55 protein-coding genes and 1 tRNA gene (1 of these 56 running past the window's edge) are annotated in these 57,671 nt (G+C 52.1%); 38 read left to right on the top strand and 18 right to left on the bottom strand.

Annotation, left to right across the window (positions count from 1 at the left end):
• The 6 genes in view from CAP48_RS12720 to CAP48_RS12695 are tightly spaced (at most 53 nt apart) and all read left to right on the top strand, a layout consistent with a single transcriptional unit that may run on beyond the window.
• Window positions 1-522 carry the 3' portion of a mandelate racemase/muconate lactonizing enzyme family protein gene (locus CAP48_RS12720; RefSeq protein ID WP_242444479.1) on the top strand. 498 nt of this gene lie to the left of the window's left edge, so the window shows 522 of its 1,020 coding nt (coding positions 499-1,020); its start codon lies beyond the left edge, outside the window; it ends in the stop codon at window positions 520-522.
• Window positions 523-575: 53 nt separating this feature from the next.
• Window positions 576-1,913, top strand: a complete 1,338-nt coding sequence (locus CAP48_RS12715; RefSeq protein ID WP_100697294.1) for an ABC transporter substrate-binding protein — start codon at window positions 576-578, stop codon at window positions 1,911-1,913.
• Window positions 1,914-1,952: 39 nt separating this feature from the next.
• A complete protein-coding gene (gene argH / locus CAP48_RS12710; RefSeq protein ID WP_100697292.1) occupies window positions 1,953-3,491 on the top strand; it encodes an argininosuccinate lyase in 1,539 nt (512 codons plus the stop codon).
• Window positions 3,492-3,527: 36 nt separating this feature from the next.
• Window positions 3,528-4,589: an ABC transporter ATP-binding protein gene (locus CAP48_RS12705; protein ID WP_100697290.1), complete on the top strand. Its 1,062-nt coding sequence runs from the start codon at window positions 3,528-3,530 to the stop codon at window positions 4,587-4,589.
• Window position 4,590: 1 nt separating this feature from the next.
• Window positions 4,591-5,487, top strand: coding sequence for a carbohydrate ABC transporter permease (locus CAP48_RS12700; protein ID WP_161495256.1), 897 nt, complete (start codon window positions 4,591-4,593; stop codon window positions 5,485-5,487).
• Complete coding sequence (locus CAP48_RS12695; protein WP_100697286.1) at window positions 5,484-6,404, top strand: carbohydrate ABC transporter permease; 921 nt, start codon at window positions 5,484-5,486, stop codon at window positions 6,402-6,404. The genes CAP48_RS12700 and CAP48_RS12695 overlap by 4 nt, the downstream gene beginning before the upstream one ends.
• A gap of 144 nt (window positions 6,405-6,548) precedes the next feature.
• Here the strand turns inward: CAP48_RS12695 and CAP48_RS12690 are convergent, their stop codons facing one another.
• Window positions 6,549-7,475, bottom strand: a complete 927-nt coding sequence (locus CAP48_RS12690; RefSeq protein ID WP_100697284.1) for a LysR family transcriptional regulator — start codon at window positions 7,473-7,475, stop codon at window positions 6,549-6,551.
• A 92-nt stretch (window positions 7,476-7,567) separates the two neighbouring features.
• Between CAP48_RS12690 and CAP48_RS12685 the strand changes: the two genes are divergently transcribed.
• The 10 genes from CAP48_RS12685 (at window position 7,568) to CAP48_RS12640 (ending at window position 15,915) form a co-directional block, all read left to right on the top strand.
• Window positions 7,568-8,521, top strand: a complete 954-nt coding sequence (locus CAP48_RS12685; protein ID WP_100697282.1) for an oxaloacetate decarboxylase — start codon at window positions 7,568-7,570, stop codon at window positions 8,519-8,521.
• Complete coding sequence (locus CAP48_RS12680) at window positions 8,514-9,356, top strand: amidohydrolase (RefSeq protein ID WP_161495255.1); 843 nt, start codon at window positions 8,514-8,516, stop codon at window positions 9,354-9,356. The genes CAP48_RS12685 and CAP48_RS12680 overlap by 8 nt, the downstream gene beginning before the upstream one ends.
• A 43-nt stretch (window positions 9,357-9,399) precedes the next feature.
• Entirely contained in the window at window positions 9,400-10,347 is a 948-nt protein-coding gene (locus tag CAP48_RS12675) for a tripartite tricarboxylate transporter substrate binding protein (protein WP_100697279.1), read from the top strand.
• Between the two features lie 479 nt (window positions 10,348-10,826).
• Window positions 10,827-11,372 carry a MarR family winged helix-turn-helix transcriptional regulator gene (locus tag CAP48_RS12670; protein ID WP_100697277.1) on the top strand — a complete coding sequence of 182 codons (546 nt, stop codon included), beginning with the start codon at window positions 10,827-10,829 and terminating at the stop codon, window positions 11,370-11,372.
• Window positions 11,369-11,932, top strand: coding sequence for a diaminobutyrate acetyltransferase (gene ectA, locus CAP48_RS12665; protein ID WP_100697276.1), 564 nt, complete (start codon window positions 11,369-11,371; stop codon window positions 11,930-11,932). Before CAP48_RS12670 ends, ectA begins: the two co-directional genes overlap by 4 nt.
• A gap of 81 nt (window positions 11,933-12,013) precedes the next feature.
• Complete coding sequence (ectB, locus tag CAP48_RS12660) at window positions 12,014-13,312, top strand: diaminobutyrate--2-oxoglutarate transaminase (RefSeq protein WP_100697274.1); 1,299 nt, start codon at window positions 12,014-12,016, stop codon at window positions 13,310-13,312.
• A 5-nt stretch (window positions 13,313-13,317) separates the two neighbouring features.
• Window positions 13,318-13,716 (top strand): ectoine synthase, encoded by a 399-nt coding sequence (locus tag CAP48_RS12655; RefSeq protein ID WP_100697272.1) that lies wholly within the window; start codon window positions 13,318-13,320, stop codon window positions 13,714-13,716.
• A 25-nt stretch (window positions 13,717-13,741) separates the two neighbouring features.
• Window positions 13,742-14,659: an ectoine hydroxylase gene (gene thpD, locus CAP48_RS12650; RefSeq protein WP_100697270.1), complete on the top strand. Its 918-nt coding sequence runs from the start codon at window positions 13,742-13,744 to the stop codon at window positions 14,657-14,659.
• 345 nt (window positions 14,660-15,004) lie between these two features.
• Complete coding sequence (locus tag CAP48_RS12645) at window positions 15,005-15,256, top strand: hypothetical protein (protein WP_369806354.1); 252 nt, start codon at window positions 15,005-15,007, stop codon at window positions 15,254-15,256.
• Window positions 15,253-15,915 (top strand): zeta toxin family protein, encoded by a 663-nt coding sequence (locus tag CAP48_RS12640; RefSeq protein WP_100697266.1) that lies wholly within the window; start codon window positions 15,253-15,255, stop codon window positions 15,913-15,915. Before CAP48_RS12645 ends, CAP48_RS12640 begins: the two co-directional genes overlap by 4 nt.
• Before the next feature lie 15 nt (window positions 15,916-15,930).
• On the opposite strand, the gene CAP48_RS12635 is transcribed toward CAP48_RS12640, so the two are convergent.
• From CAP48_RS12635 to CAP48_RS12610, 5 genes are all read right to left on the bottom strand, one after another.
• A complete protein-coding gene (locus CAP48_RS12635) occupies window positions 15,931-16,773 on the bottom strand; it encodes an IclR family transcriptional regulator (protein ID WP_100697331.1) in 843 nt (280 codons plus the stop codon).
• A gap of 159 nt (window positions 16,774-16,932) precedes the next feature.
• The gene (locus CAP48_RS12630; RefSeq protein ID WP_100697264.1) at window positions 16,933-19,299 is read right to left on the bottom strand and encodes a cytochrome P450/oxidoreductase; all 2,367 of its coding nucleotides are present in this window, start codon (window positions 19,297-19,299) and stop codon (window positions 16,933-16,935) included.
• Between the two features lie 13 nt (window positions 19,300-19,312).
• On the bottom strand, window positions 19,313-20,293 hold the full coding sequence (locus CAP48_RS12625) for a tripartite tricarboxylate transporter substrate binding protein (protein ID WP_100697262.1): 981 nt from the start codon (window positions 20,291-20,293) through the stop codon (window positions 19,313-19,315).
• Between the two features lie 476 nt (window positions 20,294-20,769).
• Window positions 20,770-21,627: an aldo/keto reductase gene (locus CAP48_RS12620; RefSeq protein ID WP_100697260.1), complete on the bottom strand. Its 858-nt coding sequence runs from the start codon at window positions 21,625-21,627 to the stop codon at window positions 20,770-20,772.
• A gap of 835 nt (window positions 21,628-22,462) precedes the next feature.
• Complete coding sequence (locus tag CAP48_RS12610; protein WP_100697256.1) at window positions 22,463-25,303, bottom strand: valine--tRNA ligase; 2,841 nt, start codon at window positions 25,301-25,303, stop codon at window positions 22,463-22,465.
• Between the two features lie 182 nt (window positions 25,304-25,485).
• On the opposite strand from CAP48_RS12610, the gene ndk reads away from it, so the two are divergent.
• From ndk to dnaG, 18 genes are all read left to right on the top strand, one after another.
• On the top strand, window positions 25,486-25,893 hold the full coding sequence (ndk, locus tag CAP48_RS12605; RefSeq protein WP_100697254.1) for a nucleoside-diphosphate kinase: 408 nt from the start codon (window positions 25,486-25,488) through the stop codon (window positions 25,891-25,893).
• 43 nt (window positions 25,894-25,936) lie between these two features.
• Complete coding sequence (gene rlmN / locus CAP48_RS12600) at window positions 25,937-27,088, top strand: 23S rRNA (adenine(2503)-C(2))-methyltransferase RlmN (RefSeq protein ID WP_100697252.1); 1,152 nt, start codon at window positions 25,937-25,939, stop codon at window positions 27,086-27,088.
• Window positions 27,085-27,600 (top strand): RodZ family helix-turn-helix domain-containing protein, encoded by a 516-nt coding sequence (locus tag CAP48_RS12595; protein ID WP_100697250.1) that lies wholly within the window; start codon window positions 27,085-27,087, stop codon window positions 27,598-27,600. Before rlmN ends, CAP48_RS12595 begins: the two co-directional genes overlap by 4 nt.
• A gap of 82 nt (window positions 27,601-27,682) precedes the next feature.
• A complete protein-coding gene (gene ispG, locus CAP48_RS12590) occupies window positions 27,683-28,993 on the top strand; it encodes a flavodoxin-dependent (E)-4-hydroxy-3-methylbut-2-enyl-diphosphate synthase (protein WP_100697248.1) in 1,311 nt (436 codons plus the stop codon).
• Between the two features lie 50 nt (window positions 28,994-29,043).
• Window positions 29,044-30,306: a histidine--tRNA ligase gene (gene hisS / locus CAP48_RS12585; RefSeq protein ID WP_242444480.1), complete on the top strand. Its 1,263-nt coding sequence runs from the start codon at window positions 29,044-29,046 to the stop codon at window positions 30,304-30,306.
• A 77-nt stretch (window positions 30,307-30,383) separates the two neighbouring features.
• On the top strand, window positions 30,384-31,025 hold the full coding sequence (locus CAP48_RS12580; protein ID WP_100697244.1) for a tetratricopeptide repeat protein: 642 nt from the start codon (window positions 30,384-30,386) through the stop codon (window positions 31,023-31,025).
• A 2-nt stretch (window positions 31,026-31,027) separates the two neighbouring features.
• Window positions 31,028-32,185 (top strand): outer membrane protein assembly factor BamB, encoded by a 1,158-nt coding sequence (gene bamB / locus CAP48_RS12575; RefSeq protein ID WP_100697242.1) that lies wholly within the window; start codon window positions 31,028-31,030, stop codon window positions 32,183-32,185.
• Window positions 32,182-33,657, top strand: coding sequence for a ribosome biogenesis GTPase Der (der, locus tag CAP48_RS12570; RefSeq protein WP_100697240.1), 1,476 nt, complete (start codon window positions 32,182-32,184; stop codon window positions 33,655-33,657). Before bamB ends, der begins: the two co-directional genes overlap by 4 nt.
• Before the next feature lie 3 nt (window positions 33,658-33,660).
• Window positions 33,661-34,734 (top strand): histidinol-phosphate transaminase, encoded by a 1,074-nt coding sequence (hisC, locus tag CAP48_RS12565; RefSeq protein WP_100697238.1) that lies wholly within the window; start codon window positions 33,661-33,663, stop codon window positions 34,732-34,734.
• A 135-nt stretch (window positions 34,735-34,869) separates the two neighbouring features.
• The gene (gene hfq / locus CAP48_RS12560; RefSeq protein WP_014750888.1) at window positions 34,870-35,112 is read left to right on the top strand and encodes an RNA chaperone Hfq; all 243 of its coding nucleotides are present in this window, start codon (window positions 34,870-34,872) and stop codon (window positions 35,110-35,112) included.
• A 66-nt stretch (window positions 35,113-35,178) separates the two neighbouring features.
• Window positions 35,179-36,267: a GTPase HflX gene (gene hflX / locus CAP48_RS12555; RefSeq protein ID WP_100697236.1), complete on the top strand. Its 1,089-nt coding sequence runs from the start codon at window positions 35,179-35,181 to the stop codon at window positions 36,265-36,267.
• Window positions 36,254-37,576, top strand: coding sequence for an FtsH protease activity modulator HflK (gene hflK / locus CAP48_RS12550; RefSeq protein ID WP_100697234.1), 1,323 nt, complete (start codon window positions 36,254-36,256; stop codon window positions 37,574-37,576). The genes hflX and hflK overlap by 14 nt, the downstream gene beginning before the upstream one ends.
• Before the next feature lie 11 nt (window positions 37,577-37,587).
• Window positions 37,588-38,508 carry a protease modulator HflC gene (gene hflC, locus CAP48_RS12545; RefSeq protein ID WP_100697232.1) on the top strand — a complete coding sequence of 307 codons (921 nt, stop codon included), beginning with the start codon at window positions 37,588-37,590 and terminating at the stop codon, window positions 38,506-38,508.
• A gap of 139 nt (window positions 38,509-38,647) precedes the next feature.
• Window positions 38,648-39,811, top strand: a complete 1,164-nt coding sequence (locus CAP48_RS12540) for an ATP phosphoribosyltransferase regulatory subunit (RefSeq protein ID WP_100697230.1) — start codon at window positions 38,648-38,650, stop codon at window positions 39,809-39,811.
• 61 nt (window positions 39,812-39,872) lie between these two features.
• Window positions 39,873-41,177, top strand: coding sequence for an adenylosuccinate synthase (locus CAP48_RS12535; RefSeq protein ID WP_100697228.1), 1,305 nt, complete (start codon window positions 39,873-39,875; stop codon window positions 41,175-41,177).
• A gap of 13 nt (window positions 41,178-41,190) precedes the next feature.
• Window positions 41,191-41,733, top strand: a complete 543-nt coding sequence (locus CAP48_RS12530) for a phosphoribosyltransferase (protein WP_100697226.1) — start codon at window positions 41,191-41,193, stop codon at window positions 41,731-41,733.
• 69 nt (window positions 41,734-41,802) lie between these two features.
• Window positions 41,803-42,015, top strand: a complete 213-nt coding sequence (gene rpsU / locus CAP48_RS12525) for a 30S ribosomal protein S21 (RefSeq protein WP_014750883.1) — start codon at window positions 41,803-41,805, stop codon at window positions 42,013-42,015.
• A gap of 9 nt (window positions 42,016-42,024) precedes the next feature.
• Window positions 42,025-43,917, top strand: a complete 1,893-nt coding sequence (gene dnaG, locus CAP48_RS12520) for a DNA primase (protein ID WP_100697224.1) — start codon at window positions 42,025-42,027, stop codon at window positions 43,915-43,917.
• On the opposite strand, the gene CAP48_RS20310 is transcribed toward dnaG, so the two are convergent.
• The gene (locus CAP48_RS20310) at window positions 43,909-44,301 is read right to left on the bottom strand and encodes a hypothetical protein (RefSeq protein ID WP_192871334.1); all 393 of its coding nucleotides are present in this window, start codon (window positions 44,299-44,301) and stop codon (window positions 43,909-43,911) included. The genes dnaG and CAP48_RS20310 overlap by 9 nt on opposite strands.
• Here CAP48_RS20310 and rpoD point away from each other — a divergent pair.
• The 4 genes from rpoD to CAP48_RS12500 all read left to right on the top strand — a co-directional run bounded on the left by rpoD (window position 44,267) and on the right by CAP48_RS12500 (window position 48,935).
• Entirely contained in the window at window positions 44,267-46,570 is a 2,304-nt protein-coding gene (gene rpoD / locus CAP48_RS12515; RefSeq protein ID WP_100697329.1) for an RNA polymerase sigma factor RpoD, read from the top strand. The two genes, CAP48_RS20310 and rpoD, sit on opposite strands and share 35 nt — an antisense overlap.
• 156 nt (window positions 46,571-46,726) lie before the next feature.
• Window positions 46,727-46,803: transfer RNA gene (locus CAP48_RS12510), tRNA-Ile, on the top strand.
• A 282-nt stretch (window positions 46,804-47,085) separates the two neighbouring features.
• Window positions 47,086-48,042: a restriction endonuclease gene (locus CAP48_RS12505; protein ID WP_242444478.1), complete on the top strand. Its 957-nt coding sequence runs from the start codon at window positions 47,086-47,088 to the stop codon at window positions 48,040-48,042.
• A gap of 224 nt (window positions 48,043-48,266) precedes the next feature.
• Entirely contained in the window at window positions 48,267-48,935 is a 669-nt protein-coding gene (locus CAP48_RS12500) for a hypothetical protein (RefSeq protein ID WP_100697220.1), read from the top strand.
• Window positions 48,936-49,418: 483 nt separating this feature from the next.
• Here the strand turns inward: CAP48_RS12500 and CAP48_RS20235 are convergent, their stop codons facing one another.
• The 11 genes from CAP48_RS20235 to CAP48_RS12455 all read right to left on the bottom strand — a co-directional run.
• Window positions 49,419-49,592 carry a hypothetical protein gene (locus tag CAP48_RS20235; protein ID WP_161495254.1) on the bottom strand — a complete coding sequence of 58 codons (174 nt, stop codon included), beginning with the start codon at window positions 49,590-49,592 and terminating at the stop codon, window positions 49,419-49,421.
• Window positions 49,589-49,978, bottom strand: coding sequence for a hypothetical protein (locus CAP48_RS12495; protein ID WP_100697218.1), 390 nt, complete (start codon window positions 49,976-49,978; stop codon window positions 49,589-49,591). Before CAP48_RS12495 ends, CAP48_RS20235 begins: the two co-directional genes overlap by 4 nt.
• Window positions 49,979-49,980: 2 nt before the next feature.
• Window positions 49,981-50,469 carry a DUF5681 domain-containing protein gene (locus CAP48_RS12490; RefSeq protein WP_197707272.1) on the bottom strand — a complete coding sequence of 163 codons (489 nt, stop codon included), beginning with the start codon at window positions 50,467-50,469 and terminating at the stop codon, window positions 49,981-49,983.
• A gap of 34 nt (window positions 50,470-50,503) precedes the next feature.
• On the bottom strand, window positions 50,504-51,208 hold the full coding sequence (locus CAP48_RS12485; RefSeq protein ID WP_100697216.1) for a hypothetical protein: 705 nt from the start codon (window positions 51,206-51,208) through the stop codon (window positions 50,504-50,506).
• A gap of 592 nt (window positions 51,209-51,800) precedes the next feature.
• Window positions 51,801-53,504 carry a DUF3987 domain-containing protein gene (locus CAP48_RS12480; RefSeq protein WP_161495253.1) on the bottom strand — a complete coding sequence of 568 codons (1,704 nt, stop codon included), beginning with the start codon at window positions 53,502-53,504 and terminating at the stop codon, window positions 51,801-51,803.
• 146 nt (window positions 53,505-53,650) lie between these two features.
• The gene (locus CAP48_RS12475) at window positions 53,651-53,866 is read right to left on the bottom strand and encodes a helix-turn-helix domain-containing protein (protein WP_100697212.1); all 216 of its coding nucleotides are present in this window, start codon (window positions 53,864-53,866) and stop codon (window positions 53,651-53,653) included.
• 256 nt (window positions 53,867-54,122) lie between these two features.
• Complete coding sequence (locus CAP48_RS12470) at window positions 54,123-55,376, bottom strand: integrase family protein (RefSeq protein WP_100697210.1); 1,254 nt, start codon at window positions 55,374-55,376, stop codon at window positions 54,123-54,125.
• A gap of 320 nt (window positions 55,377-55,696) precedes the next feature.
• The gene (locus CAP48_RS12465; RefSeq protein ID WP_161495252.1) at window positions 55,697-56,263 is read right to left on the bottom strand and encodes a site-specific integrase; all 567 of its coding nucleotides are present in this window, start codon (window positions 56,261-56,263) and stop codon (window positions 55,697-55,699) included.
• A gap of 377 nt (window positions 56,264-56,640) precedes the next feature.
• On the bottom strand, window positions 56,641-56,946 hold the full coding sequence (locus CAP48_RS20085; protein ID WP_153045699.1) for a hypothetical protein: 306 nt from the start codon (window positions 56,944-56,946) through the stop codon (window positions 56,641-56,643).
• A 118-nt stretch (window positions 56,947-57,064) separates the two neighbouring features.
• On the bottom strand, window positions 57,065-57,226 hold the full coding sequence (locus CAP48_RS20230; protein WP_161495251.1) for a hypothetical protein: 162 nt from the start codon (window positions 57,224-57,226) through the stop codon (window positions 57,065-57,067).
• Between the two features lie 229 nt (window positions 57,227-57,455).
• Window positions 57,456-57,671: integrase core domain-containing protein (locus CAP48_RS12455; protein ID WP_153045698.1), on the bottom strand; the 216-nt coding region annotated here is incomplete at its 5' end.

Here is a 57,671-nt window from a genome sequence, read left to right as displayed (position 1 = left end):
GCCAACCGGGGTTGGAATGTACAGGATGCGATCAAGTTTGCCCACCTGATTGAGGACCTCGATATCAGCTGGTTCGAAGAGCCATGCCACTGGTATGACGACGCCTTCATGATGGCGCAGGTCAGGAAGCAGACTCATATTCCTATCAATGCCGGCCAATCAGAAATGTCGGGTCACGGTGTACGCAGACTGCTGGCGGCCGATGCTGTTGATTATGTGAATTTGGATGCATCCGAAAGTGGCGGTATCACGGAGTGGCGCCGCGTAGCGGGAATGTGCGCGGTGCATGGTGTAAAAATGGCCCATCATGAGGAGCCTCAAATAGCTACGCATATGCTTGCCGCAGTTGCACATGGATCCTATGTAGAATGCTTTGCCAACCTGGAGCGTGACCCACTGTGGCCGCGACTGGTTGCGAACCGACCGTCTATCAAAGACGGAACAATAGAGGTACCACAAGGACCTGGCTTTGATCTCGAATTTGACGCAGATTTCATAAAGAAATATCGAGTTGATCAGTGATATAGAGTGCAGGAACCCAATACGAGACAAATCATACAAAATAAGGAGACAACATGTCCGTCAATAATCTGAATAAAAGCATCGGTTGTACATTGCTATGCGCCGCAGTAATTTCTGGAAGCGCCATGGCGCAAGCCAAACAGGAAATCCGTTTCTTGAATAATGAAACAGATCCGCCCAGCGTCACTTTTTATAAGAACGCCATTGTTGAATTTGAGAAACAGAACCCGGAAATAAAAGTTTCCATGGAGTTGACCAGCACCGACGGGAGATTGCAGAAGGTTGTCTCGTCGTTGAGCTCCAAATCAATGCCCGATGTTTTTAAGTTGCTCTCGGAAGAGCGATTCGAGTTCGCCAAAAAAGGCTACGTTGTACCGCTGGATGATCTCTATGGCGAAATTGGTGGCGATAACTTTGTCGATGGTTCGATAATGAGAATTGATGGACATGTCTACGATCTGCCGTACACCCTGGGCAATTTCAATGTGCTTTGGTACCGTAATGACCTTCTGAAGGAAGCCGGAAAACAGGTGCCCAAAAACTGGGAGGAAACCGAAGCCATTGCCCAGGAGATGACAAAAGACGGTTCGTACGGGTTCATTTTCCCTGCCGCAAAGACTCGCATGAACACCATGTTTTTTTCGACACTGATGTGGTCGGCAGGCGGAACCTATTTTGATAAGGATCTGAATGTGACATTCAATAATCCTGGGACCATCGCCGCGCTGAACTTTTTAAAGAAAATGGCAACCTATTCGCCAGCAGGAATTGCTTCGTATTCATACAGCGAGATGATCAACACGTATCTGACTGGAAAAGTGGCTCTGGACATTTATGCACCGCGGTTGATTGCAAACGTTGCGACAAATACGCCTGACCTGCTTGAAAAAACCTCGGCAGCGCAAATGCCGGCTGGTCCGTCTGGCGTCGGCGTCAAGTTTCTTAGCGTAAACAACTATGCAGTCGCAAGTCCCAAGGTTGGTGGAAAGAACCCCGAAGCGGCCAAGAAGTTTCTTAAGTACATATTGACAGCGGAACGCAGCCGCGATTTTTCATTGACCGCGTTCCCTCATTTGATCCCTCCGCTGAAGAATGTGCAGAAAACGGTGCTGGAAGAGGGTATTTCCCAACTCAAAGGCATCCGGAATCTGGCCGACATTCCCTTTGATACGTCAAACAGCCTGGATTTCGAAACTGAAGCCGGAGCAAAATTCGAGAACGGAAGGGTAGTCAAATCCGGTGTCGTCAATCCGTATATCGGTCCGATTATCGCCCGCAACATCCCTGCTGAAGTAGTACAGCGGGTTGTGTTGAACAACGAGAGTCCCGAAAAAGCAGCAGAATGGGGCCAGAAAAGAATGCAGGCACTGGTTGATAACCAGAAAAAATAACCGCTATATCTATTTACACAGAATAAAACAGGAATCCGTATGCAAGAAAAAGAAATCGTCTCTTTGAGAGAAAGAGTCAAGTCACCACCTGCAAAAACACTTGTGCAGTCCTATTACAAACCCGCGGTGGAAGCGGGTATCAAATATCTGTTCGAGCATGAAATGAATATTCACCTGGCGCATTCACTCATGCTTGAGCGTCAGGGTATTGTTGATTCGGATAGCGTGACGAAAATCCTGAAAACCTTGATTCTACTAAAGAAAAATGGTGCGGCTACGTTGGATATCGACTATCTGCAGGAAGATTTATATTCCTATGTGGAGTCTTATATCATCGGGCAACTTGGACCGGATACCGGCGGCAGAATGCACACCGGTCGCAGCCGAAACGACCTGAATACGACATCGTGGCGTATGGCGCTTCGTGAGAAGTTGATCGCCTTGATGGAGAATCTGAATCAGCTAAGACAGTCGGTGCTGACGCTTGCCGAACAAAACATAGGCACGATTATGCCCGGATATACGCACTCGCAGCACGCTCAGCCGATATCCCTTGGATACTATCTGCTGTCTGTCGCAGACTTGTTAAACCGTGATTATATACGGGTCAATCACGCATTGGAAACCAGCAATTGCTGTCCCTTGGGCTCTGGCGCACTAAGTACGACTGGTTTTCCCATCGATAGAGAATACGTCAGCAAACTATTGGGTTTTCCGAGTCTGATAGAAGTGGGGTACGACGGTGTCGCCAGCCGGGACGATGCGCACGAGGCCGCTGCCGCCATCGCCGTACTCATGACAGGTATTTCCCGGGTGGCTACTGACTTGCAGAACTGGAATACCATGGAATATGGAATGATTGAATTGGCCGATGAATTCTCCAGTGTCAGTAGTATTATGCCGCAAAAGAAGAATCCTCAGGCGCTCGAGCATGTCAAAGGTTCTGTTGCGTATGTCACCGGTTCACTGGTAACTGCTCTGGCATGCTCGAAAAATACCTCTTTTGCCGATGTCAACGATGGCGTAACCGCACCGAATGTGCCGCTTATGGAAGCAATAGCGAAAACGTCGCTTGCAAGTGAAATTATTTCAGGCGTACTTCAGACGTTAAAAATCAATCACGAGAGAATGAGCCACTTGGCAGAGGTTGGGTTTGGTACGGCTACTGAGCTAACAGATGTCATCGTTCGCGAGACCGGGCTGTCATTCAGAAAAGCGCATAATATTGTCGGAATGGTAGTGCGGGAGACCATTGAGTCATCTCGTACTGCGCTCAGTATTTCATCGGAAGACTTGGATGCAGCTGCGCAAAAGCTTTTCGGCATAACACTGAATATTGAGCCATTGGCGATCGAGAAGTCGCTCAATCCACAGCTGAATATAAAGTTGCGTACCGCAACCGGCGGACCTGCCCCGGAGACAATGGAAAAAATGATCGCGCGGCGCAAATCCGATTTGACAAAGCAATCCAATCAGCTTTCTCAGTTGCGATCCGTGCTGGAGCAAGCCAATAGTCATTTACTGGCCCTTGCAGAAAAATCAGCGGGGCGCAGCCTCGCGTGTTCGACGGGTGATTGACATCTGTCATATGAATTCACAGAAATAGGAGGAATTATGGCCAGTCTTGAAATAAGAAATATTAATAAAGTATTTGAAAAACATAAAGCAGTTGGAAATATCCAACTCAACGTGGCGGATGGGGAGTTTGTTGTTCTGCTTGGGCCTTCCGGCTGTGGAAAGTCAACTTTGCTGCGTATGATCGCCGGGCTTGAGATGCCTACGGAGGGCGACATTATCATAGGCAGCAGGGTGGTGACACAATTGCCGCCCAAGGATCGTGATATATCCATGGTCTTTCAGAATTACGCCTTGTACCCGCACCTTTCTGTTTATGAGAATATCGCATTTCCGCTACGCATGAGAGGGTGGAAGGGTTCCAAACTGGATGAAAAGGTTAAGTGGGCGGCAAACATGGTGGAAATAGCGCCCTTGTTCGAGAGAAAACCAAGGCAAATCTCCGGCGGTCAACGCCAACGTTGTGCATTGGCTCGATCCCTGGTCCGAGAACCTTCTGTCTTTCTTCTGGATGAGCCGTTATCGAATCTGGATGCAAAACTCAGGCAATCTGCACGGGAGCAACTCCGGGATTTTCAGGAGCGAGTCGGACTGACCTCAATTTACGTCACTCACGATCAAACCGAGGCAATGGCGCTAGGCGATCGAATCGTGATAATGGATAGTGGCAGCATTCGGCAGATCGGTACTCCTCAGGAGATCTACGAACAGCCTGCCGACACGTTTGTTGCGACATTTATCGGGACTCCCCCGATGAATCTTATACAGGGCGAAAACTTCATCACAGGGTTCAGGCCCGAGAATTTCATGCCTGAGTCCTTCTTTGATAACAATACGAGCTTGGTGAAAGTGCCATTCGAACCGTACCGGGCGGAGTATCTGGGCGACGAGAAAATCTATTATGGCGCGACACGCGGCCCATTTTTCTCTGATCGGGTCATTGCGAGGGTACCAAATACGTTCAAGGGATCGATTCCGTTAAACGAAGTGTCCACATTTGCCGTTCCCGAAACTGGATTGCATTATTTTGAGTCCGGGAACACCGGCAAGGCGGTCACTCGTCGAAAGTCAGGACCTAATGTTAACGCCAGGGAGCATTAACATGTCTGACTCTATCTCTGCCCTAAAAGGCGATCGCTTTATCGCGTACTGTACATTATTGCCCAGTGCCGTGATACTGCTTTTACTTGTGGCGATTCCCACAGTACTGGTTGCGATATTAAGTACTCAAGAGGTCGGACTCGGTGAGCATAGCGGCCCGTTTGTAGGGTTGTCGAACTTTATCGACGTCCTGACCAGTGATACTTTCTATCGTGCGCTAGTCAATACCATTATTTGGGTATTTGGCAGCGTGGGTTTGGATATGCTCATCGGAACAGCAATTGCGTTGTTGCTTAGCAAAACGTTTTTCGGACGCGGCATCGCACGGGCGATTGTGCTGGCGCCATATTTGATTCCCACCGTGGTGGCAGTATTGATCTGGAAGTACATGTTCCACGATATTGTGGGAGTGCTCAATTACCTGTTGCTAAAGGTGGGGCTCATTGAGAAGCCTTTGTTGTGGTTGACCAGTGCCAATACTGCAATGCTGTCCGTTATTCTGGTCGGCGCCTGGAAGTTTTTTCCCTTTGTCGTTCTGGCGTTGCTTGGAATATTGCAGGCGATCCCACAGGAGCAGTATGAAGCGGCCAAAATAGACGGGGCCAGCGCCTGGCAACAGTTTGTCAAAATCACACTTCCGCATGTGCTTCCGGTATTTTTGCTGACGGCAATGTTAAGAACAATATGGACCTTTCACAAGTTTGACATCATTTATCTTCTGACCGGTGGCGGACCGCTGGATTCGACGACGACGTTGCCTGTATTAGTGTACCAAAAGGCCTTTGTGGACTTTGAAACAGGAAACGCGGCAGCGATTGCCATTGTGACCGGCGTCATATTGGCATTCCTTCTGGGGATCTATTTTGTTTTGATCAAGCTGGCAGAGGATAGACAATGAATAAACAACTTACTTCCACATTCAACGGGTCGCCGCGACCCAAGGCCGGCGTCGACGCTCTGTTCGGCGAGGGTGCGATAGCAAAATTCCAGCGCCTGTCGAACCGGGCGATGATCTATATGCTTGCGCTTACCATGGTCACGGTAGTGGGATTTCCCTTGTTCTGGATGGTTATCTCCTCGTTTAAGTTGCCAAACGAGATGTATCTGTTTCCACCCAATTTTCTTCCGGCAGAATGGACGTTAGAGAACTATTCGGACCTCTTCACCCAGACCAGTTTTAGCCTTTATTTTTTAAACAGTCTGATCGTCAGCGTCGGCGCGACGTCTTTGTCCCTTGTTATCGGCGGACTGGGTGCATACAGCATCAGTCGCTTCCGGTTTTTCGGGATTGCGGGTTTTTCCAGAATTACCATGCTTTGTTATATGTTGCCAGAGGTGCTGATTGTGATTCCTCTCTACATATATGTCATAGAGCTGGGATTAGCCGACACTTTATTTGCACTTATTATTGGTAACACCGCTTTCACGTTGCCTCTTACGCTTTGGTATATGAAATCGTATTTCAATGCCATACCGGCAAGCCTTGAGGAAAGCGCCATGATAGATGGGTGTACCCGCTTGCAGGCTTTCCGGAAAATCACATTGCCTCTGGCACTGCCGGGACTCATTGCGACAGGGATGTTCAGTTTTAACCACGCCTGGAATGAATTTCTGTTTGCTCTGGTATTTACTTCGTCAGAAAGTAATAAGGTTCTGTCGCTAGGACTGGCGACCTGGATCGGGCAGGACAACATTTACTCTTGGGGAATGTTAATGGCCAGTGCCGTATTGGTCGCGATTCCGGTCATGTTGTTTTATCTCTTGGTACAGCGTAAGTTAGTAACAGGCTTGGCAGACGGTGGCGCTAAGGGCTAGCGTTCCTGCAGGCACCGGACTTGCACAGGAAGGTGCCGATGGATTGGCACCGCTTTTCTTCTTTGGTTGGGTTCATGTTTGTGCGTTTCAGAGTCTATGGTCGCGTAATCGCTACTGCGCCACAGGCCAAATTTGAATTTGTTTTTATGTGGTTATTTCAGAATCCAAAGGCATGAAACACCGGGATTCGAGCATCACGCTTCTGGCAATACTTACGAGCGCGGCAATGCCTTCTGAGCGGGTTGCCTTGGGATATGCCGCACAGATATGTAGTGGCGCGAATGGCGTTCTCTGTTTATAGCTCACAACCAAACCCTTTTGAATCTCATCTCTAAGTATGCAGGTTGGTAAAACTCCAATTCCTACACCGCCAGACACCAGGCGTGCGAGCATGGCAAGGCTGTTGCATGTGCTGGAAGTGGGTTCTCCGCCGCCTTCTTTTGCCCACCAGTCAAGCATCATTTCGTGTAATGGCGATGTCTTTGGCATGCAAAGAATGGTGATGTCAGCGAGTGTTTCCGGTTGAGCGATGCTTATCTGAATGGATGCCGTCCGGCTTCCCATCCATGCAACCGGAGCTGTTGCCAGCGGTTCGATATGTATGTGCGGCGGGTAGCCGGGGTCAGCAAGAAAAGCGACGTCTAGTTTATTGGTAGCTAGCTCTTCTGAAAGTACATAACTGTTACTTACCGTCAATTCAATTTTGACTCTTGGGTAACGCTCTCCGAAAAAAGAGATGATCTGCGGTAGTACCGCAATTGCAATCGTTTCTGATGATCCCACACGCAAGGTCCCCTGAAGCGGATCGTTCGTTCTTAAGCGTGTTTCCATTTCATCCAGAAGTCTGAGTAGCTGTTCAGCGTATTGAGTGGCCACAACGCCATCGGCATTGAGTTTTGCTGATCTGCCATCGCGTTCAAAGAAAGTCTTCCCCAGTGCCTCCTCCAAATCACGAATTCGAAGGGAAATGGTAGGTTGCGTGACATTGATATGCGCTGCGGCCGCCTGGAATGAACCGAGCCTGGCGATGGCAGCAAGTGCTTCAATCTGGGCCAGCGAATAATGACGCATTAAAATTTCCTATATAAATGCCATTAAAAGTTTAATTTGTCTAATGAATTTGGCCTTGTTAGGATACCCTAAACGACTGAAAGAGGAAATCAATGAGCAAGGCTAAACAACTACGCGATGCGATATACGGGCCCGAGATTCTGGTGCAGCCCGGTGTCTTTGACGGCTTCAGTACCAGGCTTGTCGAACATTCGGGTTACACAAGTGCATTTATCACGGGAAGTGGCGTCAGCGAATCTCGTATAGGCCAGGTTGATGTCGGTCTCATGGGGCTGGAAGAAAATGTTGCGGCCGTGCGTAGCATCGCCGCATGCTCCAATCTTGCATTGCTCGCCGATGGCGACACGGGGTACGGAAATGCAATCAATGCCTATCACACCGTCCGTCTTTTTGAACAGGCGGGAGCAGCGGGTGTGATGCTTGAGGATCAGGTCTGGCCCAAGCGCTGTGGACACATGCGAGGAAAGGAAGTCATTCCGGAAGATGAAATGGTTCAAAAGCTTCGGGCGGCCTGCGAGGCACGAACGGATAAGGACTTCATCATCAAGTCCCGCACTGATACGCTTGCTACACACGGACTTGACGAAGTCTTGCGGCGCCTGAATGCATACGCCGAAGCCGGGGCAGATCTGCTGTTTGCCGATGCGCTTCTTGATGCTGAACAAATCCGCACCGTTGCAGCAAACGTACCCAAGCCACTATGTGTCAATATGGGTTTCGGGATCCGCCAACGATCAACCACACCGTTATTATCTGCAGCGCAACTTCAGGACCTTGGCGTTGCAGTCGTGATCTATCCTCGGCTGTTGACTGCCTGCGCACTCGCCGGCATGAAGCAAGGCCTGGAAATTCTGGGTGAATCGATTGCCAACGGGCAGGCAGCAGATCGACCTGATGCCGCGTTAAGTTTTGAGGAGCTGAACGAAATAATGGGAATGGCTCAGATTGAGGCGCTGGAGCAGCGTTTTCTGACACCCTCCCAGAAAATTGCTAAATACGGTTCTGAACAACATGGCTCTATCAGTGGAGGGGCAGCTCATGACTGATCTGTCTGATATTGCAAGTCGAATACCGGCGGGTGCAGCCGATTGCCATGCACATGTCATAAAAAAAGATATGCCACTTGCCAGTAACCGCCACTCCCAGCCTGCGCGGGACGCAAGTGTGGAGGAGTACCTGCGGGTGCTGGATACCCACGACATCACATATGGGTTACTGACGGCGCCAAGTTTTTACGGAGCCAACAATGAAGTGCTTGTGCAAGCGCTGGCCCAGGCGGGTGGCCGCTTGCGGGGTACTGCGATTGTAGAACCGGGGATTACCGAGAATGAGCTGTCTTACCTACAGGAGAATGGCGTATGCGGAATCAGATTTAACTGGATCAGGCGCGATGTGTTACCCGATATCGAATCAGGTGAGTATCAGAGGCTACTGGCGAAGGCAAAGAATCTTGGGTTTCACATAGAGATCTATCTGGAAGGGGAATTTCTGCCACCCGTTCTCAAGGCGGTTAACAAAAGCGGCGTCCGTGTGGTGGTTGACCACTTTGGACACCCGGAAGGGAAGGACGGAGTAAATAGTCAAGGATTTCACGTACTCCTTGACGCCGTTGAAGCCGGTAACACGTGGGTCAAGCTTTCAGCACCTTTTCGTTTGCGGGGCAGTGATCCCGCGACACTGGTCAAAAAAATTCTTGCCCAATCCAATGGTGAGCGCGCAGTCTGGGCTACCGACTGGCCATGGGTGGGCCACGAGGACAATATCACCTATATCGATTGCCTAGACTGGCTGTTTGATTGGGTGCCAGACAAAACGGCAAGGGATCGCGTGCTGGCGGAGAACGCGCAGCGTCTTTTTGGATTCGGCGCACCCAAAACGTAGTTCCTATATTGCTTGTAATATTTTTCGATCTGCAGGGGACAACATGATGAACAAATATAAATATTTTAGTGCAGCGCTTTTAATGATTATGGCTCAGGTGGCTGCAGCTCAAGATGTGATTAAACTTATCATACCGACGTCGCCAGGCGGAGGCACTGACTCGCTATTTAGAGCTATTGCCCATCAGGCTGAGCCACATCTGGACGCAACGCTGGTCGTGCAGAATGCAGGTGGAGCGGGTGGCGCAATAGGCGTGAGCCAACTTGCGCGGTCGAAACCTGATGGTTTGACCGTCGCAGGCGTATGGATGGGGCCTATTACAGTGGCCCCGCACAGCATAAAAACCAACTACAGCATGAAGGATTATATTCCCGTGATCATGCTGGACAGTGCGCCTTATGTACTCTGCGTAAAACCGGAATTTCCGGCAAGCAACGGCAAGGAGCTTCTTGATGTACTCAAAAGCAAACCAAACACCTATACCTTTGGCACGGATGGCGTTGCCGGCCCGGGGCAGCTCGCGGCGGAGCGCATATTCCAACACTTCGGCGTAAAGGCGCGTGACGTTCCGTATCGCGGCGCAGGAGAAACCATGCCCGCGTTATTGGGCGGGGTAGTGGATGTATATGTTGGGTCCGTCCCGCCGGCGGTAACAATGGAAAAGGCCAAAACCGCCAAGTGTCTGCTGACCACATCCGCCAAGCCAGTGCCTGCGCTACCGAAGGCGACTACCCTGAGTGATATAGGAATCCCGGAGAACGAAACGCTTTTGTGGCACGGTATTGTCGCTCCGGCAGGAACACCGGATCAGGCAGTAAAACGTATCGAAGACGCATTTGAAAAGGCAGCGAGCTCACCGGAAATGGATAAGTTTTTTGAAACTGCGGGGGTTACCAAAACGATCCTCAAGCGCGATGAGTTCTCCAAGTACATTCAACGTGAATACGACACTATGGGGAAAATGGTGGACCAGTTGGGACTAAAGCAATAGTGATGCTGGTCAGCAGTTGGAGCAGGGGAGATGTTTGCCTGCGTTCAGCCTGGAACCTGAAGCGGCCAAGAGATCGAGAGCACGCAATGTGACGGCTTCGGCAGTAGGGGCGGGAGACAGTTGAATGCGGTCTGCGCTACGAAATTTCCCAGTTAGCAGGATAGGGAGTGAGAAGCTCTGACTTGTCCACACGCGAAACGCTGCGGGGCTCAATGTCGATTGGTAGGCAAACCGCCTCTATTTTTACAAACAAGAAATATATCGAATTTAACGTATCTTAATTACAATTAGTTCCAATTTCGATGAAGTTGGCGTGTAAATACCGGATTAATTCCCCGATTTAAACGACAAATTTTGTTTCAAAACACATCATTTCTTCATCGATGATTAGAATACAAACTGGTTTGACATCAATGGTTCTATCGCATATGATTAGGGCTGAAATGATTTTAAGGGAAGTGAATTCTCTATAAATAATTATGAGTAAAACAATTAATACGCAAGCTCAATACGACATACGTATCTTAAGCGCCCTGCGCCGCATTACCCGCGCAATCGCCGTGCATTCACGGCAACTTGCGGCCTACAGCAATGTGACCGCGCCGCAGCTAATCTGTTTGAATGCCATTGTTGAGAATGGCCCCATTACGGCCACGGCCATCAGCCGCAAAATCCATGTTAGTCCCAGTACAGTAGTTGGCATCCTTGACAGACTGGAAGATAAGGGCTGGATACGTCGTGAGCGCGGCCGCGAAGATCGCCGCATTGTGTTTATTACCGCAACGGATGCAGGCGCTGAACTCGTCCATGCGACGCCTTCACCCATTCAGACCCAGTTGTCGGATGCGCTGAAGGATTTACCAGAAACAGAGCAGGCGTCCATTACGACGTCGCTCGAAAAAATTGTCATGCTCATGGAGGTGCACAGCGTTGTGGCTCATGAGATTTCCAACGAACCGGCATCACCCCTTCTGGACGTTCCAGTCGCCGGTTCTTCGCACCCAGAATCCGGGATTTTAATTTGATTGACACGGCACCCACGACATCTCAAACGTATTCGCAGCAGTCCGATGCATCAGCAGTGCACACGGACCGGTATCTGCTAAGAACACCCGCCAGACGTGACGGCTATGACATCTGGCAACTGATTTCCGCGTGCCCACCGTTGGATTTGAATTCCGTTTACAGCTATCTGTTGCTGTGTGAGCACTTTGACAAGACCTGCGTCGTCGCCGAGACAGACGGCCAAATCGATGGATTTGTGTCCGCCTATCAACCTCCTGGCAGGGATGACGTATTGTTTATCTGGCAGGTTGCCGTCCACGAGCGTGGGCGCGGCCATGGACTGGGCCAGCGAATGCTGACAAGTCTGCTAGAGCGGCCAAATCTGGCGCATGTCCGTTCCCTTGAAACGACTGTGGGTCCGGACAACGCCGCATCTCGTCGCATGTTCGCTGCTGTCGCTCGCAACATGGGCGCCGGCATCGAAGAGAGCCCGCTATTTGAACCAGAATTATTCGGGCCTCAAGCGCATGACGATGAACGACTTTTAAAGATTGGGCCTCTCAGGCCAACGCCGGGCTAGGTTGCGTCACCAGGGCGTGTTCGGCGTCCGAATGCCTTACAGGCATTGACCTTTTAATATTAAATCAAATAGGAAAAAATCATGGATTTAGAAATTTTCGACCGCATGGAGTCTGAAGTACGTGGTTACGTACGTTCATTCCCCGTCATATTCACACAGGCCAAAGGTTCTGTACTGACTGACGAATCAGGAAAGGAATACATCGATTTTTTCAGTGGTGCAGGAACATTGAATTACGGGCATAACAATCCGATTCTCAAGAAAAAGCTGATTGAATATCTCGATACCGATGGCGTTGTCCATGGTCTGGATATGGCTACATCGGCAAAAAAATATTTCATGGAGACTTTCGAGCGCGTGTTGTTAAAACCGCGCAAAATGAATTACACGCTGCAGTTCACCGGCCCGACTGGCACTAACGCTGTCGAGGCTGCGCTTAAACTGGCGCGGCAGGTCAAGGGGCGTTCTAACATCGTTTCGTTTACCCATGGTTTTCATGGTGTAAGTGGCGGCTCCCTTGCCGTGACTGCCAATGAGAAATTCCGCAATGCCGCCGGTGTCTCTTTGCATAACACAGCCTTTATGCCGTTTGATGGTTATATCGGCCCCGATGTTGACACCATCGCTTATTTTGAACGCATGCTGGAAGACCCTAGCAGTGGTCTGGATCTGCCGGCTGCCGTTATTGTTGAGACAGTCCAGGGCGAGGGCGGCGTGAACGTGGCCAGCTGGCGCTGGATTCGCGAACTGGAAAAACTATGCCGCAAATACGACATGCTCTTGATTGTGGATGATATTCAGGTCGGTTGTGGTCGCACAGGCAGCTTTTTCAGTTTTGAAACGGCAGGCATCAAGCCCGACATTATTACATTGTCCAAATCTTTGTCCGGTTTTGGTTTACCCATGTCACTTGTGTTAATGAAACCCGAGTTGGACGTGTGGAAGCCCGGCCAGCACAGTGGCACGTTCCGTGGCAATAACCTGGCTTTTGTGACTGCCGCTCAGGCACTCGATAGCTACTGGACTGATGATCAATTCCAGAACGAAACACGTCGCAAAGAAAGTATTGTGCGCGACTGGCTTGAAAATCTTGTGCACAGCTTCCCTGAAGCCGGTTTCAGCGTGCGCGGACGAGGCCTGATTCAGGGCCTGGTCAGTAATGACAAGCCCGAACTGGCAAATAAAATTGCCCAGCAGGCATTCACTCACGGACTGGTGATCGAGACTTCGGGCGCCCAGGATGAGGTGCTTAAGATTCTTCCTGCGCTGACGATTGAAGACGAGCAACTGACTCGTGGCCTGGAGCTGATCGAGCGCAGCGTTGGTGAAGTGCTCAAGCAGGAAGGCAAAAAAACCAAAGTACTTAAATTTGGAGCATAAGTAATATGATAGTAAGAAATGTGAAAGATGTTATTGGTACCGACCTTGAAGTCAAAACCGACACCTGGCTTAGCCGCCGAGTATTGCTGGCCAAGGACGGAATGGGATTTTCCTTTCATGAAACCGTGATTTTTCCGGGTACGGAAACCCATATCCATTACCAGAATCATCTGGAAGCAGTGTGGTGCATAGAAGGGGACGGCGAGGTAGAAACCGTTGCCGATGGCAAAAAATATGCACTGGGCCCGGGCGTTGTGTATGCGTTGAATGAAAACGACGAACACTGGCTGCGGGGCGGGAAAGAACCATTGCGAGTTATTTGCGTGTTCAATCCCCCTGTTACCGGTCTTGAAGTTCATGACGAGGATGGCGTTTATCCGGCAATGACCGTGGAAACCGCCTGAACTGTAAATAGAGAAGGAGTGCAAGATGATCGTAACTGACATTTATGAATCACGTACTAGCGGCACTGCAGCAATTATCGCCAGACAGGAGCCTGTTGTATATGACAACGGCACATACGCAGACGCACTGTCTGCCGAGCAGCTCGCATCCTACGAGCGTGACGGCTTTCTGGTGATGGACAACCTGTTCAGCGAACAGGAAGTCAAGATGCTGATGGATGAAGTGCTCGCAATGACCAAAGACAGCAAAATTGCTGCCAGCGATGAAGCAATTACCGAACCGGGCAGCAATGCTGTGCGGTCCATTTTTCGGGTGCATGCGCTGAATAAGGCGATTGACCGTCTTTCCCGCGATCCGCGCCTGATTCATGTGGCGCGCCAGATACTGGGATCCGAGGTGTACCTGCATCAGTCGCGTGCCAATCTGAAACCCGGCTTCAAAGGCAAAGAGTTCTACTGGCACTCTGATTTCGAAACCTGGCATACAGAAGACGGCATGCCCAATATGCGCGCCTTGAGCTGCTCGGTGTTGTTGACCGACAACAACGCATGCAACGGTCCGCTTATGGTTGTGCCGGGTTCTCAACGTCAGTTTATTTCCTGCCGGGGTGTCACGCCCGATGAGAACTACAAGAAATCGCTGAAGGCTCAGGAGTATGGCGTACCCGATCCGCTAAGCCTGGAGCTGTTGGCAGAGCAGGGCGGCATTCAAGCCGTCACAGGCAAGGCCGGCTCAGTGGTGTTTTTCGATTGCAATACGATGCACGGATCCAATGGAAATATATCGCCATGGCCGCGTGCCAACGTATTCATGGTGTATAACAGTGTCGAAAATACACTGAATGCGCCCAAGTATGGATTGGCGCCACGTCCCGAATATATTGCGACGCGTGAGTTTACCGGGGCGCTAGAGCCACTGGATGCGCTGCAGGAAGTGGCCTGATGGACGATACGGAATGTTTTCATCACGGCTGAACGCATTCCGGATTGAACATCTTTGTTCGTTGTCCACATAGAAAGATGGTGTAAAAGAAGCGTTTGAAATGGCCCCGGCTATGTGTCGGGGCCATTTTTGCGTCTAATGCCTGTTACGCCCCGCGCGCTGGATATTGCGATCGTGGAAGATTTCGCTGACATTTTTCGTAGATTGCCTATAATCAGTCGATAGGATCAGAAACCGAATTTATCAGACAGTTGGGGATGGTGGTTATTGCCAAGTTTGGGCAAGGGCCATTATCCTGAAAATACGCAGGCGGCACGTTTTTGTGTGGCGAGGTAAAGTATGGAAATGAAGCTGGAAAATCTGCAGGCCATGACAGAAGTCGAAGAAAAAGTGTTCTGGAGAATGTTCGATGTCAGAATCGCCCGTGATGACGGAGCGGCAGCGCGTGCGCACCTTCAGGCGGGCCGCCCGGTATATTATCGTGAAGACAATACGCCGCCCGGTCTGGTCATCAAGGAGTTTCCCGATGGTCGACGCCAGCTCGTGCGCTTTGTGAATGGCATAGAGCAAACGATAGGCGATACTGCCGCGGCATGAGTGCCCCAAAACTATGGGTGGTAGCGGGCCCCAATGGGGCGGGAAAAACAACGCTGACCCGCTTGCACCTGACGGGCCATCTGCCGGTTGTCAATCCCGATGATCTTGCCGCCGAACTCGATATCCTTAATCGCAATAGTCCGTTGGTCCAAATGCGTGCTGGCCGACTGGCATTGCTTGCCCGAGAAAAGCTGCTCGCAAGTGGGCACAGTTTCGCGATAGAAACCACGCTTAGCGGCAATTCTGAAATTGAGCTCATGCAGCGCGCCAGGGGGCAGGGATATCAGGTTATTCTTGCCTTTGTTGGCGTGGACGATGTGGGGCTGCTTATTGCGCGGGTCAAATCGCGCGTGGATGACGGTGGACACGCAGTTCCCCTGGACGCCATTGAGCGGCGTTACCGGCGCAGCATGGACAACCTGGGCTATGCGCTGCAAATGGCTGATCGAGCCTGGGTGTTTGATAACAGAGGCAAAAGAGGACGCCGTACCTTGCTGATTCGCGAGGAAGGCCGGCTTAAATATGTCAGCAGCTCGCTTCCCATGTGGGCAAAACGGGCAATTCCCACCGCGCTTCGCCGACGCGACCGTGTGCACCGGCATAAACACGGGTTAAAGAATTTTGCGGCCGATATAAACGCGCCTGAACTCACGCGGTAAATCCAGACCGTTACCTTATTTACCAACTGGCAACTTGCTATTGCCAAGTTGTTGGCTGATTTGTCGTGCCTGTTCACGAACGGTAACGGCAATGGGCCCCGTCAGCGAGGTATCAAACCCGCCGCTGGCGCCCAGCGCAGTGAGCACCGCGGTAAGTTGACCTGCGTAATTGAATACCGGCGCTGCAACGGCGCTTATTCCTTTCAGATTGGTGTCGCTTACGCGGATGCAATGTGACGTGCTGATCTCCTCATGCATTTGCGAGACCAGATCGTCAAAAGACGCAGGCAGCTTCTGTGCTTTGCACAACAGATCGTACTCCTGCCTGGCCAGGGTGCGCACAGCAGGCTCATCATGCATCCCCAGAAAGACCCTGCCCGTGGCCGACCATAGAAAAGAGAGTACGGAACCGACGCGGACATTGACCGTAACCGGCAGGCTGGGTTCTTCCATCCGGACGATAGTCGGGCCCTTGTTGCCCATAACGGCAATAAAACTCGTAATGCCCAATTGTTCCCTCAGGCGTATCAGTGCGGGTTCCGATATCCTGATGGGGTCGGCTTGTCGTATGGCAGCCAGACCGATGAGCATGGTTTCAAGGCCCAGAGTATATTGTTGCGTATTGGCGTTTTGTGTGACCAACCCGCCATCGATTAGACTGACCAGATAGCGATGGACTTTGGCAGGGTTTTCTTCCAGATAGGTTGCCAGTGCCGTCAGACTGGCGCCGCCTCCCAGGCTGGCCAGTCCCTTGAGCACGGCCACCACTGTGTCGGCAGCCTGAACGCTTTGGCGGCGCTCGCGGCTGCGAGCAGGTGCAGCAGCGGTGGCGCGGGTGATGTCGGTCAGGGTGTTCATTCGAAAGATAAGCGGGGAAAAGGCATAATCGTAAGTATAGTCGACGTTAAGCTGAACGATCGAACACATTGGCCGCGAGCCGGGTACGAGGAAATAGCGACTCGCATCTGCGTGATGAGGACGAGTGGCATGAAAGAGCAGTACTGTTAATGACGGTTGTCATAGGTCCAGTACAATGCGTTTGCCCGTGGCTCGTGAACAGCAGCTCATCATTTTTTTACCTGCCGCACGCTCTGAACGCGTGAGAACGACATCGCGGTGTTCCAGTTGGCCATCCAGTACGCCCACTTCGCAGGACCCGCACAAGCCTTCTTCGCAATCGCTCTGGATATCGATGTTGGCGGCTCGCAAGGCTTGCAGCAGTGTCTGGTCGGCCTCTACGGTGACCGTCAAGCCAGATTGCTTGAGCTCGGCTTCAAAGGTGTGCTCCTTTTGCGGATCCAGCTTGCCCAGTGTTGAATGAAAGTGTTCAATGTGCAGCGCATCTTGCGGCCAGGTTTCGCAGAGCTGCTCAAGGCTGTCAGTCATGCGTTGCGGTCCGCAGGCATAGATTTGGGTATTGGGCTCTGGCGTTGCCAACAGCTTGGCCAGATTGGCACGCCGGCCTTCGTCGGCCGCGTAGACATGTAACTGCTGCCCGTGCTGTTGTTCCAATAATGAGAGCAATGCCATGCTGGTTCGGCTACGGCCACAATAGTGGATCTGATAATCCATGCCGCGGTCCCGGGCAACACGGGCCATGGCGCAAATGGGAGTGATGCCGATACCGCCGGCAATGAAAATAACTTTGCCGGCTTGTTCATCAAAGTGAAAGTGATTGCGCGGGCCGCGGATACGCAAGGGCACGCCGCGACGAAGATGCTGATGTACCCATGCCGAACCACCCCGGCCCGCATTCTCGCGCAATACGGCAATATCCAGTACCTGGGTGTTTGCGGGGTCTCCGCAAAGCGAGTATTGTCGCGAGATACCCAGCTCCCCGCACACCAGATCAATATGCGATCCTGGGGTCCAGCGCGGTAATGTCTGGCCGTCAGCGGCGGCAAGCCGAATGCGCATGATATCGTCGGTCAGCATTTCGGTTTCCTGGACCACTACCTGACGTGACAATGCGTGCGTGGACGGTTCACCAAGCCGTATCGGATGGTGCTGATTTAATATCTGCGGATTGCATCGCTCAGGATTGTTCGCAGGCTCCCACTCAACCCACACATGTTCCGGTCCCCGGAATGAGGTATTGGGAACATAGGTGAAAGTTTGCTCTGATAATTTCATATGTGGCAGGCGTTGCGTGAGTTCCTGCAGGAAAATCTGCATTTCCATCCGGGCCAGGTTTTTTCCCATGCATTGATGTGAGCCATAACCGAAGGTCAGATGGTCGCTGGCGTTCTCACGACGGATATCCAGCAGATCGGCATCAGTAAAATGACGTTCGTCATGATTTGCCGATGAGCTGACGATCAGCAGTTTCGAACCCGCCGCGATAGGAATACCGCCAATTTCCACATCACGGGTGGCAAGCCGTCGCCATGCGGCAATTGAACCGTTATGACGCAGGCATTCTTCGACGGCATTGGGAATCAAGCCTGGATCTTTGCAGATTTGCTGCCAGACCGGCCGATTCGACAGCAATAGTTTGAACGCGTTGGCAGAGGCGTTGGCGGTGGTTTCATGGGCTGCCACAATGCCGGCCATCATCATCGAGTGCAAATAAGAATCGGGCACAACATCAGGATGCTGTTGTTGCATGCGGATGCCGTATTGCATCCAGCCGGGCTGCTGGGGATCTTTACGCATCTTCTCCAGAATGTTGCCTGCCAGTTGCCAGAAGTTGCCCACGGCGTGGGCGACGGCGACTTGCTCTTCGGGTTTTGGGCGGCCCCAGGTATTGACGGTGTGCGCAATCGAGTACTTGCGCAGCGTATCCATGTCTTCTTCCGGGACGCCCAGAAAGTGCAGGGCGACGGTAAGCGGCACTTCCCACAGCATCTGGTTGACCAGGTCCGCCTTGCCGTCGTTAATAAAACGGTTGACATACTCGCGCGTCAGTTGACGCACCATGGGCTCGTGATGCTGTAAGGCCTCGACAGTAAACGGCTCCATCAGCAGACGCCGCCGCGGCATATGCGCCGGTTCATCCTCATTGACCAGCGTGCGGCTCATGCCGTAGTTGTAGGACTGCAGCACGGCGTTGGCTTCTGGACCGGTGGGCGTGATTTTTTCAAGTGCAATGGATGGACTGAAAGTGATGTTGTCACGAAAAATCTGTTTAATGTCTTCGTAACGCGTGACCACCCAGTAGCCCAGCTTGGGACTAAAAAACACCGGTTCCTGTTCGCGTGACCACCTGAGATATTCGGGCGGATCCTGTTGATAGGCGTCCTCGAATGGATCGAACTGCGCAGCGCGGGCACTGACCGGGCAGGCGGCAGCGCTGCTTGCTGCTGCAGAAAAAGGACATCGGGTTGGCGAAGCCTGCGTGTTCTCCGGTGTCTGTGCAGTTTGCGTAGTTGATTCGGTATTCATGATATATCTCGTATCAGTCCAGCGTAATGTTCAAATCTTTGATTAGTTTATGCCAGCGCGTGCGTTCGTCCTCTAGCAACTTGCCGTATTGCTCAGGCGTATCGCCTACTGGTTCTATACCGAACTCAATCAGCTTTTTGTGTGTCGCCGGTTTGTTCAGTGCGGCTACAACGCTTTTGTTCAGGTTGGCAATAATATTTGCCGGGGTTTTGGCCGGCGCAACCATGCCAACCAGCGCAGCCGCTTCTACGTTGGGATAGCCAGCTTCGGCAAAGGTTGGAACGTCCGGCAACTGAGGCAGACGCTGCGCACTGGCCACAGCCAGTGGCTTGATTTTGCCGCCGCTAAGAAAGCCGGCGCCGGCAGCCAGATCAACCATCATGGCCTGCACCTGTCCGCCGGCAAGATCGGTCAGCGAAGGCGCCGCGCCGCGATAGGGCACATGAGTCATGTTCAGGTCGGCTTCGGTTTTGAATAGTTCCATCGCCAGATGATGAGGACTGCCTGCTCCTGCCGAGCCGTAGTTAATACTGCCGTTGCTGCTTTTGACGTGTTCGACAAATCCCTTCAGGTCTTTGATCTTGCTGGTCGAATTGACGACCAGAATCATGGGAAAGCGGCCCAGCAATGTGACCGGCGCCAGGTCTTTGACCGGATCGTAGGAGAGTTTTTTGTACAAGGCCGAATTAAATACCATAGTTCCATTGTCTGCCGACAGAACCGTGTAGCCGTCTGCGGCGGCTCGGGCGGTGTCGCTTGCCGCGATGGCGGTGTTGCCGCCCGGTTTATTATCAATAACGACTGATTGCTTGATTTCTTCTGACAGGCTTTGGCCGATGGTACGCGCCAGAAAGTCCGAGCCACCGCCGGCAGGATACGGCACGATCCAGCGTATCGATTTATCGGGGAAAGATTGTGCCTGGACCGGGGCCATGATCAGGCTGGTGGCCGCAAGAGCCAGCGAACAGGATGTTAGATAATAGCGAATACGCATGATGTCTCCGTTGTTTTATTAAGTGCTGCGTGGCGCGTTGTTATTGCGTAAATAATATACGCATTGCGTAATCATGGCAATGCAATTGAAATAGGGGTTTCCCATGACGACCTCACACAGATTCGTATTAGGTAACTGCGGTGTTTAGCGAGAGACCGGTTTTTTCTGCATAGCCGTCGCCTGCCAGAGAATCCGTGTGGGCGGCTTATTTCGGTGGCGGCAGAGTGCTGCGGCAACAAAAACCGCCCTTATCAGCGGACGAAAAGGGCGGCAAGAACGTCGATATCACTGCCGGATGACTCGGCAAGGTTGAATGACCGAGTAAAGTCTAACAACACGGCCAGGCTCAATGGCTCCAGCACTGTTAAACAACTCGCCAAGCTCAAACGGCTTAGCAAGGTCGACTGGCTTAGCAAGACTAACTAACGCGCCAAGGTTAAATTACCCGGTCGCCATTGCAGGTGGCGGCCCGGCTATCAGTCGGGAATGGGCATGCTCATGAGTTTGGCAATCCATTCCGGATCTTTGGGATCTCCAGCACTGCGTTGATTGGTATCCAGTGCGGTGATGGATGCCATTTGCTGGTCAGTCAATGCAAAATCGTAGATCTGAAAGTTGCTTTCGACCCGGCTCGGTTTGCTTGAGCGCGGGATCGCCAGCGAACCGCGCTGCAGGTGCCAGCGCAGAATGATCTGCCCAACATCCTTCCCATGGGCTTTGGCAATCTCCAGCAGGACCGGATTGGTCAACAGTGTGGCATCGCCACGCCCCAGTGGGGACCAGGCTTCAAGCAAGATCTCCTGTTCGGTCATATACTCAAACAAGGTGCGCTGCTGGAAAAGCGGATGCGTTTCTACTTGATTGAGTACCGGTTTGCTGTTGGAACTGGCAGCCAGCGCCTCTAAATGATCGATTTCGAAATTACAGACGCCGATGGCTTTGGTCAGCCCTTCATCCTGCAGTTTTTCCAATGCCTTCCAGCTCCGTCTGAACCCTTCGACGGGCCAGTGCAAAAGGTACAGATCCACGTACTCAAGTCCCAGTTTTTTGAGTGATTTATCAAATGCGCGTAGGGTCTGCTCATAGCCGAAATCGGTAACCCAGACTTTGGTGGTCAGATGGTAATGTTCACGCTTGAGGCCCGACTCGGCTAGCGCTTTTCCGACAAACGCTTCGTTCATGTAGCGTGCCGCGGTATCAATAACGCGATATCCGGTTTCCAGCGCCTGGGCGACCGCCGGCACACAGATTTCCTCCTTGTCCAGCTCCCATGTTCCGAATCCCAGCGAGGGGATGGTCTGGCCGTTGTTCAAAGTAAACGTTTTCAATGACATTTGTTGTTCCTTGCCTGGCAATTTGGTTAAAAGGACTGCGTGCAAATCTGATTGCATGGGCTACGTGCAGTGTCCGATACAAATCACAGTTACCATACCAAAAACAAACGTCAGTTGTCTGACGAAGAAGCGCCTACGTGAAAACTTTCAGTAGGGACGGGGACGTAGATAATCGTTCTTGCCAAGCGGCGGCTGGCCTTATCCGAACGTATGTACAGCAGATCCGTTTTTCTGGACACATGCGTCGCCATTCCTGTCGTGTCTCATTTTCGCAATCCATGGTCGATAAACTACAATTAATATCTAAGTGCTAATCAATAAGGATCGCCAGCATGCTTAAGTGTAATAATTCTGGATCGGCAATTGCAGTATGGAGCGTACTTGGCTTGAGCATCGGCGTGGCCGTTGGACATATCGCCATTGGCATTATCGTGGGTTTTGTCATAGGTATGATCATTAACCAACTACGAAAAAAATCGACTGCGCCATAGATAGTGTACCGAACCAAGAGGTCCTTCATCTCCCACCCACGAAAAACGCTCCAATTTATGGATCGAGACAAGCCTTATAGGCAAGCTTGTAAGTATGCCTATATTTGATGGCAAAATCTTTAAGGGCAGAATCTATAAGGGCAGAATCCGAATATATGCACTTCTTGTCTTTGGCAGGTCTAATAAAAACAGGGTCCCATGAAAACATGGGGGCCGGTGACAATTCCACGAGCCACAACTTCCCGAACCTGCAATTCAAGTATAGGCTGGCGCCGCTTGCGCATTACAGATGTGGTCACCGGAGCGAGCTGACCCGGCCCATAAAGGACGAGTCAGCGACCGGCTTACTGCAGGCGCGCCTGTTGCCCGCGAATGCCTTGCAGGCGTTCGGTGAACTGGGCCAGGCGCTCTTTCTCCTGTTCAATGACGTGGCCCGGGGCGCGTGCCACAAAGCCTTCGTTGGACAATTTACCTTGGGCTTTGGCAATTTCGCCTTCCAGGCGCTGGGCTTCTTTGGCAAGCCGGGCAAGCTCGGCTTTTTTGTCAATTTCCACGTTCAGCATCAAGCGGGTATTGTCCAGGATCTGGACCGGCGCGCCCAGGTCCGGCAGCAGTTCAACGACCTGGACCTCGCTCAGCTTGGCCAGCGCCATCAGATAGGGCGTATTGCGATTGAGCATCTGCGCGTCGCCCTGCGCAAACAGCGGCACTTTCTGAGCTGGCGACAGGCTCATTTCGCCGCGCAGGGCGCGGATCGCTTCCACCTGCGCCTTGAGCGCGGCAACCTGCGCCTCGGCGGACGCGTCGATCAGTTCGCGGTTGGACCGTGGGTAAGGTTGAACGCTGATGCTGGCGGTGGTGCCGGCCTGTTTTTTTCCGGCTACCAGCGCCACTTTTTGCCATAGTGCTTCTGTAATAAACGGAATAATGGGGTGGGCCATGCGCAGGATCGCTTCCAGTACCCGGATCAGGGTGCGGCGGGTGCCATTTTGCTGCGCCTGGTTGCCGCGCTGGATTTGCACTTTGGCCAGTTCAACATACCAGTCACAGTACTCATCCCAGACAAACCGGTATATTGCATTTGCAATCATGTCGAAGCGATATTCATGGAACCCTTTCTGAATATCGTCAAGGGTTTGCTGCAGTCGGCTGGTAATCCACTGGTCGGCAAAGGAAAGTTCATTATCGTGCTGGTTGACCGCGTTTGCATCGGGCACGTTCATGAGCACGAAGCGGGTTGCATTCCACAGTTTATTGCAGAAATTGCGGTAGCCTTCGCAGCGCTTCAGATCAAAGTTCATGTTCCTGCCCAGCGTGGCGTAGGCAGCCATGGTAAAGCGCAAGGCATCTGCGCCATAGGAAGCGACCCCTTCAGGAAATGTCTTGCGGGTGTCCTTCTCGATCTTGCTGGCCTGTTTCGGATTCATCAGGCCCGAGGTGCGTTTGGCCACCAGCGAATCCAGGTCGACGCCGTCAATCAGGTCTACCGGATCCAGCGTGTTGCCCTTGGATTTGCTCATTTTCTGGCCGTAGGCGTCCAGAATGAGCCCGTGCACGTACACATGGCGGAAAGGCACTTGGCCTGTCAGATGCATGCTCATCATGATCATGCGTGCCACCCAGAAAAAGATGATGTCAAAGCCGGTTACCAGCACATTCGAAGGCATATAGCGTTTGAAATCATGCGTTTCTGCAGGCCACCCCATCGTAGTAAAGGGCACCAGGGCCGACGAAAACCACGTATCCAGCACGTCGTCGTCGCGACGCAGCGGTCCCGTTACGCCTGCTTTCTTTGCCTTGGCCTGGGCCTCGTCCTCGGTCCGGGCCACAAAGATCTGGCCGTCTTCGGCGTACCAGGCCGGAATTTGGTGACCCCACCATAACTGTCGGGAAATACACCAGTCCTGGATATTTTCCAGCCACTGGTTATAGGTGTTGCTCCAGTTGTCGGGGAAGAACCGAACCTGACCGTCCCGCACCACATCCAGCGCCACGTCGGTAATGCTCTTGCCAGGATTGTAAGTGCCTTCGGGCGCAGGCTTGCTCATGGCGACAAACCACTGATCGGTCAACATGGGCTCAATGACCGATTTGGTGCGATCGCCGCGTGGCACCATGAGTTTGTGCGGCTTGGTGTTCTCCAGCAGCGATTGGGCCTCCAGTTCCGCGACAATCTGCTTGCGAGCCTCGAACCGGTCCAGGCCGCGATAGCGGGCGGGCGCCTCGTCGCTGATTTTCGCATCCAGCGTCAGAATACTGATCATGTCCAGCTGGTGGCGCTGACCAACGGCATAGTCGTTAAAGTCGTGGGCGGGCGTGACTTTGACCACGCCCGTACCGAACTCACGATCCACATAATCATCGGCAATCACTGGAATGTCCCGGTCGCACAAGGGCAGGCGAACCGATTTGCCGACCAGATGACTATAGCGTTCGTCTTCCGGGTGGACCATGACGGCGACATCGCCCAGCATGGTTTCCGGGCGAGTCGTCGCAACCACCAGGTGCTGCAGCCCATCGACCGGCTCGGTAAGCGGGTAACGGATGTGCCACAGAAAGCCATCCTCTTCCTGGCTTTCGACTTCAAGGTCCGATACGGCCGTGCCCAGTACCGGATCCCAGTTGACCAGTCGCTTGCCGCGGTAGATCAGGCCCTGTTCGTAAAGACGGACAAAGGTTTCAACCACGCCCACGGACATTTGGCTGTCCATGGTGAAGTATTCACGGGGCCAGTCTGCCGATGCGCCCAGCCGGCGCACCTGAGCGGTAATCGTGTTTCCGGACTGCTCCTTCCACTCCCATACCCGCTTGACAAACGCCTCGCGGCCCAGCTCGGTGCGGCTGGTGTTCTGGGCATCCAGCTGGCGCTCAACGACGATTTGCGTTGCAATGCCGGCATGGTCGGTGCCGGGCACGAGTACCGTGTCGCAGCCAAGCATGCGATGGTAGCGGGTCAGGCCGTCCATGATCGTGTGATTGAAGGCGTGTCCCATGTGCAGGGTGCCAGTGACGTTCGGGGGCGGAAACTGGATGGTGTAAGGTTCGCCACTTTCCGGTGCGTCCGTGGATGTGTGGCGGCCGGCCCGGAATACGCCCATGCGTTCCCATTCCTGGTACCAGGTGCTTTCCAGCTCATGGGGTTCAAAACTTTTGGGCAATTCGTCGGTGGCAGGTGTTTGAGTCATAGTGTCAGCAGTGGATGGGCTTGCGGTTTATGGCCGCCGGGCCCAAAGGTAAGCAAAATGGTGAGTCTTTATCGAAAACCCTTATTTTAAGGTGTAGCGCGCTAATTTTGCATGTTAAAATGCCGAGTTAGTTAAAACTTCGCAGAAGTAACTGTTTTCATTGAATATTTGGAGTAATTTAAATGGCTGTTGAACGTACGCTCTCTATCATTAAACCTGACGCTGTTGCCAAGAATGTTATTGGTGAAATCGTTTCCCGCTTTGAAAAAGCCGGCCTCAAAGTGGTCGAAGCTCGCATGCAGCAACTGAGCCAGGCCGAAGCCGAAGGCTTTTACGCAGTCCACAAGGAGCGTCCTTTTTTCAATGATCTGGTCAAATTCATGATCTCCGGCCCTGTTTTTATTCAGGTTCTGGAAGGTGAAAATGCCATCGCGAAAAACCGCGAACTGATGGGCGCCACAGACCCCAAGAAAGCCGAGCCCGGTACCATCCGCGCCGACTTCGCCGACAGCATCGATGCCAATGCAGTTCACGGCTCTGATGCTGCTGAAACAGCAGCTAATGAAATTGCTTACTTCTTCAAAAAGTAACAGGCTCGCTGAAAACCTGCTCCATTATCCGCAAAAGGCTTGCATGACTACTACCGATCAACGTATCAATCTTCTGGGTGTCGAATCCGATTCGCTCGTCAAGCAGGTGGGTGCATGGGGTAACAAGCCTTTTCGGGCGAAACAGCTGCTGCGCTGGGTACACCAGCGCGGTATCTCCGATTTCGACCAGATGACGGATCTGGCCAAAACGTTTCGCAGTACGCTGGCGCAACGTTGCACGCTGGCGCCGCCATCGGTCATTACTCAGAAAGTGTCTACCGACGGTACACGCAAGTGGCTGTTCGATGTGGGCAATAATAACGCCGTGGAAACGGTGTTTATTCCGGAAGATGACAGGGGGACCCTGTGCATTTCCAGTCAGGCCGGTTGTACCGTGGCCTGCCGTTTCTGCTCCACCGGGCATCAAGGATTCAACCGCAATCTGACCACGGCAGAAATTGTGGGTCAGTTATGGAAGGCACGCCACGATATCATGCAGGACATGTCCGCTGCACGCCTGGCTGCCGCCAACGAACAGGATCTTCGCGTGATCAGCAATGTGGTCATGATGGGAATGGGCGAGCCGCTACTGAATTATGATCAGGTTCTGCCGGCACTGCTTCTGATGCTGGACGATAATGCCTACGGACTGTCGCGCCGTCGCGTCACGGTGTCTACCTCTGGTGTGGTGCCTTTCATGGATCGGCTGGCGCATGACTGTCCCGTTGCGTTGGCCGTGTCGCTGCATGCCCCGAACGATGCGTTGCGCGACCAGTTGGTCCCGCTCAATCGCAAGTATCCACTGGCCGAACTTATTGCGGCCTGTAATCGTTACCTTGAGTATGCGCCGCGTGACTTCATCACGTTTGAATACGTTATGCTCGATGGCGTGAACGATTCTGATGAGCATGCCCGGCAATTGGTGGATATCACGCGTCAGGTCAAATGCAAGTTGAACCTGATTCCGTTCAATCCGTTTCCTGAGTCGGGTCTGAAGCGTTCGACCAATGCGCGTATCCGCCAGTTCTCCAGTTTGCTGGTGGATCAGGGGGTCATTACAACCGTACGCAAAACCCGAGGTGAAGATATTGATGCCGCCTGTGGTCAGCTTGCGGGCGACGTTAAAGACCGTACCCGCATCAGCGAACGCATGCAGGCCTTCAAATCTATTCCCATAACCGAGATTGCTTCATGACCAACGAAACAGACATCGCCGCAGATCCCCTCCGTGAAGAGTCGGCTCCCGTAGAATCGCTGGGGCAGACGCTCGCAACGCTGCGGACCGCCAGAGGTCTGACGTTGGCCGAAATATCCAATCGCATCAAGTTTTCCGAAACACAGCTGCGGGCATTGGAAAGCCAGAACTGGGCCACGCTGCCTAACGGCTTCATGCTGCGCGGCATGGTCAAGAAGTATGCCCAGGTGCTGGAAACGGACGAGCAGCCGCTGTTGCATCTGCTGGGACAGCAGCCCGGTATCGAGCGCGATCAGCTGGTTGCAACAACCCCCACAAATATTAACCTGAAGCGCAGCACCGATTACGAAATCCGTGACACGTATTCCCGTTCGGGCCGTTCCAGCGGTACGGGCTTATGGCTGTTTGTGATTTTGCTTGTATTGGTCGTTATTGCGGTCTACGGCTTTACCCGCGGCTGGTACACATTGCAAGATCTCGGGCTTGAGAGCCTGGAACACTGGTTTGAATAACTGACCCGATGGTGTTGCTGCTGTCGCTCCAGTGTGCTGTTCCGACTAAGGCAAGACCACCTTGTTTAAGACTGACTCTACCATGACTATCGTCGAACAATCTCCCTTTCCCATTGGCCCGCTGACCCGTCGCCAGACTCGCGGCGCTCGCGTCGTCTGGGGGTCAAGGCAGGTGCAGATTGGTGGCGGCGCACCGGTCGTCGTGCAGTCAATGACCAATACTGATACGGCCGATCCGATAGCCACGGCAATCCAGGTCAAGGAGCTGGCCCAGGCCGGTTCTGAAATGGTTCGCATCACCGTCAATACGCCCGAGGCGGCCAAAGAGGTGCCCGCGATCCGCGAACAGCTGGATCGGATGGGCGTTTCCGTACCGCTGGTTGGCGACTTTCATTACAACGGGCACAAGCTGCTGACGCAATTTCCCGAGTGCGCCCAGGCGCTGTCCAAATACCGGATCAACCCCGGCAATATGGGCGGCGGGAAAAAGCGCGACGATAATTTTGCGCAGATGATCGAAGTGGCCTGTCGCTATGAAAAGCCGGTACGCATTGGCGTTAACTGGGGCAGCCTGGATCACGAGCTCATGGCGCGCATGATGGACGACAACAGCCGGCGCAGCGTACCCTGGGATGCTTCGGGCGTCATGCGCGAGGCACTGGTCGTATCTGCCATTACCAACGCGGCCCGCGCCGAGGAACTCGGTCTGGCCGGCGATGCCATTATCTTGTCCTGTAAAGTGAGCCATGTGCAGGATCTGATTTCTGTATACCGAAGCCTTTCAGCCCGCTGTGATTATCCCTTGCATTTGGGACTGACCGAGGCGGGCATGGGTAGCAAGGGTATTGTGGCCTCTACGGCCGCGTTGTCTGTACTGCTTCAGGAAGGGATCGGTGATACGATTCGGATTTCGCTTACGCCGGAACCTGGCGGTGATCGCACCCGGGAAGTCATTGTGGCGCAGGAGATACTGCAAACCATGGGCTTGCGAGCGTTCACACCGATGGTCGTGGCTTGCCCTGGCTGCGGGCGCACCAGCAGTACGTTCTTCCAGGAATTGGCCGATAGTATTCAATCCTACCTGCGTCAGCAAATGCCGTTATGGAAAGCCGAGTACCCAGGCGTGGAAAGCATGAATGTCGCTGTGATGGGATGTGTGGTAAACGGCCCGGGCGAGAGTCGGCATGCTGATATCGGGATAAGCCTGCCGGGTACGGGGGAAGTGCCGTCGGCCCCGGTATTTATCGATGGTCAGCGCAGCGTGACCCTGAAGGGGGACGCGATTGCCCAGGAGTTCCAGCAAATCGTGCGCGATTACGTGCACCGGCGTTACGGCGTGCAGGGTTCGGATTCATCCGGACAGAACAGTAATAATTTGAACCGACAAGAGTAACTATTTTGAGCAACACAACCGCATTTCAGAAGGTCACAGCGTTACGCGGAATGAACGATATCCTGCCGGGCCAGTCGGCCCGCTGGGAAGAACTGGAGGCCCGGCTTCGGCAGTGGCTGAGCCTGTATGGCTACCAGAATGTGCGAACCCCCGTCCTGGAGCAGACCCGCTTGTTTGCGCGTGGCATCGGCGAAGTCACCGACATTGTCGAGAAGGAAATGTACACCTTCAGCATGTCAGCCGACAGGCAAGAGTTGATCACCATGCGCCCCGAATTTACTGCAGGCATCGTGCGGGCTGCCATCGAACATAATATGCTGTACGATCGCCCGCAGCGCCTGTATACCATGGGTCCGGTATTTCGTCATGAGCGACCGCAAAAAGGTCGCTATCGGCAGTTTCATCAGATCTCGGTCGAGGCCCTGGGCTTGCCCGGGCCAGATGTTGACGCCGAACAAATCATCATGCTGGCGCGCTTGTGGAAGCAACTGGGCATTAACGATATCCGACTGGAACTCAATTCGCTTGGGCAGTTGCCGGAAAGGCAGGCGCATCGGCAAGCTCTGATCGCACATCTGGAAGCCCATAAAGATGTCCTGGACGCCGACGGGCAGCGCCGCATGTATAGCAACCCCTTGCGAGTGCTGGACACGAAAAATCCTGCTATGCAGCAGATGGCCAATGATGCGCCTAAACTGTTTGAATTTCTTGGCAGCGAATCCAAAGCGCATTTTGATGCCATATGCCAGCGGCTTGACGATGCCAATATCGCCTACACGCTGAATCCGCGGCTGGTACGCGGGCTTGATTACTACAATCTGACGGTATTTGAATGGGTCACAGACAGGCTGGGCGCCCAGGGGACTGTTTGCGGGGGCGGTCGCTACGACGGCCTGTTTGATCTGCTTGGTGGCAAAACCGCACCGGCGATCGGCTTTGCCATTGGACTGGAGCGCTTGCTCGCATTGTGGCTGGAAGAGGCCAAAGTGCAGACGACGCCCGAATGTGATGTATATTTCGTCCATAGCGATGCGCAATGTGCCCGCGCTGCAGCAAGACTGGCCGAGTCGGCCAGAGATCTGGGCGTTGCTTGCATTGTGCATCCGGGCTCGGGCTCGTTCAAATCACAATTTAAGCGGGCCGATGCCAGTGGAGCGCGCCTTGCCGTCATATTAGGGGAAACCGAAATGGCGCAAAATACAGCTTCGGTGAAGTTCCTGCGTGCAGATACCCTTGGCGACACACCACCGCAGTTGAGCGTGACGCAAGGCGAACTGGCCAGCGCATTGCTGGATAAGCTGCAGGGTCAGTGAATAATTAACAATCAACAACAGGCAGTCTCGCTAGTGTGATCGGCGGCTTGGAGAATTAGTAAAGGAAAGTTGAAGATATGGCTTTTGACCTCGAACAACAGGAACGGATCGATACGCTCAAGGGGTGGTGGGATCGTTTCGGCAACACAATTCTGACCGCCATTATCGTTGTCATGCTTGGCATATTGGCATGGTACGGTTGGAACTGGTACCAGTCTTCCCAGGTCAAGCAGGCACTTGGCTATTACGAAATCGTACAGACATCGGCCGTGTCTACGGACGCAGACAGCCAGGCCCGTCTTGAGCAGGCCACCGCCGAACTCAAGAAGAACTATGAGGACACCGCCTACGCGGCGCGCGGCGCGTTGCTTGCGGCTGATTTTTATTTGCGCGGCGGCAATATCGACAAGGCCGCTCAAGAGCTCAACTGGCTGGCAGGGCGCGGCAGCGATTTTCCGGAGCTGTTGCCTGTGGCCAAGCTGCGTCTGGCCAGCGTTTACGCTGATCAGAAAAAGTTTGACGAAGCGCTGGAACAATTGAATAACCCGCCCGAAGCGTTCAAGGCGCTTTATGACGATCGCAAGGGAGATGTTCTGATTGCCCAGGGCAAGAAACCGGAAGCGGTTGCCGCGTGGCGTTCTGCGCTTTCCGGCCAGCGTCTACCCGCAGCATTCGTGAACACCATTCAATTGAAAATTAGTGCTTTAGGTGGAGAATAATCATGATGTTTCAACATATGCCACGTCGTTTTCTGAAAGTTACGATGCTCGCCGGCGTCCTGGCGCTGGGCGGTTGTAGTCTGTTTGCCACGCCTTCGCAATTTGAGCCGGTCGACCTGACCGAGTACACCCAGACCACCGTACCTGCTGCCGCTTGGAGTGCCTCCGTCGGTTCCGGCAGCGGCGTCGGGTTTGCCCCGGCAGTTGCCGGCGACAGCGTCGTGGCGGCAACGCCGGATGGTTCGGTTGCAAGGATCACGTTGTCCAACGGCGCGGTGCAGTGGAAAACATCAGTCGGCAAATCCCTGTCTGCCGGTGTAGGTACAGACGGCAATATTGCCGTGGTTGCCGCGCCCGATGGTACGATTACCGCATTGGATATGGCCGGCAAGACGCTGTGGACAGCCAAGGCGAGCACGCGCGTGTCAACACCACCTGCAGTAGGCCAGGGCGTCGCGGTCGTCCGGGCCGATGATTATCGTGTCCAGGGGTTTGATGCCGGCAGCGGCGAACTGCTTTGGAATTACCAGAGAACCAATGCCGCGCTTGCATTGCGCGCCGTTTCCCGCATGATTATCGACAAGGGAAATGTGCTGGTGGCCGTTCCCAGTGGGCGGCTGGTTGCATTGGATCTGAAAACCGGCAGATTGCAATGGGATATTCTGGCCGGACCGATCCGTGGCATGACCGATCTCGATAGCGTGACCGATGTTGTGGGCGCGCCGGCGCTGGTGGGCAATGGCGTTTGCGTGGCCACTTACCAGGGCAATGCCGGCTGCTACACGCCCGACCGTGCTGACGGCCAGGCGTTGTGGTCTCAGCCATTTTCCAGTGCGACGGGCGTCACACTGAACAATGATTCGCTCTATGCTACCGGTATCCACGGCGAAGTGGTACGCATGGCATTGGGCAACGGACAGCAGCAATGGGTCAATAAAGTGTTGAAGAACCGCGGGTTGACCAATGCCGTGTCCAACGGCAATGTTGTTGCTGTGGGCGATTATGAAGGCTATATACACTATCTGTCTGATGCCGATGGGCGTCTGCTTGGCAGATCCGAATTTGGTGGTGAGGCGATGCTCTCGCCACTGACCGCGACCGCCCAGGGGATCCTGGTTCAAACCGGCGCGGGTAATCTTGTTATGCTTGGTGCACGTTGAGTACTGTTTCCTTTAAACCGGTGGTGTCGCTGGTTGGCCGGCCTAATGTCGGCAAGTCGACCCTATTTAATCGCCTGACGCGTTCCCGGGCCGCGCTGGTGGCCGACTATGCGGGCCTGACCCGCGACCGCCACTACGGCGAAGGCCGCGTTGGTGATATTCCGTTTCTGGTAGTGGACACCGGCGGATTCGAGCCGGTGGCCAAAAGCGGCATTCTCATGGAAATGGCAAGACAGACCAGTCTGGCCATCTCCGAATCGGATGTCGTGATTTTCCTGGTGGATGCGCGAGCCGGCGTCAATGCGCACGATCATGAGATCGCCCGCCTGTTGCGCAAAACCCGCGCGCATGTCTTTCTGGCGGTAAACAAGGCGGAAGGCATGAACCAAGGTGTTGCCACGGCAGAGTTCCATGAACTCGGTCTGGGCGAGCCCTATGCCATTTCATCGGCTCACGGAGATGGCGTGGTCGATCTTATCGAAACGGCACTGGCCGACGTGCTGTCAAAGTCCCAGCCTGCAGGCCGCTCAGAGGCGGAAGAAGAGGCGCAAGAGGACGAGGTTGAGCTGTCCGACGAGCAGATTGCGCAAGTGCTAGCCGCCGGCGAATCGGCGGACAGCCAGAGCGGGGCGAATCCCGAACCCGCCGAAGAGATATTTACCGACCACCGTCTGAAGCTGGCGATTGTGGGCCGACCCAACGTGGGCAAGTCCACGCTGATCAACACGCTGCTGGGTGAAGAGCGCGTGATTGCCTTTGATATGCCTGGCACTACGCGCGACGCGATCGAAATCGAGTTCGAGCGCAACGGTCGCCTGTATACCCTGATCGATACGGCCGGCCTGCGCAAGCGCGGCAAGGTGTTTGAATCCATTGAAAAGTTTTCGGTCATTAAAACACTGCAGGCGATCGAAGCCAGTAACGTGGTTGTGCTGATGCTTGATGCGCAAAGCGAGATTTCCGAACAGGACGCACACATTGCCGGGTTCGTGCTTGAGACTGGCAGGGCGCTGGTGGTGGCCATCAATAAATGGGACGGGCTGGATCGCGACAAGCGCGATTGGATCGAACGCGAATTCGAACGCAAGCTGCGGTTTCTGTCATTTGCCAAAATGCATACCATTTCTGCGCTCAAGGGAGCAGGGATTACGCAATTGATGCGCTCTGTTCACGAGGCGCATGCGGCTGCGTTTGCCAAACTGTCAACACCAAAGCTGACGCGCGAACTGCATGCGGCGGTCGAGCAGCAGCAACCGCCGCGCAAGGGAATATTCCGTCCCAAGATGCGTTATGCACATCAGGGTGGACAGAATCCGCCGCTTATTGTCATCCATGGCAATGCGCTTGATGCCATTCCCGAGTCGTATCGACGTTACCTTGAGTCACGGATGCGTTCCGCTTTCAAGCTTGAGGGTACGCCGCTGCGAATCGAATTCAAGTCTTCCAAGAACCCATACAAAAAAGCAGAGTAACCCATGAGTGCGTACTGGAGTGATTTTGTCAAAACGCTGGATCCGTATGTGCCGGGTGAACAGCCCACGCAGACTGATCTGATCAAGCTCAATACCAACGAATCGCCGTTTGCGCCGTCGCCTGCCGTTCTTGAAGCGATCCGCCAGGCAACGGCAGATCAGCTGCGGCTGTATCCCAGTCCCGAAAGCGACCGCCTACGTACCGCCGTAGGCAAGTACTACGATTTGCCGGCCGACCATGTATTTCCCGGCAATGGGTCTGACGAAGTGCTAGCACACCTTTTCCTGAGCCTGTTTCGCCATCAGGGCAAGCAGATTCTGCTGCCGGATATTTCCTATAGTTTTTATCCGGTCTATTGCCGGCTTTATGATATTGATTATCAGAGCGTGCCGCTTGCGGACGATTTCAGTATTCGTATTCAGGATTATCTGGCACTGCCGGCCGAGTCGATCAGTGCGGTCATATTCCCCAATCCGAATGCGCCTACCGGTATTGCCCTGACGCGCGCCGAGATTGAACAGTTGCTGATCCAGCGCCCTCAATGGGTGGTTGCGGTTGATGAGGCTTATGTTGATTTCGGGGCAGAATCGTGCGTACCGCTGATCAGGAAATACAAGAACCTGGTGGTGTTGCAGACGCTATCCAAATCGCGTTCGCTGGCTGGCTTGCGTGTGGGCTTTGCACTTGGTCAACCCGAATTGCTTGAAGGATTGGTTCGCGTCAAAAACAGTTTTAATTCATATCCGATAGATCGCCTGGCAGAGGCGGGCGCGATCGCGGCGTTTGAAGATCAGGCCTACTTCGAACACACCATAGGGCAAGTGGTGGACACGCGCGAGTACTTAATCGAGGCGTTGAAAAAGCTTGGCTTTGAGGTGCTGCCATCGCGCGCCAACTTTGTTTTTGTTTCACATCCGCAGCACGATGCAGGGCAATTGCTGGCGGCGCTGCGCGCCCACGCTATTTTGGTGCGTCACTTTAGCCATCCGCGTATCGCGTCATTTCTGCGTGTTACGATTGGCACAAAAAAACAGTGCGAAACTCTCATTAAGTCATTGTCTGAAATACTTTCTTAATCTAATATAGCAAATTACTGCTTTTTTTCTGATTGATCCTGTATTGTCGTTTGTGGCTGATCAGTAATCAGGTTAATCAGTAAAGAGTAAAGTCGTTTTCAGTTGTAAACCCAAATAACATATGGAGCCTAGCCAATGAGCACTAAAGGGCAATCACTACAAGATCCTTTCCTGAACGCGTTACGTAAAGAACATGTTCCCGTTTCCATTTACCTTGTAAATGGAATCAAATTGCAAGGGCAAATCGAATCATTTGACCAGTACGTCGTATTGTTACGCAATACCGTAACACAAATGGTTTACAAACACGCTATTTCTACAGTTGTTCCCGCAAGGGCCGTCAGTTTCCAAATTGACGCACCAGCTGAACAGGAATAACCACCTCCGTTTTTTGCAAAAGCCCGCCAAGACGACTTGTGCGGGCCTTTTGTTTTTCAGGACGCTATGCGCGTATTAATTATCAGTGTTGATTCAGGCGATCTGGATCACCCGGCACATGCCGAAGAATTTCAAATGCTGGCCGAAGGTGCAGGTGCACAGATTGCGGGCACCATGACCGTCAAAAGAGACAAGCCCGATGCCGCTTATTACATAGGCAAAGGCAAACTCGAAGACGCGGTGGCCATGGCCGACGACCAGGACGTAGAGCTCATTTTATTTGACCAGCCGCTAAGCCCGGCACAGCAGCGCAATCTGGAGCGCGCCTTTGAGCGGCGCGTGGTCGACCGGGTGGCGCTGATCCTGGACATTTTTGCCTTGCGTGCCAAAAGTCATGAGGGCAAGCTGCAAGTAGAGCTGGCTCAATTGCGGCATCTTGTGACGCGCTTAACCCGCATGTGGACTCACCTTGAGCGACAACGCGGTGGTATCGGCATGCGCGGTCCCGGCGAATCTCAGCTGGAGATGGATCGCCGCATGATCGGCTCCAAGGTCAAGGTGTTGCGTGAGCGGCTGGCCAGGGTAGAACGCCAGCGCAAGACCCAGCGGCGTTCACGTGCTCGCAGCAATACCTTGTCAGTGTCGCTTGTCGGATATACCAACGCGGGTAAAAGCACACTTTTTAACGCTTTGACGCGGGCTGATGCCTATGCGGCCGACCAGCTGTTTGCGACCTTGGACACCACCACGCGAAGAATTTGGATCGAAGGCGCCGGTAATGTGGTGGTCTCTGACACCGTAGGCTTCATCCGGGACCTGCCCACCACGCTGATCGCCGCCTTTAAGGCGACGCTTGAAGAGACAGTGCATGCCGACCTTCTGCTGCATGTGGTGGACGCAGCTAGCCCGCAAAGAGATGAGCAGATTGCGGAAGTTAATAAAGTTTTGGAAGAAATAGGGGCCAATGAGATCCCTTGTATACTTATTTACAATAAAATAGATCAAGCGGGCTACGAACCGCAAGTGGAAAGAAACGAAAAGGGCGAACCGGCCCGTATATTTGTGAGTGCACTACAACGAACTGGTTTGGACGGATTGCGCGGGGCAATCGCTGAGTTCAGGCCTTCAATAGGAAACGAAGTTGCGATTCTCTAATCTTTTTAATCTTAATGATCCAGGCTGGGGTCGGGGAAGTCAGAATAACAATAATTCCGACGATCCATCGAAACGTCCTGGCAGGCCCAACGACGGGCCGCCAGATCTGGACCAGGTCTGGAACGATTTCAATAAACGGCTTAAATCCATATTCGGCAAGAAGGGCGGTGGCAATAACGGGTTCAACCGCCCTCCGCAGAACAATGGATTTTCTCCCTCGCCAAAAGCGACGCGCGTGGGTATTGTCTTAATCATCATTGTCGCACTGGCATTGTGGCTGGTAAGCGGCTTTTATATTGTGCGTGAAGGTTACATGGGGGTTGTCACGCAATTTGGCCGCTATCAGACTACGGTGCTGCCAGGCCTGCACTGGCATTTACCCACACCTATCCAGAGCGTTGAAAAAGTCGATATTTCAAGTGTACGTAATTTTACATTTGGCTATAAAAACGACCTGAATAACAAGGTTCCGGCCGAATCGCTCATGCTGACCGAAGACGAAAATATCGTCGAGGTGCAATTTGCGGTTCACTATCGCTTAAAAACTGATTTGACGCCAGACGCAGCGACGCAACGTTCGCCTGCGGCCGATTTTCTGTTCTCCATGGTCAATCCGACCGAGTCAGTGCGTCAGTCCGGTGAGACAGCGATGCGTGAAATCGTGGGCAAAGAGTCCATGAATAATATCCTGTACGAAAGTCGTACTGCTGCGGCCAACAATGTTATGAAGCTGATGCAGCAAATCCTGAATCGCTACCGCTCCGGTATCGAGGTTACATCTGTTGCGATCCAGAACGTACAGCCACCAGAACAAGTGCAGGCGGCATTCGAAGACGCCATCAAGGCCGGTCAGGACAACGAGCGGCAGAAAAACGAAGGTAATGCCTACGCCAGCAAGGTTATCCCAGAGGCCCGAGGTCGTGCTGCACGTCTGGTCCAGGGCGCCGAAGGTTATCGCGAAGCGATCGTGACGCAGGCCAAAGGTTTGGCCGCACGCTTCGAAAGCGTCCAGGCCGAATACGCCAAGGCGCCGGAAGTGACGCGAGAGCGTATCTACATTTCCACGCTCAGGGATGTGTTCCAGAATACGTCTAAAGTATTTCTTGATACCAAAGACGGCAACAATATGATGTATCTGCCGATAGACAAGATTCTTGAAGGCCAGGGCGGGCAAAAGCAACAGCCGCGAAAACCGGACAACGACTCACCCTCGCCGGGTTCGTCGACCGATACACAGTCCAGCGGCAATACCACGGCACCACGCAATGATAATCGCCTGAGCCGTGATAATTTTGACCGCAGCAGGTAAGAGGACCCATCATGAATAAAACAATTTTCGGGGCGGTCATCTTTGTTATCGCCGCATTTCTATTTTCCTCTTCGGTGTATACCGTGAGTGAACGCAATACCGCCCTGGTGTTTAAACTGGGGCAATGGAAACGGACGGTTTCCGAGCCCGGACTGCATTTTAAATGGCCTGCGCCATTGGAAACCGTGGTCAAGCTTGATAACCGCATCCAGACCATTGAGTCAGGCGATGCCGAGCGTATCCAGACTTCAGAGAAGAAAAACCTGATTATCGACTCCTACGTCAAATGGCGCATTATCGATCCTTTGCGTTATTACATTTCGTTTGGCGATCGTCTTGATGCAGCGCAAAACCGCCTGGGAGCACAAATCCGCGATGCATTGAATGCCTCAGTCAACACACGTACGGTTCGGGACGTGATCTCGCAAGAACGACATGTGGTCATGGACGAAATCGTTCGCAATGTCGAGCAGCGTGCCAAGCCCCTGGGCATCGAAGTGGTTGATGTTCGCCTCAAGCGTATTGAGTTTTCACCCGAGGTTTCTGAATCGGTGTATGCCAGGATGCAGGCCGAGCGTAAGGAAGAAGCCAACAGCCTGCGTGCCAACGGTGCTGCCGACAAGGAGCGCATCGAAGCCGCAGCCGATCGCCGGGTACGGATAGAACTGGCCGAGGCTGAAGCCAAGGCCGAAGTATTGCGCGGGCAGGGCGATGCAGAGGCAGCCGAAATTTATGCCTCTGCCTATGGCAAAGATCCGGCATTCTTCAGCTTCTACAATAGTATGGATGCGTATCGCACTGCGTTTAGCAGCCGCAGCGACCTGCTGGTTGTGGACCCTGCGTCGGACTTCTTCCGTTATTTCAACCAGTCCGGCGGTAATGGGCAGGCAGTACCTGCGGGCGCCGCAAGCCAGCCGCTACAGGTCCAATAAATCGGCAAAATGACCAATTGCGGGACTTACAGCAAATTACCGAGTACAATATCCTGTAAGTTTTAAGTCACTTTATCAATGCGATTCGGCTGCTTACGCAACCGGGTCGCATTTTTATTTGGTTTCCCCATTTTCGGACATGACGACAAGCAACTGGCTCCTTCCTGAACACCTATCCGATATTCTGCCCGCAGAAGCGCGCCGGATCGAAGAACTGCGCCGCGCAATGCTCGATTTATATCGCAACTGCGGTTTTGAACTGGTTGCGCCGCCGCTGGTTGAATATACCGATTCGCTGTTCGTCGGTAACAGCCAGGATCTGAAGCTGCAAACCAATAAACTGGTGGATCAGCTCTCTGGCCGTACCATGGGGGTGCGAGCCGACATGACCTCGCAGGTTGCGCGCATCGATGCGCATTTGCTCAATCGTGAAGGAGTGGCCCGGCTTTGTTATTGTGGTAGTGTGCTGCATGCCCGGCCTTCGGGCTTGCTGGCAGACCGCGAGTTGCTGCAGATTGGTGCCGAAATCTATGGTCATGCCGGCTATGAAGCAGATTTGCAGGTTATCGAGTTGGCGCTCGAAAGTCTTGCTCTGGCCGGTATTCAGAATGCCAGCCTGGATCTGAATCATCCGGGTGTCTCGCGCGCGCTTATCGAGGCGGCAGGCCTGCAGGCGCAGGCCGGCGAAGTGCTGTCGCTGCTCAAGGAAAAAGACGTGCCAGGGTTGCGTCAACTGGTTCAGGCCACACCCGGTGTGCCCGACAATATCGCAACGGCGCTAATCCGTCTGCCGTCGCTTTATGGCGACGTCGGTGTGCTGGACGAGGCCGCATCGGTCCTGCCCGATCTGCCGGGCATCCGCGCCGCGCTGCAAGCTTTGCGCACGCTGGTCGATGCGCTCAAGTGCACCGCGGTGGGGGTTGACCTTGCCGATGTCAAAGGCTACGACTATCATTCTGGCGTCAGTTTTGCCATTTTTGGACGCGGCTGGCCAGAGGCCATTGTTCGCGGTGGCCGTTACGATAATGCCGGTGCCTCCTTTGGACGCGCGCGGGCGGCAACCGGCTTTAGCCTGGATTTGCGCAAGGTCTCTGCCGGTCTGGCGCCGGCCGAACCGTCGCGGGCTGTGTGTGCTCCGTGGGATTCGGATCCTGCGTTGGGTGAAAAAATTCGCCAGCTTCGACAGGAAGGGAATGTTGTGGTGCAGTTTTTTCCGGGCACCACGCAAAGTATTGATGAATTTGTTTTCGACCGTGAGCTGGTTTGCGATAACGGTCAATGGGTGCTGAAAAGCGCCAACTAATCGGGTCCTGCGGATATCTTTTCGGCAGGAATAAGATGAACTTTTGTACAAAGTCACTTTTATGAGCAAGAACGTAGTGGTAATTGGCACCCAATGGGGTGACGAAGGCAAGGGGAAGATTGTTGACTGGCTGGCCGAGTCAGCGCAGGGCGTTGTCCGCTTTCAGGGCGGCCACAATGCCGGTCATACCCTTTGGATCAATGGCAAACGTACCGTCCTGCGGCTCATTCCGTCAGGCATTATGCACCCTCATGCCATTTGCTATATCGGCAACGGCGTGGTGCTGTCGCCCGAAGCCCTCTTGAAGGAAATTGAAGAACTTGAAGCGGCCGGTCTGGACGTGCGCAGCCGCTTGCGCATTTCCGAAGCATGCCCGCTAATCCTGCCATACCATGTGGCAGTAGACCAGGCGCGTGAAGCGCGCAAAGGTGACAACAAGATTGGCACCACCGGTCGCGGTATTGGTCCAGCCTACGAAGACAAGGTAGCCCGTCGCGCCTTGCGCGTTCAGGATCTGTACGATCTTGACGTCTTTGATGAAAAACTCAAGGAAGTGCTGGAATACCACAACTTCATTCTTACCCAGTACCTGGGCGCCGAACCGGTCTCTTTTGACGAAGTAAAAAACCAGGCGCTGGCGCTTGCCCCAGTCATCAGGCCCATGGTGGCAGACGTCTCGGCGCTGTTGTACCAGGCACAGAAAGAAGGCCAACAACTCTTGTTCGAAGGCGCGCAGGGCGCTTTGCTGGATGTCGATCACGGCACTTATCCCTTCGTTACCAGCAGCAACTGTATCGCCGGCGCGGCATCGGCTGGTGCCGGTGTAGGCCCGCAACGCCTGAACTACGTCCTGGGCATCACCAAGGCGTACACCACGCGCGTGGGTTCGGGTCCGTTCCCGACCGAGCTGATGGATGAAGTGGGCGCCCATATTGCCAAAGTCGGCAATGAGTTTGGCGCCGTTACCGGACGTGCGCGTCGTTGCGGCTGGTTCGATGGCGCCGCCCTCAAGCGCTCAGTCATTATCAACGGTATTAGCGGGTTGTGCGTGACCAAGCTTGATGTGCTGGACGGCCTTGAAACGATCGGCCTGTGTACCGGCTACATGATTGATGGCAAGAAAGTTGACCTGTTGCCCTATGGCTACAAGGCTGTGGAAAAAGCAGAACCGATTCTGGAAACCATGCCGGGCTGGACCGATTCTACCGTTGGCGTCAAAGAATACGATAAACTGCCGGAAAACGCTCGCCGTTTCCTGACGCGGATCGAAGAAATCTGCGAAGTGCCCGTCGACGTTATTTCCACCGGTCCTGATCGCATGGAAACCATTTTGCGTCGCCACCCATTCCTGGACCAGCCGGACTGAAGGACGAGACAATATGAGTGCGCCAGGAAATTCTGACAAACATTTGTGGATCAGCTGGGATGAATATCACCGGTTGATCGAGCGACTCGCGCTTATCGTGCATCAATCGGGCTGGAAATTTGACAAGATCGTGTGCCTGGCACGAGGTGGCGTGCGGGTGGGTGATGTGCTTTCCCGTATATTCGATGTGCCGCTGGGCATTCTTGCCACAAGCAGCTATCGGGAAGCCGCCGGCACCGTACAGGGGCAGCTGGATATTGCCAAATTCATTACGATCACGCGCGGCACACTGGATGGCCGTGTCTTGCTGGTAGACGATATGGTCGATACTGGCCTGACTTTTGCCCGGGTCGAGGACCACCTGGTGACGCAATATCCGGCAATCACAGAGCTGCGTTCAGCCGTTTTGTGGTGGAAAGGCCACGCCAAGATCGAACCCGATTACTATATCGAAAAACTGCCTACCAACCCCTGGATTCACCAGCCGTTTGAAGATTACGACAGCTTGCGGCCTCATCAGCTGGAAGCCTGGGTGAGAAAAGGTACACAATCCTAAGGATTTGTGCTAGAATCCCTGATTATTCAAGATTTTTTCTTCCAATTTTAAAGAACACGCCTACAATTCATGCCTAACGTACGCTTAAAAGAAAACGAGCCATTTGAAGCCGCACTTCGCCGCTTCAAGCGCACTATTGAAAAAACCGGTCTGCTGACAGAACTGCGCTCACGCGAATTCTACGAAAAACCAACAGCAGAGCGCAAACGCAAGCACGCTGCCGCGGTTAAACGTCACTACAAACGTATCCGTAGCCAGCAGTTGCCTCCACGCATGTATTAATGTGCCAAGTTGATTCCTGACAGCTTTGTTCAGGACTTGCTGGCACGGGTCGATGTCGTCGACGTCGTTGGCAAGTACGTTCAACTTAGAAAGGGCGGAGCGAATTTACTCGGCCTTTGCCCCTTTCACAACGAAAAATCGCCTTCCTTTACCGTTAGTCCCACCAAACAGTTCTATCACTGTTTCGGTTGCGGCGCGCACGGTACCGCCATCACATTCCTCATGGAACACACCGGGGCTTCGTTCCCCGAAGCGGTGCGCTCCCTTGCGGCCAATGTAGGCATGGTCGTGCCCGAAGAGCAGCGCAGCCCTCAGCAACAGGTGCGCGCACGCGAACAAAAGGCACAAGTCAATCGTCATCAACAGGTTCTTGAAAAAGCGCAGGCGCGTTATCTCACGCTGCTGCGCGAAAGTCAGGAGGCCATTGCTTACCTTAAACAACGGGGCATTACCGGCAAAACAGCCAAGCTGTTCGGCTTGGGATGGTCGGGTCATGACCGCAGCGGACTCAAACAGGTCTTCGATAATTACGATGATCCCTTGTTGACCGAGGCGGGCCTGGTTATCGAATCCGATGATGGTCGCCGCTATGATCGCTTCCGTGAACGAGTCATGTTTCCCATCTTCAATGCGAAAGGGAATCTGATCGGTTTTGGAGGCCGAATCATCGGCAAGGGTGAACCCAAGTACCTCAATTCGCCCGAGACACCGCTGTTTAACAAAGGTCAGGAGCTTTACGGGCTTTGGGAAAACCGCCAGGGCATCCGGCAGGAAGGCTGCGTGCTGGTTGTTGAAGGCTACATGGACGTGGTGGGACTGGCGCAACAAGGCATCGGCTTTGCCGTCGCGACCCTGGGTACCGCGACCACCCCAACGCATATCCAGAAATTGCTGCGCGCCAGCGATCGCATCGTTTTCAGCTTTGATGGCGACGGTGCCGGTCGTCGCGCGGCCTGGAAAGCCCTGAATGTCTGCTTGCCATTTCTGCGCGATGATGTGTCCTTGCGGTTCCTGTTTCTGCCGAATGACCACGATCCCGACTCCTTTGTGCGTGATGTGGGCCCCGAAGCGTTCCGCAAGGAACTTGCCCAGTCGCGCGTGTTGTCCACATTCCTGCTTGAAGAGCTGGCTTCCCGCCACAACCTGAGCGAGGCCGAGGGCAGGGCAGCCTGCCTGCACGAGGCCAGGCCACTTATATCGGCAATACCGGCTTCAGGAATTCGCACGCAAATTGAAAACGATTTTGCCAAGCTGGTGTCGCTGACCTCTGCTGAACTGTTGACCGATCTGGCGCGCTTTGAAGAAGCGGCGCAGAAACGCCAGGACTGGCAAAAGTCTCTTCCGGACGCACTGCCCAAAAGCCAGGATGCGGCGCAAGACGGCTCGCCCTTTGGTTCTCCTTTTGGCTCCCCGTTTGATGCGGCGCCAGCATCGGCCAACACCAGGCCAGCGGCCCGTTTCGGGCGCTCAGGCAGTCGTCGCGGGACGCGCCAAGTAACGCCTTTGGCCCGCAGGCTTATCAAATTGCTGGCCTCGCATTTGGAGCTGGTCCATAAAATTACGGACCAACAGCTTGAAGTTTTGGGGTTTAGCCCCCAGTTTGCTTATGTAAGGGAATTTATAGCCTTTGCGCAGACCACCCAGGCAACACATCTTGCGGCGCTTATACAACGCGCCGAACCGGGCTCCGAAATAGCCAACATGCTGACTGGTCTGACAATCGACGCTTTTGATGAAGAAGCCTTACCCGATCCCGCCGCAGAGTGGAATGATGCACTGCGCAAAATTGAGTTCGAGCGCCTGAATCAGGATAAAGAAAATCTTGTGGCAGGTGGCTTGAAAACAGCATCGGATCGCGAACGATACATGGCAATCAATGCCCGTATCAGGCTGTTAAAATAAGGGTTGTAAAAATACTCGTGTATAATGTAAAGTTTGCTCGTCTCTTAATATGCGCCTCCTTATGCTGCTTAAATAAAAAATAACAAGCGGTAAAGCAGTGCGTGGTTTCGTTGTTTTTGTTTGTGTTGATCTGAGATTGCCGGAACTGACTATGACCAAATCCAGTAGTAAACCAACTTCTCCCAAGACAGCAGTTAAGAAAATGACCGCAAAGTCTTCTTCGAAAACCACGGCGCCAGCAACTTCTGCCCTGAAAAAAGGCAAAACGGCGCCAGCAGAGAGCAAGGCAAGTCCTTCAGTGAAAAAAACGGCGGCCACAGGCAAAGTCAGTAAGGCCGCCAAACCGGAAATGAATGTGAAAGATACTGCTGCAAAAGTAACCAAGTCAGCGCCTTCGGCCAAACCCGGAACAAAAGTGCCGGCCAGCAAAACTGCGACCGTCGCGCAGGCAGAAGCCAAGCCCGTTAAAGCGACCAAGGCTGCTGCGCAAGCGGTTGCCAAAACAACCTCGGCGCGTCCTGCTGTCAAAAAGGTCCCCGCCAAAGCGGCTGCCTCCAAGGCAGCAAAGGCAAAAGCTGATCTTGACGATAAAGACCTGGATCTGGAAGATACCGATCAGAATCGGGAAAAAGCCGGTAAACGCAAGCCTAAGGTTGGCACAGGCCGCAAGCCAGGGCGTCCGTCGAAAAACAAAAACAACGACGAAGACGACGAATTCCTTGAGGCTGAAGATGGCGAAGTGGAAGAGGTGCCCGATTTCAAACCTGCCAAACGTGGCAAACGGGGTGCGAAAGATGCCAAAGAGGTATCAAGCCGCGGCCCCGTCTCGCCTGAAGAACAGGAAGCCCGCCGCAACCGTCTCAAATTGCTTATCAAGCTCGGTAAAGAGCGAGGTTATCTCACCTACGGCGAGATCAATGACCATCTTCCCGACGACCTGGTAGATGCAGAGGCCATTGACGGCATCATCAGCACCTTCAGCGACATGGGCATTTCTGTCTACGACCAGGCGCCCGACGCAGAAGCCTTGCTGCTCAGCGACAACGCGCCTGTTGCCTCATCGGATGATGACGTAGAAGACGAAGCCGAAGCGGCGCTTACCACGGTAGATTCCGACTTTGGCCGCACCACCGACCCTGTCCGCATGTATATGCGCGAGATGGGCACGGTTGAACTGCTGACCCGCGAAGGCGAGATCGAGATTGCCAAACGCATCGAAGAAGGCCTCAAGCATATGGTCATGGCCATTGCTGCGTGCCCCACGACAATCCAGGAAATCCTGAATCACATCCAGCGCGTGCGTGATGGCCAGGCGCAAATTGACGAAATCGTCGATGGCCTGGTCACTGAAGACGGCGAGGAATATGCCGGCTCTGGCGTACAGGAAGACGAAGAGGGCGACGACGGTCCAGCCGGCGGCATGAGCAGCAAGCAACTCGAAACGCTGCGTCAGCAGGCGCTGCAAAAATTCGATTCCGTTGAAAAATGGTTCGGTAAAATGCGCAGCGTCTACGAGCAAGGTGGCTATCGCACGCCTGACTATATTCGTGCCCAGGAAGCTATCCTTGAAGAACTCATGGGCGTGCGCTTTACCGCTAAAATGGTTGAGCGTCTGGCAGATACGTTGCGCACCCAGGTAGAGGAAGTGCGTCAGCTTGAGCGCGCCATCCTGCACACCTGCGTTGACCGCGTCGGCATGCCACGCTCTTACTTCATCAAAGTCTTTCCCGGCCAGGAAACCAACTTGAACTGGGTGCAGGAAGAAGTTAACAAGAACGCTGCCTACGCAGAGACGCTTGAGCGCTCCATTCCTGATATCCATGAAATTCAGCAAAAACTGATCGACCTGGAAAATACCGTTGTTCTGCCTCTCAAAGATCTGAAAGACGTGAACAAGCGCATGGTTACTGGTGAAGCCAAGGCCAAGAAAGCCAAGCGTGAAATGATCGAGGCCAACCTGCGTCTGGTAATTTCCATTGCGAAGAAATACACCAACCGCGGCTTGCAATTTCTGGATCTGATCCAGGAAGGCAATATCGGCTTGATGAAAGCGGTAGACAAGTTCGAATACCGTCGCGGCTACAAATTCTCGACCTATGCCACATGGTGGATTCGCCAGGCCATTACGCGTTCGATCGCTGACCAGGCGCGCACGATCCGTATCCCGGTTCATATGATTGAAACCATCAACAAGATGAACCGTATCAACCGTCAGATCCTGCAGGAAACGGGTACAGAGCCGGATCCGGCAACTTTGGCGCAGAAAATGGATATGCCCGAAGAGAAGATCCGCAAAATCCTCAAAATCGCCAAAGAGCCCATTTCCATGGAAACGCCGATTGGTGACGACGATGATTCGCATCTGGGCGACTTCATTGAAGACAATGCCACACTGGCACCATCAGACAACGCGTTGTATGGTTCCATGCGCGATGCCTTCAAGGAAGTGCTGGATTCCCTGACGCCACGCGAAGCCAAAGTGCTGCGCATGCGTTTTGGCATTGGTATCAGCTCAGACCAGACGCTGGAAGAGGTGGGTAAACAGTTTGACGTGACCCGCGAGCGGATCCGTCAGATAGAAGCCAAGGCCCTGCGTAAGTTGCGTCATCCAAGCAGAGCTGATAAACTTAAAAGCTTTCTTGAAAACCAGTAATTAAATTGGAAGGCCGCACGGTCGGGTCGTTGAAACGATTTGGTTTGTGCGGGTTTCGGTTTAAGGAGTGGTGGGCAGGAAACTGCCAGAAAATTGGCCGCATATGTCAGGTGTTTTTACACAAGGTAGTCTGACAGGCGGCCAAAATAATGGATACCCCCTGTAGCTCAGTTGGTTAGAGCAGAGGACTCATAATCCTTTGGTCGCTGGTTCGAGTCCAGCCGGGGGGACCAAAAAATACCTTATTTATCAGTATGTTAAAGCCGCTCACATAAGCGGCTTTTTCTTTGCCTAGCCTGTAAGTAAGCACTATGTAAGCCGTTTTGTTGCTGTCGCTAGGGTTTAAACCTGTGTATTTATGCCACGACCGTTATGCTCGATGCATATAAAAATCGGGGATGCATACTTATTGACAGTAATATCTAGTTTCGTTAGCAAACAGATGTCACAATAGAGCTATTCGTGTTTAGAGCGGGCTCGCGGCTATGAAATGGAAAAGTAGGAACCTTCGAGAATTGGCGAACATTATATGTGGCGATGCGGACCACTTTCACTATCGTTCGAGCACCTATATTACCGAGTTTTTTCAGGATTGCGATCTTGAGTTTGTTCATGATGGCTCCACTCGGCGAATATGGGTAGCAGAGAGGTTGGAGGAGGTGTTGGCGATGCCCCATACGGGGCCTTCAAGTCCTCCCGATGCATTCGTGCGAATAATACGCTCGGTTCTGGATAAAGGGGAGGCTCAAGATGGCGATCCAGACAGAAGTGCTGCTCTTTCAGCAATTAATATTGTCCTTGCTCGTGAAGGTTGGGAGGCCTTTTATGATAATCACGGAGTAGGGCAGCTACGTCACATCGCTACGAACACTATTGCTCAGCCTGCTAACCCACATCGCCCGTTGACACCGGCAGAGTCGACTCGCCGTGATCAACTAATTGTGTATCTTGAAAAGTGTTCAGAAGACGAACTAATTGAAGAAATATTGCTGCCGCTATTTCGGCAACTGGGTTTTCACCGGATTACTGCTGCTGGTCACAAGGACAAAGCCTTAGAATATGGTAAAGATATATGGATGAAATATACGCTACCAACTCTACATGTCTTGTATTTTGGTATTCAAGCCAAGAAGGGGAAACTTGATTCTGCGGGCATGGGTAAAGAAGGGTCTAGGAATATTGGTGAGATTTTGAACCAAGTTACTATGATGTTGGGACATGAAATATTCGACCCCGAATTTAACCGTCGCGTATTGGTTGATCACGCATTTATCGTTGCTGGAGGTGAGATAACAAAACAGGCAAGGAATTGGTTGGGAAATCACCTCGATGCGACTAAACGATCACAGATCATGTTCATGGATCGTGACGACATACTTAATCTTTTTATTGTGACTAATTTACCCTTACCGAACGGTGCATTACCTCCGGTGAAGGACGCATTCAGCTTTGACGAAGATATACCGTTCTGAACGCTTTGCTTACATATCAAGTACATATTTAATGTTGGAAATAGTAATTCCCTTGAATTCATGTGGTTAGCATTTAAGACGAACTAATTTGATGTTACCCGTTCATCGACACCTGAATTTATATTCCTGTTTTCACATTAAACTATATGATTACGCATGAAATGTATTTATTGTGCGTAATATTGTGATATCATGATTTTACTTTATTGGAAATGAGGCAAATCATGGCATTTAGAGCAGACGAAGCTGCGCAAGCAAATTATCATGAAGCAGAGAATTATTTAATTCCGCGAGCGCGGGATGCGAGCGAGGCTGAAAGACAGCGCAGCAAAGACGCATTTGCAGACATTGTTGATAGATGCGGGCCTGTTATAGATAGCTACCCAACGTGGCATCCTTTAGTTAGAAATCATAATGCTCACTCCCCGCAGACGTTACCTAGCGACCGATGCGGCTATAAAGGTCTAGACCACACACGATATTTTGTTAATGGATTTATTACATGTCCCTATGGGGATGGTCAGGAAGTTATTGATTCGGTAAATGACTTGCACCGGCACCATGTTGCTTCAATTACGGCGGAAAAATTGGATGTTCAATTTTATAATCCTACCGCAACTCCAATACTTGTCACTTGTAATTGGGAAAAGCCCCTTCCGATGGATAGAATGATTCCTCTGTCTATAGCGATGCCATTGATCTTAGAGCAAGAGTTACCGTGTTGGCGCTGGTCTGAGGTTGCGGAGACGTGGGAGACCATGCGTAGTTATTTTTTAGGTAACCCTCATGGCAGCCGTTCATCACTATTTGTGAACCAAGAAACTGGGCAGGCTATAAAAAAGGTTTGGAATGCTCTTATTTACACAGGCATGTTCGGCCCCATTAAAGTTTAATAACACCTTGCACATATGCTGCTGTACGGCGCTGCTTATGTGCAGGTACTGAGTGTGTGGTGATCGCCGCCTGTGTCGCCCGCTATCGTCCCGCAGCCGTACATACGACAACGCCCCGGAATGGAAATTGCGGGGCGTTGAAGGCTAGGTCACAAAGAAAGGAGAGTAAAAACTGTGGCTCCTTGCCCTAGCAGCATCCGATATATTTAGCGTGGGTCGGTGTGCTTGACCACGTTGGCGGCCGTCGGTGCCGTTGGTGCCTTTAACTGAATCGTCTTCCTATCAAGCCGTACTTGGCAGGGTCCCGTAACCACATAAGAACACAGTCGCGGATAATAGGGCCATCTGTTGCGCACATACTGCCGTTTGCAATTGCTTCGTCAAAACTGTGGGCAGTTTCCATATACATGGACTCCGAAACCGGATTCGCAATATGTTCCAATCGTTTAACGCGAGCGAGCAGAGTGCGGATATTACTTGTGGTCATGCTCTGTGCTGTCCAGCGCTGTCCAGCGCTGTCAGTCGTTGTCCAAGCTCCAGGGCGGCTAAAAAATTTAGTTCGCGCATAATCAGTTGTTCATACGCTACGTCAAAATGCCGTTGTACTAACGCTTTACGATCAGATTCGGTAAGGGCGTTTTTAATATCTTCGTTCATTGGAAAACTCCAAGTTCAATAAGAGTGTTTGCCGCTTTAACTCGCAGGTCTTGGTCCGGGCAATTCTTAAGCACGTCCTTGCATGCATCAATAGCCAAAAGTCGCAGCTCTTCGCGCTCATCAGGCGTCAGGGACAATTGGAAATCTTTTGCTGGCTTGCCCGTTTTTAATTCTATAAAGCGGTCTACGTCTAAGGGTATGACGTTTATCTGGTGTCTCGTTCTTTGATCGGCGATTTGCAACGCTTCTTTAATAGCGTCAGCGTGTTGTGAGATATGCATATACGACCGGTCATCGTCCACCTGTACCATAACCACACTATCGGTCGGTTGTGCTTCAAATAGTGTCACACGGTTCGTTTTGTTTTTTGACCACACGTTAATCATAATTATTCCTTGTTTTCCAATGCCGCAATACGGGCTTCAAGTTCTTCAGTGGATCGAATTTGCCCCAATGTGCCAATCGCGTCGATAATCTGCTTTGCTACATCTGAGGCGATTAATCCACGGGAAATAGCATCCAGTACCTGCTCTACCTGTTTCGCAATGGGTGCTGCTACGTTCAGATTAAATTCAACCCGTTCAGTCTGCGCACGCAGGGCAGGCATTACACGGGTCAGGATCAGCGCCGCCGCTTGCGCGTCACCTTCCAGTGCCTGCTCCACCATCTTATCTACAATGCCACCAGCGTTTTCCATCATTCGATATGCGAGTCTGGCGCGCTTGTCGATAACGCCTTTGGGCCTACCTTTTGGGTTCGGCGACCGCATACCCTTTTGCCACTGCTCATTGCCGGTGACGGGAACTGGTTTGAAATTCTTCAACCACTCCGGCTGTACGAGGTCGTTATTGGGAGGTTTTGGCTTCGTGCTGGTCATGTCGTCCTTGTGATAAGTGTCTGTCTTTGTGCGATCACAGGTTGAGCGCTTGTGTTGCTTTTGAATGCGCCTCTCGAATTGAAGCTACCTGTCTCCAGTTTGATCCCATTGCTTTTTCAATCTCCAATAAAAGAGCGGAGCCACGTTTTTCGAGGTAGTCTTTAGCATTACGAAGGGCTTTTAACCGCTGGGCAGTATCGGGGCTTACCATTTCATGATATTGACGGGTATAAATTGAATGCTCGGTATCAGACATGCCGCTTAGGTATGAGGGCGCACCGAGCAGAGCGGTAAGGGTCGTTACGTCATTCTTGTCAATTGCTTGTCGCAAGAATTTATAACGACCATTAATATCCATGCTTGCCACATGCTTGCGAATCTCTGTGTTCAAATTCCCCGTGCCTGCTTTCTGCACTAAAGGTGAAGTGAGCATCTCGTCCATGCTCTTGATCTGCTTGTCCATCGTGGCGACCGCGCTATCGAATTTTTTGGTAAGACGAAGCTGCTGCGAAAGTGCAGTATCGCTGACGTGAAGGATTTGCTGTTGTTCGTTCCATGTTGGGTTCTTTGATGCTACCTTGCGAGCTTCGTGCAGCTTGCCGAGGGTGTTATAGGTGTCTTGCATCAACTCTTCTGCTGGACCCAAATAGGGAGCGCTGGTTTCGTTGTATCCGTCAATCTTCTTAACGTTTTCTGGATGGAATGAGGGGCTGACGGCGGTATTGATTTCAAGGGACATTGCTTTATCTCCAAAGTTGACTTGTTAGTTACATACTGCTTGCATTATGGGAAAAACAAGCAAATTCCGCAATTTGATCAATTACATACGTCCGCTGAACAGGTAGTTCATACTTATTTGTTCAGGATTCTGGCAGTGAGGACCACACGGTTGTTTACTGAATACTGCGCAACCGATAGCGCCAGCTGTGTGCGATTTTTAAATGCCGGTGCTACCTGCCTATTGACTCGGTACTGATTGCGGCCGGTGGGGTGCGCATTCCAGCACAACGCACCGACAACGCACCCCACCAACAACGCACCCGCCCGATACTAAACATTATTCACCTCTGGTTTATCTATCGCACGTAGTCATTTGGCAGCGCAGAATGAACTGATGGAATAATGAATTAAGAAATTAAGCACCACCCCTCCATATATATAAAATCTTGCTTGTAACGTAAACGGCTGGTCATACATATACAGATATTGTAGGGTGTATATTAATTTCTTAATTTCTTAACTTTTACATATACCCTATACAGCATAAGCGTTTGGGGCCGATTCACATAAAGAACGGCTTCTAAACTATAAGACCGTACAGTTCAATCAATTCAGTCCGGTAGCTTCAAGATTCGGTATGCCTTGCCGTGGAAATTATAATTTTCAGAAAGCACGGTATTCTTTACTTCCATAATGAAACCGTTGTCTCGCATGCTGTGCAGCGCATCGTCCATAGCGCGTTTTGCACCAAGCTTGTGGTTAGCAAAGGCCGGGAGGGATGATGTTTTCGTTTGTAGATAACCGCGTGGGACAATACAGGCTTCCCTCATTCCTGAAGGAATTTTGTAGCTAGGGGGAGGGGGCTGCCGTATATAGTCCCTCATGAATGTGACAAGTTTACGTTCACGAGTGTCATCACTAATACCAACATCGCCGCTCTGATTGCGAGACCGAAAGACCTCAATGTCTTGCCGAATCAAATTCAGAGCCCAAGCAACATGCTCGATTCCAATTTTTGGGTGCAAATAAGTATCAGACACGGCCAGGATGCAAGCCACTTTCATCGCTTTCAGATGGGCACGACTCCAAACCTGCCGTTCAAATTCGTCTTCGGTTGCGTTCAGATTTTCAATGCAATCGCGTTCAAAGGAATCTAGCTTTTCACGTGCATCGTCTGACGCACATACAATGCAGGGAGGAGGCGTGTTGATTGGGCTTTGATATTTTACTGCTTGATATACTAACGCCCTCCATGAGTCTAAATCTTCATTCGATAGGGATGTTGACCGACTCGGATTCGGCATCGGTCTGCCGCCGTCATATGAGACGACAAGGAAGCGGGACATAAAGCCGTCTGCCATCATGTCAGGTGTTAAGCATTCCAGGAACGACCCGGGAGTTGTTTCGCCTAGGAGGGACAGCGCAGGCCAATCCACTCCAAGTACATTCTTTTCGGAATTGCTGTATACCTTGCCTTCAAGATACCGTTTTCCAAACGCATTTGTTATGAGCGTTCGTAGCTGTTGCATAGGGGTATCGGATGGGTTTGCCATGCGTTTTAGTTTGCGCCCAAACTCTCCCAGCAGATTCAGGAACCCCGGAGCCGTTAGAAGCTCCTTGTGCAGTGCCTCTCCACTTACATAATCTGTACCTCGCACAAAATATTTCGCTGCGGGTATTCCTGAAAGTTCTATCAGATCGGGAATGCCTTCGTGTATACCGTCCTTCCCGATGCCGCTACGTGCGACAAGGATTAAATAGAGTGCCAGGTCTTTACCTGTGTAGGTACGATATGCGCGACCGCATACGCCAGCAAGCAAGCCCAGTGCAGCGGTAATCGCTACCTCCGGCACTGGCGAATAGCTATTCTCGAAAAGGAATTTTGCTAATCTACCGGTTTGTCCGGGCGGCCACTGGATCGATGATTCATTAGGTGCTGTGGTTACCGATAGAGGTATCTCCGTACTATTTTTTTTGTTAGCTGATTGGTTGGCTTGCTGTTGCAGTATCATTCGCTCAGCCTTCAAGTAAATACCGCTAAGGTCGGGGGGAGGGATGCTGGTGATTTTATATTCCAGCCATTCATTATCTGATTCAGGTGCTGAGGTATCGCTGCGTTCCTTTACCCATTCAGGGGCGCTCGCAATATGCTCGGGCTGTGGGGCGACAGGGGCCGCATTTGTGCTGTCGGTGTCGTGTAGGTATTGATCGCTACCTTGCGTGGCCTGTATCGGCGGTAATGTATTTCGGTCAGTATGTTCACTATCTAACTGGTGCAAGGGTTCTGTCCCATGCGGTACACTGGGTTCAATCATATTTCTGTCCTGAATGTGGTTGCTCATTCTTGCCCCGGCTTATGTCGGGGCTTTTTTTTGGATGGGCTTACAAGGCTGATACATGGCACGTAGGCGAAATAGCTAAGTACGTGATGTGCTTGGATTATTTGCGGAGCGAACACGGTCTACAGGGGAACCTGTTCGAACGAAATACGCCGCGATTCCAGGAACTGATCCAGATCGGCAATCTTATACATGCACTGCTTACCGGGCTTATAGAAAGCAGGACCTTTGCGTTCGCTTGCCCAGCAGGTAAGGGTATTGATTGAGACACCGAGATATTCGGCAGCTTGACGGCGATTGATACGGTCGGAAGGGGTGAGTGTTGACAGGTTTGACATTATGAGTGATCCTCATTAGTCTCGCATTAGATGCAAGATGAATATGGATGTCGTTTATTTTTATTGTCATTAGGCCAGACGAGAAGCGGCCTATGTCCGGGTCCTGGGGGATTTTCACCCTTGCTGTACCGGCTCTGTCTCTGGTATTTTCCTCGTGGGTGCGCCCCAGTGCGGCGCAAGATAGGCAACCAGAAAGGCTCCTATTTGTTTGGAATAAAAAGCATACCAAGAAATACGGGTATAGACAACAGTTGGATCAACTTTTGATTTCCTCTTTAGCCTGAGCGCTGATCCAATCCGCTACATTTTGCACTTCGGGCAGCAAATATCGGAGGTCGCGAGTCTGTGTGTAGTGCTTAAGGGTAACAGTGGCAGGGAGGTGATTCGTTAATATTTCAGCCTTCCATAATTCAATTTTGCATTCTAAACAGATGGCAATAAAGGTTCGCCTTAAATCATGGTTGTGAAGGTGCATGCCTGCAATCTCACTGACCTGCCGCATGGTGCCACGGGCATCTTGCATGTGGGGAACCTTTGACCCAGCACGGGAGGGGAATACATATTCGTCATTTTTTCCACGACAAGCAAGACGGGCATCAAGCAGCGCTTTTAACTGCGTGCTCATGGGAATGGTGACCACATTATGGTTCTTCGTTTCCGTCAATACAAAGTAGGGCAGTTCGCTATCCAAATGGACCTCTGACCATCGCAGTGCTGATCCTTCTCCAATACGAGCACCGGTCAATATAAGAAACATCACTAGGTGAGCTGCGGCATTGTCAGCGGGGATATAGCGCTCAGTATTGGTGCGCTCAGAGAGTAGTTCCCACACTTTCCCGATTTTATTTAGCGGTATAAATTCTTCCTTGGATTCTTCCTTGTTCCATTGAACGCTCTTGAAGGCTTGGACTACCGGGTTAATCGGAAGAATAGGGTAACTGCCATCTGCCGCAACATTTGATTCACGAGCCCAATTGCACAGTGCCCGCAAGTTACGAAAGGTCTGGTTAGCAGTTATTGGCGCGGTGGCTGATAGTAAACGAAACCGCTTTACGCATGCGTCCCGCGTGATATTAGCCACAGGTTTATCAGCCCAATCAGACAGTGTCTTGGTAACGCATTTGATAATGTCGGCTTTGCTGCTGGGGCGCAACGGACCATGTTTAGTCCGTTTATTTTCAATATAGTCTTTCATCACTTCTTGAAGAGTGATGCCCTGTGCTTGTCGACGTTTGCGTTCAACCTGCGGATTCAACCCATCGTACATTTCAGATAGTCTATTCCGTGCTCGCTTTTGTGCTTCTCTGGCATCGAGTAGATTGCAGGGGCCGATAGTATATCTACAGGTCTTGCCATTGACGCGACCTTGAACGATGAAACTCTTGGAGCCGTTGGTTGTGACCCTAACGGCTAAACCTTTCGGATCGGCATACCAATAAAACTGTTGTCCTGATGCTGGTACGGGTAAAGCCTCGATTGCCTGTTTTGTAAGGGCTTTGAGCGTTCCCATTTACGTAATTCCTCTCTGAAAAATATGCATATGATCGTTGGCGCATGTGTACCTGGGGTCACCGTGGTTATCGTCACCGGTATGCCCGGCAAGCCCAGCAACAGAGCTTTCAAATTTCATGTAAGCGCAGTTGTAAGCAGTACAGCCATTGTTGAGCATTTCTGAATATAGTGATGTTTAACCATAAGATATTGATTATTATAGTTTAATATGGCGACGCATATGTAAGCATTGCTGCCTAAATACCCTATACAGGTAACTCATAATCCTTTGGTCACTGGTTCGAGTCCAGTCGGGGGGACCAAAGTAAGTTTTTAAAATCAATAAATTAGCCGCTCCGTCAAGCGGCTATTTTTTTGTCTGAGTCCTTGGTGTGGCGTAAATTCCGTCGCATCGACGTAATTTGCCAAATGACCAGCATCCAAATGGGCATACTTCTGCACCATCTCGATAGTTTCCCATCCCCCTAATTCCTTGAGCACCATCAGCGGCGTGCCCGATTGGACATGCCAACTTGCCCAGGTATGACGCAAATCGTGGAACTTGAGCGGTTTGATGCCCGACAAAATGGCCGCGCGATCTAGCGTGCGCTTATCCACTTGAGTCACACGCACGCCACTTTCGCGCGTGAAACAATGCTCAGTCCCGGCTGATTCTCTTTCCTGAAGTAGGGCGATTGCTTCACTGTTCAACGGCATAGGGCGTGATCGGCCATTTTTGGCAAGATCATTGGTTACCCATGCCAACTTTCGATCAATATCAACCTTATCCCAAGTCAGTGACAATATTTCGTTGGCGTGGGCGCCGGTGTGTGCAAATCGGCATACTTGGTGCATCCATTCCAATTGGATATTGGAAAGCAGAATCCGCGCATCGGTTTTTGTCAACCAAACGTATATTGACCTTATTTTCCTCAAATGCAGACAGCTTAGGCGCTTTAACCAATCATCCAATTTCATCGGCTACCGAGAAAATACGACGAATCGATGATAAATAGCGATTCTTGGTCGCATTGCTAAGCCTTCTCGGTTTCTTGGACTTTGTGCCGATTCAGTGGGTCGGCAAGTTCCTAAACACTTCCTCAGATTTTAAAGAGCTAATACTGCGGCCTGCAAAAATACCATTCCAGTATTCGACATGCCTGAGCTTTACTGCATAGTCTTGCTGACCCTCTGATTTTTTTAGCATTTCGAGGGCAGCTTCTTCAAACGAATATTCTGGGGTAACGTCCAGCTGCTCTTGGTCCCATAATGACGCTTTTAGCTTATCGTGCTACTCTTACGCCGTTTTTCTGTCCTTTTAGTAGTGCGCCTAACTCTTTTTCCGCTTGGTGATACGAGATAAACCCGCCAATATGCGGATCCGGGGGATTTGTAGAGTGATATTGTCGTTTTCCTACATTGTCAACCTGCAATCCAACGCAGGTCACATTTTTCCGCTTTTTGTACAGGTTTTCAACAGATTCAGGCAAATCCGCCAATGACCATTTTTGGTGGCGGTCAATCGAAAGGCGTTCATTTCGTTTTTCTGGAGTAAATGGTCTCGTAAGAAAATCCGGTAAGCTCTGCAATTTCCTGCAATGTCAAAGCTTTTCGCATTTGGAAACCTCCAATAAAAACCTGCCAGCGGCAGGTTTAGGTATTTCTGGGACGTCGCATGAAATCGCCGCACGTCGTCGGGGTGAAAAGTCATATCTTGTCTTTGGATTCCGGGAATATCTTCAAAAATTCCTCTCTGGTAATCGTTATGCGTTCAACAGGTATTTCATTGCCGGACTTGAATTTATTGCCGATAAGTTCGAAGAAATACCAAAGCTGCTGCATCATGTCGGGGTTATCTTGATGATCCATTGCCGGCTCCTATTTAGAGGGATGAGCGAATTATGCGCTGGCAAAGCTAGCACGACAATGAATCTCGCATAAAATAGCTGGAGCCAAAAAGATGGATAATAAAGGTGAAAATGGGGCCTAGTTTGTAGCAGGATTGTTTTTAATGTTTGTATTCCTTGCACTATTACACAGAATTGTGTTCAAGTCCGACTGTAAATACCCCATCTTTAATACACCACACACATAGAATTTATAATGTTAATTTATAGTCAATGGGTGTCATGTCATTGAGTGAATCGTGCGGTCTTTCGGTGTTGTAAATCGTTGTCCAGTGTTCCGTGATGTGTTGAACTTGCTTCAACGACGTAAAAAGATATAAATCTAATACCTCTTGGCGGTACGTACGATTGAAGCGCTCAATATAGGCGTTTTGATAGGGGCAACCGGGCTGCGTATAATCAATATA

The organism is Advenella sp. S44 (assembly GCF_002810445.1).
Taxonomy (GTDB): domain Bacteria; phylum Pseudomonadota; class Gammaproteobacteria; order Burkholderiales; family Burkholderiaceae_B; genus Advenella.
The sequence above is the reverse complement of the archived record's forward strand: the minus strand, read 5'-3'. Positions and strand labels throughout refer to the sequence as shown.

Coding starts and splice junctions, on each gene's coding strand:
- CAP48_RS12715 (WP_100697294.1), top strand. CDS start 576: ATGTCCGTCAATAATCTGAATAAAAGCATCGGTTGTACATTGCTATGC.
- argH (WP_100697292.1), top strand. CDS start 1,953: ATGCAAGAAAAAGAAATCGTCTCTTTGAGAGAAAGAGTCAAGTCACCA.
- CAP48_RS12705 (WP_100697290.1), top strand. CDS start 3,528: ATGGCCAGTCTTGAAATAAGAAATATTAATAAAGTATTTGAAAAACAT.
- CAP48_RS12700 (WP_161495256.1), top strand. CDS start 4,591: ATGTCTGACTCTATCTCTGCCCTAAAAGGCGATCGCTTTATCGCGTAC.
- CAP48_RS12695 (WP_100697286.1), top strand. CDS start 5,484: ATGAATAAACAACTTACTTCCACATTCAACGGGTCGCCGCGACCCAAG.
- CAP48_RS12690 (WP_100697284.1), bottom strand. CDS start 7,475: ATGCGTCATTATTCGCTGGCCCAGATTGAAGCACTTGCTGCCATCGCC.
- CAP48_RS12685 (WP_100697282.1), top strand. CDS start 7,568: ATGAGCAAGGCTAAACAACTACGCGATGCGATATACGGGCCCGAGATT.
- CAP48_RS12680 (WP_161495255.1), top strand. CDS start 8,514: ATGACTGATCTGTCTGATATTGCAAGTCGAATACCGGCGGGTGCAGCC.
- CAP48_RS12675 (WP_100697279.1), top strand. CDS start 9,400: ATGATGAACAAATATAAATATTTTAGTGCAGCGCTTTTAATGATTATG.
- CAP48_RS12670 (WP_100697277.1), top strand. CDS start 10,827: ATGAGTAAAACAATTAATACGCAAGCTCAATACGACATACGTATCTTA.
- ectB (WP_100697274.1), top strand. CDS start 12,014: ATGGATTTAGAAATTTTCGACCGCATGGAGTCTGAAGTACGTGGTTAC.
- CAP48_RS12655 (WP_100697272.1), top strand. CDS start 13,318: ATGATAGTAAGAAATGTGAAAGATGTTATTGGTACCGACCTTGAAGTC.
- thpD (WP_100697270.1), top strand. CDS start 13,742: ATGATCGTAACTGACATTTATGAATCACGTACTAGCGGCACTGCAGCA.
- CAP48_RS12645 (WP_369806354.1), top strand. CDS start 15,005: ATGAAGCTGGAAAATCTGCAGGCCATGACAGAAGTCGAAGAAAAAGTG.
- CAP48_RS12640 (WP_100697266.1), top strand. CDS start 15,253: ATGAGTGCCCCAAAACTATGGGTGGTAGCGGGCCCCAATGGGGCGGGA.
- CAP48_RS12635 (WP_100697331.1), bottom strand. CDS start 16,773: ATGAACACCCTGACCGACATCACCCGCGCCACCGCTGCTGCACCTGCT.
- CAP48_RS12630 (WP_100697264.1), bottom strand. CDS start 19,299: ATGAATACCGAATCAACTACGCAAACTGCACAGACACCGGAGAACACG.
- CAP48_RS12625 (WP_100697262.1), bottom strand. CDS start 20,293: ATGCGTATTCGCTATTATCTAACATCCTGTTCGCTGGCTCTTGCGGCC.
- CAP48_RS12620 (WP_100697260.1), bottom strand. CDS start 21,627: ATGTCATTGAAAACGTTTACTTTGAACAACGGCCAGACCATCCCCTCG.
- CAP48_RS12610 (WP_100697256.1), bottom strand. CDS start 25,303: ATGACTCAAACACCTGCCACCGACGAATTGCCCAAAAGTTTTGAACCC.
- ndk (WP_100697254.1), top strand. CDS start 25,486: ATGGCTGTTGAACGTACGCTCTCTATCATTAAACCTGACGCTGTTGCC.
- rlmN (WP_100697252.1), top strand. CDS start 25,937: ATGACTACTACCGATCAACGTATCAATCTTCTGGGTGTCGAATCCGAT.
- CAP48_RS12595 (WP_100697250.1), top strand. CDS start 27,085: ATGACCAACGAAACAGACATCGCCGCAGATCCCCTCCGTGAAGAGTCG.
- ispG (WP_100697248.1), top strand. CDS start 27,683: ATGACTATCGTCGAACAATCTCCCTTTCCCATTGGCCCGCTGACCCGT.
- hisS (WP_242444480.1), top strand. CDS start 29,044: ATGAACGATATCCTGCCGGGCCAGTCGGCCCGCTGGGAAGAACTGGAG.
- CAP48_RS12580 (WP_100697244.1), top strand. CDS start 30,384: ATGGCTTTTGACCTCGAACAACAGGAACGGATCGATACGCTCAAGGGG.
- bamB (WP_100697242.1), top strand. CDS start 31,028: ATGATGTTTCAACATATGCCACGTCGTTTTCTGAAAGTTACGATGCTC.
- hisC (WP_100697238.1), top strand. CDS start 33,661: ATGAGTGCGTACTGGAGTGATTTTGTCAAAACGCTGGATCCGTATGTG.
- hfq (WP_014750888.1), top strand. CDS start 34,870: ATGAGCACTAAAGGGCAATCACTACAAGATCCTTTCCTGAACGCGTTA.
- hflX (WP_100697236.1), top strand. CDS start 35,179: ATGCGCGTATTAATTATCAGTGTTGATTCAGGCGATCTGGATCACCCG.
- hflC (WP_100697232.1), top strand. CDS start 37,588: ATGAATAAAACAATTTTCGGGGCGGTCATCTTTGTTATCGCCGCATTT.
- CAP48_RS12540 (WP_100697230.1), top strand. CDS start 38,648: ATGACGACAAGCAACTGGCTCCTTCCTGAACACCTATCCGATATTCTG.
- CAP48_RS12535 (WP_100697228.1), top strand. CDS start 39,873: ATGAGCAAGAACGTAGTGGTAATTGGCACCCAATGGGGTGACGAAGGC.
- CAP48_RS12530 (WP_100697226.1), top strand. CDS start 41,191: ATGAGTGCGCCAGGAAATTCTGACAAACATTTGTGGATCAGCTGGGAT.
- rpsU (WP_014750883.1), top strand. CDS start 41,803: ATGCCTAACGTACGCTTAAAAGAAAACGAGCCATTTGAAGCCGCACTT.
- rpoD (WP_100697329.1), top strand. CDS start 44,267: ATGAATGTGAAAGATACTGCTGCAAAAGTAACCAAGTCAGCGCCTTCG.
- CAP48_RS12500 (WP_100697220.1), top strand. CDS start 48,267: ATGGCATTTAGAGCAGACGAAGCTGCGCAAGCAAATTATCATGAAGCA.
- CAP48_RS20235 (WP_161495254.1), bottom strand. CDS start 49,592: ATGAACGAAGATATTAAAAACGCCCTTACCGAATCTGATCGTAAAGCG.
- CAP48_RS12495 (WP_100697218.1), bottom strand. CDS start 49,978: ATGATTAACGTGTGGTCAAAAAACAAAACGAACCGTGTGACACTATTT.
- CAP48_RS12490 (WP_197707272.1), bottom strand. CDS start 50,469: ATGACCAGCACGAAGCCAAAACCTCCCAATAACGACCTCGTACAGCCG.
- CAP48_RS12485 (WP_100697216.1), bottom strand. CDS start 51,208: ATGTCCCTTGAAATCAATACCGCCGTCAGCCCCTCATTCCATCCAGAA.
- CAP48_RS12480 (WP_161495253.1), bottom strand. CDS start 53,504: ATGATTGAACCCAGTGTACCGCATGGGACAGAACCCTTGCACCAGTTA.
- CAP48_RS12475 (WP_100697212.1), bottom strand. CDS start 53,866: ATGTCAAACCTGTCAACACTCACCCCTTCCGACCGTATCAATCGCCGT.
- CAP48_RS12470 (WP_100697210.1), bottom strand. CDS start 55,376: ATGGGAACGCTCAAAGCCCTTACAAAACAGGCAATCGAGGCTTTACCC.
- CAP48_RS20230 (WP_161495251.1), bottom strand. CDS start 57,226: ATGGATCATCAAGATAACCCCGACATGATGCAGCAGCTTTGGTATTTC.